This window comes from Kosakonia arachidis (assembly GCF_900116535.1).
GTDB lineage: Bacteria > Pseudomonadota > Gammaproteobacteria > Enterobacterales > Enterobacteriaceae > Kosakonia > Kosakonia arachidis.
Genome location: NZ_FPAU01000006.1, coordinates 172,032 through 228,800, shown reverse-complemented (window position 1 = coordinate 228,800; position 56,769 = coordinate 172,032). Strand labels below are relative to the sequence as shown.

General features: G+C 53.8%; 53 protein-coding genes, 3 tRNA genes and 2 pseudogenes (1 of these 58 cut by a window edge). 27 read left to right on the top strand and 31 right to left on the bottom strand.

The window, feature by feature from the left end; translation table 11 throughout:
* Positions 1-195 carry the beginning of an ECs1377 family protein gene (locus BM427_RS20410; RefSeq protein ID WP_090124981.1) on the bottom strand. Its footprint begins 444 nt before the window's first position, so 195 of the gene's 639 nt are visible here — the first part of the coding sequence; it begins with the start codon at positions 193-195; its stop codon lies off the left edge, out of view.
* Positions 196-291: 96 nt separating this feature from the next.
* Entirely contained in the window at positions 292-1,815 is a 1,524-nt protein-coding gene (hutH, locus tag BM427_RS20405) for a histidine ammonia-lyase (RefSeq protein ID WP_090124978.1), read from the bottom strand.
* 572 nt (positions 1,816-2,387) lie between these two features.
* Here hutH and ypdK point away from each other — a divergent pair.
* Entirely contained in the window at positions 2,388-2,459 is a 72-nt protein-coding gene (ypdK, locus tag BM427_RS20400) for a membrane protein YpdK (RefSeq protein WP_099458783.1), read from the top strand.
* A gap of 51 nt (positions 2,460-2,510) precedes the next feature.
* Here ypdK and alaC read toward each other — a convergent pair whose 3' ends face one another.
* Positions 2,511-3,752 carry an alanine transaminase gene (gene alaC / locus BM427_RS20395; protein WP_090124975.1) on the bottom strand — a complete coding sequence of 414 codons (1,242 nt, stop codon included), beginning with the start codon at positions 3,750-3,752 and terminating at the stop codon, positions 2,511-2,513.
* A 387-nt stretch (positions 3,753-4,139) separates the two neighbouring features.
* Between alaC and BM427_RS20390 the strand changes: the two genes are divergently transcribed.
* Both BM427_RS20390 and BM427_RS20385 read left to right on the top strand, forming a co-directional pair.
* A complete protein-coding gene (locus BM427_RS20390) occupies positions 4,140-5,822 on the top strand; it encodes a sensor histidine kinase (protein WP_090124972.1) in 1,683 nt (560 codons plus the stop codon).
* 12 nt (positions 5,823-5,834) lie between these two features.
* The gene (locus tag BM427_RS20385; RefSeq protein ID WP_090124969.1) at positions 5,835-6,563 is read left to right on the top strand and encodes a LytR/AlgR family response regulator transcription factor; all 729 of its coding nucleotides are present in this window, start codon (positions 5,835-5,837) and stop codon (positions 6,561-6,563) included.
* Here the strand turns inward: BM427_RS20385 and glk are convergent.
* The gene (gene glk, locus BM427_RS20380; RefSeq protein WP_090124966.1) at positions 6,560-7,525 is read right to left on the bottom strand and encodes a glucokinase; all 966 of its coding nucleotides are present in this window, start codon (positions 7,523-7,525) and stop codon (positions 6,560-6,562) included. The two genes, BM427_RS20385 and glk, sit on opposite strands and share 4 nt — an antisense overlap.
* 178 nt (positions 7,526-7,703) lie before the next feature.
* On the opposite strand from glk, the gene BM427_RS20375 reads away from it, so the two are divergent.
* On the top strand, positions 7,704-8,939 hold the full coding sequence (locus BM427_RS20375) for an ion channel protein (protein WP_090124963.1): 1,236 nt from the start codon (positions 7,704-7,706) through the stop codon (positions 8,937-8,939).
* A gap of 3 nt (positions 8,940-8,942) precedes the next feature.
* Here BM427_RS20375 and BM427_RS20370 read toward each other — a convergent pair whose 3' ends face one another.
* Positions 8,943-10,598, bottom strand: a complete 1,656-nt coding sequence (locus tag BM427_RS20370; protein WP_090124960.1) for an alpha-keto acid decarboxylase family protein — start codon at positions 10,596-10,598, stop codon at positions 8,943-8,945.
* A gap of 390 nt (positions 10,599-10,988) precedes the next feature.
* Here BM427_RS20370 and mgrA point away from each other — a divergent pair, with 390 nt between their 5' ends.
* Positions 10,989-11,987 (top strand): L-glyceraldehyde 3-phosphate reductase, encoded by a 999-nt coding sequence (gene mgrA / locus BM427_RS20365; protein WP_090124957.1) that lies wholly within the window; start codon positions 10,989-10,991, stop codon positions 11,985-11,987.
* 122 nt (positions 11,988-12,109) lie between these two features.
* Positions 12,110-12,430 carry a DUF2502 domain-containing protein gene (locus tag BM427_RS20360; RefSeq protein ID WP_090124954.1) on the top strand — a complete coding sequence of 107 codons (321 nt, stop codon included), beginning with the start codon at positions 12,110-12,112 and terminating at the stop codon, positions 12,428-12,430.
* A 76-nt stretch (positions 12,431-12,506) separates the two neighbouring features.
* On the opposite strand, the gene BM427_RS20355 is transcribed toward BM427_RS20360, so the two are convergent.
* Positions 12,507-13,745 carry an Nramp family divalent metal transporter gene (locus BM427_RS20355; RefSeq protein WP_090124952.1) on the bottom strand — a complete coding sequence of 413 codons (1,239 nt, stop codon included), beginning with the start codon at positions 13,743-13,745 and terminating at the stop codon, positions 12,507-12,509.
* Between the two features lie 354 nt (positions 13,746-14,099).
* On the opposite strand from BM427_RS20355, the gene BM427_RS20350 reads away from it, so the two are divergent.
* Positions 14,100-15,287 carry a NupC/NupG family nucleoside CNT transporter gene (locus BM427_RS20350; protein ID WP_090124949.1) on the top strand — a complete coding sequence of 396 codons (1,188 nt, stop codon included), beginning with the start codon at positions 14,100-14,102 and terminating at the stop codon, positions 15,285-15,287.
* Positions 15,288-15,331: 44 nt separating this feature from the next.
* Here the strand turns inward: BM427_RS20350 and BM427_RS26390 are convergent.
* The 3 genes and pseudogenes from BM427_RS26390 to BM427_RS20335 all read right to left on the bottom strand — a co-directional run.
* Positions 15,332-15,773: pseudogene (locus BM427_RS26390) on the bottom strand (EAL domain-containing protein); the annotation flags it as partial.
* Positions 15,774-16,224: 451 nt separating this feature from the next.
* Positions 16,225-16,300: transfer RNA gene (locus tag BM427_RS20340), tRNA-Ala, on the bottom strand.
* Between the two features lie 41 nt (positions 16,301-16,341).
* Positions 16,342-16,417: transfer RNA gene (locus BM427_RS20335), tRNA-Ala, on the bottom strand.
* A gap of 220 nt (positions 16,418-16,637) precedes the next feature.
* On the opposite strand from BM427_RS20335, the gene BM427_RS20325 reads away from it, so the two are divergent.
* Both BM427_RS20325 and BM427_RS20320 read left to right on the top strand, forming a co-directional pair.
* On the top strand, positions 16,638-16,994 hold the full coding sequence (locus BM427_RS20325; protein ID WP_090124945.1) for a YfeC-like transcriptional regulator: 357 nt from the start codon (positions 16,638-16,640) through the stop codon (positions 16,992-16,994).
* A 1-nt stretch (position 16,995) separates the two neighbouring features.
* Complete coding sequence (locus tag BM427_RS20320) at positions 16,996-17,388, top strand: YfeC-like transcriptional regulator (RefSeq protein ID WP_090124942.1); 393 nt, start codon at positions 16,996-16,998, stop codon at positions 17,386-17,388.
* A gap of 38 nt (positions 17,389-17,426) precedes the next feature.
* Here BM427_RS20320 and BM427_RS20315 read toward each other — a convergent pair whose 3' ends face one another.
* Both BM427_RS20315 and BM427_RS20310 read right to left on the bottom strand, forming a co-directional pair.
* Entirely contained in the window at positions 17,427-17,768 is a 342-nt protein-coding gene (locus tag BM427_RS20315) for a RamA family antibiotic efflux transcriptional regulator (RefSeq protein WP_090124939.1), read from the bottom strand.
* 39 nt (positions 17,769-17,807) lie between these two features.
* Entirely contained in the window at positions 17,808-18,908 is a 1,101-nt protein-coding gene (locus BM427_RS20310; protein ID WP_090124937.1) for an MBL fold metallo-hydrolase, read from the bottom strand.
* A gap of 192 nt (positions 18,909-19,100) precedes the next feature.
* On the opposite strand from BM427_RS20310, the gene BM427_RS20305 reads away from it, so the two are divergent.
* The gene (locus tag BM427_RS20305) at positions 19,101-19,691 is read left to right on the top strand and encodes a TetR/AcrR family transcriptional regulator (protein WP_090124934.1); all 591 of its coding nucleotides are present in this window, start codon (positions 19,101-19,103) and stop codon (positions 19,689-19,691) included.
* Positions 19,681-20,067 carry an MmcQ/YjbR family DNA-binding protein gene (locus BM427_RS20300; RefSeq protein WP_090124931.1) on the top strand — a complete coding sequence of 129 codons (387 nt, stop codon included), beginning with the start codon at positions 19,681-19,683 and terminating at the stop codon, positions 20,065-20,067. Before BM427_RS20305 ends, BM427_RS20300 begins: the two co-directional genes overlap by 11 nt.
* Here BM427_RS20300 and BM427_RS20295 read toward each other — a convergent pair.
* A complete protein-coding gene (locus BM427_RS20295) occupies positions 20,042-20,914 on the bottom strand; it encodes a helix-turn-helix transcriptional regulator (RefSeq protein WP_090124928.1) in 873 nt (290 codons plus the stop codon). The two genes, BM427_RS20300 and BM427_RS20295, sit on opposite strands and share 26 nt — an antisense overlap.
* A 108-nt stretch (positions 20,915-21,022) precedes the next feature.
* Here BM427_RS20295 and BM427_RS20290 point away from each other — a divergent pair, with 108 nt between their 5' ends.
* On the top strand, positions 21,023-22,441 hold the full coding sequence (locus BM427_RS20290) for an MFS transporter (protein ID WP_090124924.1): 1,419 nt from the start codon (positions 21,023-21,025) through the stop codon (positions 22,439-22,441).
* Between the two features lie 65 nt (positions 22,442-22,506).
* A complete protein-coding gene (locus tag BM427_RS20285; protein WP_090124921.1) occupies positions 22,507-23,304 on the top strand; it encodes a PhzF family phenazine biosynthesis protein in 798 nt (265 codons plus the stop codon).
* Here the strand turns inward: BM427_RS20285 and BM427_RS25530 are convergent.
* Positions 23,293-23,430, bottom strand: a pseudogene (locus BM427_RS25530) (EamA family transporter); the annotation flags it as partial. The gene BM427_RS20285 and the pseudogene BM427_RS25530 overlap by 12 nt on opposite strands.
* A 175-nt stretch (positions 23,431-23,605) precedes the next feature.
* Positions 23,606-25,003, bottom strand: a complete 1,398-nt coding sequence (gene pheP, locus BM427_RS20280) for a phenylalanine transporter (protein WP_090124919.1) — start codon at positions 25,001-25,003, stop codon at positions 23,606-23,608.
* 144 nt (positions 25,004-25,147) lie between these two features.
* On the opposite strand from pheP, the gene BM427_RS20275 reads away from it, so the two are divergent.
* Positions 25,148-25,534: a VOC family protein gene (locus tag BM427_RS20275; protein WP_090124917.1), complete on the top strand. Its 387-nt coding sequence runs from the start codon at positions 25,148-25,150 to the stop codon at positions 25,532-25,534.
* A 14-nt stretch (positions 25,535-25,548) separates the two neighbouring features.
* Here BM427_RS20275 and BM427_RS20270 read toward each other — a convergent pair whose 3' ends face one another.
* Both BM427_RS20270 and BM427_RS20265 read right to left on the bottom strand, forming a co-directional pair.
* Positions 25,549-27,489, bottom strand: a complete 1,941-nt coding sequence (locus BM427_RS20270) for a methyl-accepting chemotaxis protein (RefSeq protein ID WP_090124914.1) — start codon at positions 27,487-27,489, stop codon at positions 25,549-25,551.
* A gap of 286 nt (positions 27,490-27,775) precedes the next feature.
* Entirely contained in the window at positions 27,776-28,036 is a 261-nt protein-coding gene (locus BM427_RS20265; protein WP_090124910.1) for a DUF2534 family protein, read from the bottom strand.
* Positions 28,037-28,239: 203 nt separating this feature from the next.
* Between BM427_RS20265 and BM427_RS26260 the strand changes: the two genes are divergently transcribed.
* Positions 28,240-28,365, top strand: a complete 126-nt coding sequence (locus BM427_RS26260; protein ID WP_280116122.1) for a hypothetical protein — start codon at positions 28,240-28,242, stop codon at positions 28,363-28,365.
* A gap of 15 nt (positions 28,366-28,380) precedes the next feature.
* Here the strand turns inward: BM427_RS26260 and BM427_RS20255 are convergent, their stop codons facing one another.
* Positions 28,381-28,905 (bottom strand): GNAT family N-acetyltransferase, encoded by a 525-nt coding sequence (locus tag BM427_RS20255; protein ID WP_090124905.1) that lies wholly within the window; start codon positions 28,903-28,905, stop codon positions 28,381-28,383.
* Positions 28,906-29,001: 96 nt separating this feature from the next.
* On the opposite strand from BM427_RS20255, the gene BM427_RS20250 reads away from it, so the two are divergent.
* The gene (locus BM427_RS20250) at positions 29,002-29,901 is read left to right on the top strand and encodes a LysR family transcriptional regulator (protein ID WP_090124902.1); all 900 of its coding nucleotides are present in this window, start codon (positions 29,002-29,004) and stop codon (positions 29,899-29,901) included.
* Here the strand turns inward: BM427_RS20250 and BM427_RS20245 are convergent.
* Both BM427_RS20245 and BM427_RS20240 read right to left on the bottom strand, forming a co-directional pair.
* Positions 29,898-32,111: a TonB-dependent receptor gene (locus BM427_RS20245; RefSeq protein ID WP_090124899.1), complete on the bottom strand. Its 2,214-nt coding sequence runs from the start codon at positions 32,109-32,111 to the stop codon at positions 29,898-29,900. The two genes, BM427_RS20250 and BM427_RS20245, sit on opposite strands and share 4 nt — an antisense overlap.
* Positions 32,112-32,162: 51 nt before the next feature.
* On the bottom strand, positions 32,163-33,251 hold the full coding sequence (locus BM427_RS20240) for a YncE family protein (RefSeq protein WP_090124895.1): 1,089 nt from the start codon (positions 33,249-33,251) through the stop codon (positions 32,163-32,165).
* A 669-nt stretch (positions 33,252-33,920) separates the two neighbouring features.
* Here BM427_RS20240 and BM427_RS20235 point away from each other — a divergent pair.
* Genes BM427_RS20235 through BM427_RS20220 form a run of 4 tightly spaced genes read left to right on the top strand, consistent with a single transcriptional unit; the run spans position 33,921 to position 36,889 of the window.
* The gene (locus BM427_RS20235) at positions 33,921-35,129 is read left to right on the top strand and encodes a SpoIIE family protein phosphatase (protein WP_090125027.1); all 1,209 of its coding nucleotides are present in this window, start codon (positions 33,921-33,923) and stop codon (positions 35,127-35,129) included.
* Positions 35,130-35,137: 8 nt separating this feature from the next.
* Positions 35,138-35,719, top strand: a complete 582-nt coding sequence (locus tag BM427_RS20230) for a SiaB family protein kinase (RefSeq protein ID WP_425280055.1) — start codon at positions 35,138-35,140, stop codon at positions 35,717-35,719.
* Positions 35,712-36,128 carry a DUF1987 domain-containing protein gene (locus BM427_RS20225; protein WP_090124889.1) on the top strand — a complete coding sequence of 139 codons (417 nt, stop codon included), beginning with the start codon at positions 35,712-35,714 and terminating at the stop codon, positions 36,126-36,128. Before BM427_RS20230 ends, BM427_RS20225 begins: the two co-directional genes overlap by 8 nt.
* Positions 36,122-36,889 carry a GGDEF domain-containing protein gene (locus tag BM427_RS20220; protein ID WP_090124884.1) on the top strand — a complete coding sequence of 256 codons (768 nt, stop codon included), beginning with the start codon at positions 36,122-36,124 and terminating at the stop codon, positions 36,887-36,889. Before BM427_RS20225 ends, BM427_RS20220 begins: the two co-directional genes overlap by 7 nt.
* A gap of 74 nt (positions 36,890-36,963) precedes the next feature.
* Here the strand turns inward: BM427_RS20220 and BM427_RS20215 are convergent, their stop codons facing one another.
* The 4 genes from BM427_RS20215 to BM427_RS20200 are packed head-to-tail and all read right to left on the bottom strand — an operon-like array spanning position 36,964 to position 39,933.
* Positions 36,964-37,725 carry an amino acid ABC transporter ATP-binding protein gene (locus BM427_RS20215; protein WP_090124882.1) on the bottom strand — a complete coding sequence of 254 codons (762 nt, stop codon included), beginning with the start codon at positions 37,723-37,725 and terminating at the stop codon, positions 36,964-36,966.
* On the bottom strand, positions 37,718-38,383 hold the full coding sequence (locus BM427_RS20210) for an amino acid ABC transporter permease (RefSeq protein ID WP_090124879.1): 666 nt from the start codon (positions 38,381-38,383) through the stop codon (positions 37,718-37,720). The genes BM427_RS20215 and BM427_RS20210 overlap by 8 nt, the downstream gene beginning before the upstream one ends.
* 14 nt (positions 38,384-38,397) lie before the next feature.
* Positions 38,398-39,039 (bottom strand): amino acid ABC transporter permease, encoded by a 642-nt coding sequence (locus BM427_RS20205; protein ID WP_090124876.1) that lies wholly within the window; start codon positions 39,037-39,039, stop codon positions 38,398-38,400.
* Positions 39,040-39,084: 45 nt separating this feature from the next.
* Complete coding sequence (locus tag BM427_RS20200) at positions 39,085-39,933, bottom strand: transporter substrate-binding domain-containing protein (RefSeq protein ID WP_090124872.1); 849 nt, start codon at positions 39,931-39,933, stop codon at positions 39,085-39,087.
* A gap of 233 nt (positions 39,934-40,166) precedes the next feature.
* Between BM427_RS20200 and pdxR the strand changes: the two genes are divergently transcribed.
* Positions 40,167-41,639 carry a MocR-like pyridoxine biosynthesis transcription factor PdxR gene (gene pdxR / locus BM427_RS20195; RefSeq protein ID WP_090124869.1) on the top strand — a complete coding sequence of 491 codons (1,473 nt, stop codon included), beginning with the start codon at positions 40,167-40,169 and terminating at the stop codon, positions 41,637-41,639.
* A 32-nt stretch (positions 41,640-41,671) separates the two neighbouring features.
* Here pdxR and BM427_RS20190 read toward each other — a convergent pair whose 3' ends face one another.
* The 7 genes from BM427_RS20190 to BM427_RS20160 are packed head-to-tail and all read right to left on the bottom strand — an operon-like array spanning position 41,672 to position 49,696.
* Entirely contained in the window at positions 41,672-42,940 is a 1,269-nt protein-coding gene (locus BM427_RS20190) for a Zn-dependent hydrolase (protein WP_090124865.1), read from the bottom strand.
* 1 nt (position 42,941) lies between these two features.
* Entirely contained in the window at positions 42,942-44,111 is a 1,170-nt protein-coding gene (locus BM427_RS20185) for an amidase (protein ID WP_090124862.1), read from the bottom strand.
* A gap of 15 nt (positions 44,112-44,126) precedes the next feature.
* Entirely contained in the window at positions 44,127-45,137 is a 1,011-nt protein-coding gene (locus BM427_RS20180) for an ABC transporter ATP-binding protein (RefSeq protein WP_090124860.1), read from the bottom strand.
* Positions 45,127-46,170, bottom strand: a complete 1,044-nt coding sequence (locus BM427_RS20175) for an ABC transporter ATP-binding protein (RefSeq protein WP_090124857.1) — start codon at positions 46,168-46,170, stop codon at positions 45,127-45,129. The genes BM427_RS20180 and BM427_RS20175 overlap by 11 nt, the downstream gene beginning before the upstream one ends.
* Positions 46,171-46,174: 4 nt before the next feature.
* Positions 46,175-47,068: an ABC transporter permease gene (locus tag BM427_RS20170; protein ID WP_090124854.1), complete on the bottom strand. Its 894-nt coding sequence runs from the start codon at positions 47,066-47,068 to the stop codon at positions 46,175-46,177.
* Between the two features lie 2 nt (positions 47,069-47,070).
* Positions 47,071-48,024: an ABC transporter permease gene (locus tag BM427_RS20165; protein WP_090124851.1), complete on the bottom strand. Its 954-nt coding sequence runs from the start codon at positions 48,022-48,024 to the stop codon at positions 47,071-47,073.
* A 13-nt stretch (positions 48,025-48,037) separates the two neighbouring features.
* Positions 48,038-49,696, bottom strand: coding sequence for an ABC transporter substrate-binding protein (locus BM427_RS20160; RefSeq protein ID WP_090124847.1), 1,659 nt, complete (start codon positions 49,694-49,696; stop codon positions 48,038-48,040).
* Between the two features lie 391 nt (positions 49,697-50,087).
* Here BM427_RS20160 and BM427_RS20155 point away from each other — a divergent pair, with 391 nt between their 5' ends.
* The 5 genes from BM427_RS20155 (at position 50,088) to BM427_RS20135 (ending at position 54,776) form a co-directional block, all read left to right on the top strand.
* A complete protein-coding gene (locus BM427_RS20155; RefSeq protein ID WP_090124844.1) occupies positions 50,088-51,206 on the top strand; it encodes a YbdK family carboxylate-amine ligase in 1,119 nt (372 codons plus the stop codon).
* A 209-nt stretch (positions 51,207-51,415) separates the two neighbouring features.
* A complete protein-coding gene (locus BM427_RS20150; protein ID WP_175539145.1) occupies positions 51,416-53,323 on the top strand; it encodes a methyl-accepting chemotaxis protein in 1,908 nt (635 codons plus the stop codon).
* 74 nt (positions 53,324-53,397) lie between these two features.
* Positions 53,398-53,640, top strand: coding sequence for a DUF1158 domain-containing protein (locus BM427_RS20145; RefSeq protein ID WP_007370928.1), 243 nt, complete (start codon positions 53,398-53,400; stop codon positions 53,638-53,640).
* A gap of 198 nt (positions 53,641-53,838) precedes the next feature.
* The gene (locus BM427_RS20140) at positions 53,839-54,048 is read left to right on the top strand and encodes a YdgH/BhsA/McbA-like domain containing protein (RefSeq protein WP_090124837.1); all 210 of its coding nucleotides are present in this window, start codon (positions 53,839-53,841) and stop codon (positions 54,046-54,048) included.
* Between the two features lie 128 nt (positions 54,049-54,176).
* Positions 54,177-54,776: a nitroreductase family protein gene (locus tag BM427_RS20135; RefSeq protein WP_090124834.1), complete on the top strand. Its 600-nt coding sequence runs from the start codon at positions 54,177-54,179 to the stop codon at positions 54,774-54,776.
* A 243-nt stretch (positions 54,777-55,019) separates the two neighbouring features.
* Here BM427_RS20135 and gltX read toward each other — a convergent pair whose 3' ends face one another.
* Positions 55,020-56,435: a glutamate--tRNA ligase gene (gltX, locus tag BM427_RS20130; RefSeq protein ID WP_090124831.1), complete on the bottom strand. Its 1,416-nt coding sequence runs from the start codon at positions 56,433-56,435 to the stop codon at positions 55,020-55,022.
* Between the two features lie 257 nt (positions 56,436-56,692).
* Between gltX and BM427_RS20125 the strand changes: the two genes are divergently transcribed.
* A tRNA-Val gene (locus BM427_RS20125) sits at positions 56,693-56,768 on the top strand.
* Position 56,769: the final 1 nt, after the last annotated feature.

The following is a 56,769-nucleotide window of genomic DNA, read 5'->3' as shown; positions in this document are numbered from 1 at the left end:
CAGCAACCGGAAAGGTAATTCAAAACTGGTGACATAATCGACATTCAGCAGCGCGATCCGCAAGCGTTCTTCGGCTCCGGCCTGCGTCTGGCGGCACTCTTCTGCCACATCGGCCCATTGCTGCGTCAGGCGCGACGTTTCACCCATTTCCGTAAAACTGTACTTCTCTATCTGGTAGTCAATTCTTCCGGTCACGCTGAATTCCCTGCTGGTCACGTTACAGTACGCTTCACTTTACCAACCCCAGCATTTAACCGGAAGTGAGTTAACGAACCGCAACCCGGTTATTCTTTATGACAAAATTTCCGGCAGCAGATGTGCCAGACGGCGCTCCGCCAGCATCAGCGAGGCCTGCTCAATATCCGGCGCAAAGTAGCGATCTTTATCGTAATGCGTTACCCGTTCACGCAGCAAATGACGCGCCTGCTCAAGTAACGGACTGGAGGTTAATCCTTCCCGCATATCCAGCCCCTGACAGGCAGCCAGCCATTCCACAGCAATCACGCCACGGGTATTAGCCGCCATCTCCCAAAGCCGACGACCCGCAGCAGGCGCCATCGAAACGTGATCTTCCTGATTAGCAGAGGTCGGTAAACTATCGACACTGTGCGGATGCGACAACGCTTTGTTCTCACTCGCCAGCGCTGCGGCAGTGACCTGGGCAATCATAAAACCGGAGTTAACACCGCCATTTTTTACCAGGAAGGGTGGAAGCTGCGACATATGGCTGTCCATCAACAGAGCGATACGCCGCTCCGCCAGCGAGCCGATTTCAGCGATAGCCAGTGCGATATTATCAGCGGCCATCGCAACCGGTTCCGCGTGGAAGTTGCCTCCAGAGACCACCTCATTTTCAGCAGCGAAAACCAGCGGGTTATCAGAAACCGCATTCGCTTCGGTCAGCAACACATCGGCGGCAAAACGTAACTGCGTCAGACACGCTCCCATGACCTGCGGCTGGCAACGTAATGAGTAAGGATCCTGCACTTTATTGCAGTTGTGATGAGACAGTGAAACCGCGCTGTTATCAGTCAGCACATGGCGATAGAGAGCTGCCGCATCGATCTGCCCACGCTGGCCGCGCACCTGGTGAATGCGCGCATCGAAGGGACGGCGCGAACCTAGCGCCGCCTCGGTGGTCAGCGCACCACAAACCACTGCGGAAGCGAACAGATCTTCGGCCTCAAACAGGCCGCGTAATGCGAATGCTGTCGAGGTTTGTGTCCCGTTGAGCAGCGCCAGCCCCTCTTTCGCCGCCAGCGTCAGCGGAGCAAGCCCTGCTCTATTCAGAGCTTCAGTCGCAGGTAGCCATTCGCCTTGCCAGCGCGCTTTACCTTCGCCAAGCAGCGTAAGTGACATATGTGCCAATGGTGCTAAATCACCGGATGCACCGACAGATCCTTTCGCCGGGATCCAGGGATAAACACCCGCATTGACCATCGACACCAACATCTGAATCACCTGCAAACGAATGCCGGAAAAGCCACGCGCCAGGCTGTTGATCTTCAGCACCATAATCAGTCGTACCATGTCATCATCGAGCGGTTCGCCAACGCCCGCTGCGTGAGAAAGCACCAAAGAGCGCTGTAAATTCTCCAGGTCGTCAGTGGCAATGCGCGTCTGAGCAAGCAATCCAAAACCGGTATTAATACCGTATGCCGTCCGCCCTTCCACCATGATGGCATTGACGCAAGCGACGCTGTCGTTGATGGCGGTAAAAGCACGTTCATCCAGCGTTAACGGGTGCGATTGGCTGTAGATATCACGCAGTTGGGTCATTGTCAGTTGCCCGGGGACGAGGGTTACATTTTTCATTGTCAGCGAAGTCTCTGCAGTGAGGATATAAATACATATACTTGTCTATACATATCCACGCAAGCCACCTTTTAACAAGAAAGATACAGTTTTGTTATATTGCGCCTGCAATCACGGTTTTACGCAATACATAGCCCGTTATTTCCCTCACCCGGCCATATGATTTAAGACCCTATTCTTAACCCTTACATAAGTATGCATAATGCTTTCAGTAGGCAAAATGTGACCATCATCAAAAAAATAAACCTTATAATTCAAGAGGAAATGAACCGTTTCAGCTTAACGTTTTTTGCGTCGCTCAAAAGCGATTTATTTAGCAGTGAAAGTATTGTGTCGCCAAAGCCCGACATATTGTAAGTTACTAAAATTTCATAAAAAAAAGCCTCTTGTAAGGCCAAAAAATTAAGCGTACATTAGCCCCGTCGGTGAGAAATTCACCCGAAATTCTGAGATGGAGCTGTGGCCGAAATGGAGATAATTCTCAATTTGGTTTTGGCGTAGTTTCACCTCTCTATACTCAGTCCTTGTTAAGGTCATTAAGTGCATACTCAAACGTATGCGGAGTGATGAACGTGAAATATTTCTTTATGGGCATTTCTGTGATGGTCATTGTGTGGGCCGGCACCTTCGCCCTGATGATCTGACCTGAGCTATTAATGCAAAAAAAACAGGAGCCTCTCGGCTCCTGTTTTTTTTTAGGGTTCCATATCTTCTGTTGCGCTTTTTGGCGCCACTGGCAGTAGCCCGTCATTGCGGAACATCGTCTTAATGCCTCGTACCGCCTGACGGATACGATCGCGGTTTTCAATCAAGGCAAAACGGACATGGGTGTCACCGTAATCACCAAAGCCAATGCCTGGAGAGACACACACTTTGGCGTCTTGCAGCAACTTTTTGGCAAATTCCAGAGAGCCCATCGCAGCATACGGTTCCGGAATTTTTGCCCATACGTACATTGAGGCTTTTGGCATTTCGACCATCCATCCGGCTTCATGCAGCCCTTTAACCAGCACATCACGGCGGCGCTTATACTGTGCGGCAATATCGCGTACGCACTGCTGATCCCCTTCCAGTGCAGCAATCGCGGCTACCTGCAATGGCGTAAACGTGCCGTAATCATGGTAACTTTTAATGCGCGCCAGCGCGTTCACCAGCACCCGATTACCGACCATAAATCCTATACGCCAGCCAGCCATATTGTAGCTTTTAGACAAGGTGAAAAATTCCACCGCAACATCGCGCGCGCCCGGCACCTGCATAATCGATGGCGCTTTCCAGCCGTCATAAACGATATCGGCATAAGCCAGATCATGAACCACCAGCACGTCGTAACGTTTTGCCAGAGCGACCACTTTCTCAAAGAATTCCAGTTCCACACATTGTGCCGTTGGGTTAGACGGGAAACCCAGAACCATCATCTTTGGTTTCGGGTAACTTTCACGGATCGCGCGTTCGAGTTCATTGAAGAAATCCACGCCTTCCACCAACGGCACAGAGCGAACCTGCGCACCGGCAATCACCGCGCCATAAATGTGGATTGGATAGCTTGGGTTCGGTACCAGTACGGTATCACCGTGATCCAGTGTCGCCAGCATCAGATGCGCCAGCCCCTCTTTCGAACCGATGGTCACAATGGCCTCAGTTTCTGGATCGATCTCAACCTGATAGCGATCCTGATACCAACGAGAAATTGCCCGACGCAGACGAGGAATACCGCGCGAAGTTGAATAACCGTGCGTATCCGGACGCTGGGCGACCGTACAGAGTTTCTCAACAATATGCGGAGGTGTTGCGCCGTCGGGGTTGCCCATACTGAAATCGATAATATCTTCGCCACGACGACGCGCAGCCATTTTCAGTTCAGCAGTGATATTGAAAACATACGGGGGAAGACGATCGATGCGCGTAAAACGACGTTCAGGACTGAAGTCAGCCATAGATTCCTCGGAGTAACGTTAGCGCCCGGACCGTCCGAGCGACGTCGCTGTAAATACAGCGTGCTTAAAACATATCCTGAAAAATTTCCTGCTGTCGAGAGAAAAAGGAAAAATAATAAGCAGATCTAAAAGAGGAACAGCAATTCAGGAAAGTAAAAGTGATTGTATCCCCTTATTACTAAATTGCATGTTAAATTTAACAATATGATATCAATGTAATTACTTTTATCTTTCAGTATATTTCACCTTTCGTGACTCTCCTTTGAGTATCTTTCAATCCCCTTTTGTAAAAATGGTTTTTCCTCATTGAACGAATGAATGTGGTGACTGGTCATCTGCGACAGGGTTCCTTATCATAGCTTTTTGACGTCATTCACCGAGTCCCCCGTGCACGAAATATTCGATATGTTACTGGCGGTTTTTGATCGCGCGGCGCTAATGCTGATCTGCCTGTTCTTTTTGATCCGCATGCGCCTGTTCCGCGAACTGCTACATAAAACCGCCCACACGCCAAAAGAATTGCTTGCGGTTACCGCGATCTTCTCCATGTTCGCCCTGTTCAGCACCTGGTCCGGCGTGCCGGTTGAAGGTTCGCTGGTTAACGTGCGTATTATTGCCGTTATGTCCGGTGGGATTTTGTTTGGCCCGTGGGTCGGCATCATTACCGGCGTCATCGCCGGGGTACACCGCTATCTGATCGACATTGGTGGTGTTACCGCAGTTCCATGCTTTATCACCAGTATTATTGCCGGGATTTTTTCGGGAATGATTAACCGAAAAGTTCCCAAAGCGCAGCACTGGCGTGTGGGGATCATTGGCGGGATGATTTGCGAAAGCCTGACCATGATTTTGGTCGTAGTCTGGGCACCAACCATCGCGCTGGGGCTGGATATTGTCTCTAAAATCGGTGTGCCAATGATTCTCGGCAGCGTTTGTATCGGCTTTATCGTACTGCTGGTGCAAAGTGTCGAAGGGGAAAAAGAGGCTATCGCGGGTCGCCAGGCAAAACTGGCGCTGGATATCGCGAATAAAACATTGCCATTATTCCGTAACGTCAATAGCGACTCGCTGCGTCAGATATGCGATATCATTCGTCGCGATATAAACGCCGATGCCGTGGCAATCACCAATACCGATCATGTGCTGGCGTACGTTGGCGTCGGGGAAAATAACTATCGCGACAGCGACGATATTCTCAGCCCGACCACGCATCAGTCGATCAGCACAGGCGAAATTATCATTAAAAACAATGATGAAGCCCACCGCACGCCTGAAATTCACTCCATGCTGGTGATCCCACTGCGGGAACAGAGTGTGGTCACCGGCACACTGAAGATCTACTACTGCCATGCGCACCAGATCACCTCATCGTTACAGGAGATGGCTGTCGGATTGTCGCAAATTATCTCGACCCAACTGGAAGTTTCCCGCGCTGAGCAACTGCGTGAAATGGCAAACAAGGCCGAACTGCGCGCACTGCAAAGCAAAATAAACCCGCACTTCCTGTTTAATGCTCTGAATGCCATTTCTTCCTCTATTCGTCTCAACCCGGATACCGCCAGGCAATTGATTTTTAATTTGTCGCGTTATCTGCGCTATAACATTGAATTAAAAGACGATGAGAAGATCGACATTAAGAAAGAGCTGTATCAAATTAAAGATTACATTGCTATTGAACAAGCGCGTTTTGGCGACAAATTAACCGTCATTTATGACATTGATGAAGAGGTTAGTTGTGTGATCCCCAGTCTGTTGATTCAGCCACTGGTAGAAAACGCCATTGTGCACGGCATTCAGCCCTGTAAAGGCAAAGGCGTGGTAACGATAAGTGTGGAAGAGTGCGGCAACCGCGTACGCATCGCGGTACGCGACACCGGCAACGGTATCGCACCAGAGATGATTGCCCGCGTGGAGGCCGATGAAATGCCGGGCAATAAGATTGGCCTGCTTAACGTTCACCAGCGCGTGAAATTACTGTATGGCGACGGATTACATATTCGTCGCCTGACGCCTGGAACCGAGATTACTTTTTATGTTCCGCACTCGTCATCAGCAACATTGTTGCCCTAACAGGAGAAGTCGATGAAAGTCATCATTGTAGAAGATGAATTTCTGGCGCAACAGGAGTTGAGCTGGCTGATAAAGGAACACAGCCAAATGGAGATCGTCGGTACCTTTGAGGATGGACTCGATGTGCTGAAATATTTACAGCACAACAAGGTTGATGCGATCTTTCTCGATATCAATATTCCGTCTCTCGATGGCGTATTGCTGGCGCAAAACATCAGCCAGTTCGCACATAAACCCTTTATTGTGTTTATTACTGCCTGGAAAGAGCATGCGGTCGAAGCCTTCGAACTTGAAGCGTTTGACTACATTCTGAAGCCTTACCAGGAGTCGAGAATTATCAGCATGCTGCGAAAGCTGGAAGCGGCCTGGCAGCAGCAATCGGGTACCGCCAGCAGCCCGCAATCACGGGAAAACGCCACCATTAACCTGGTGAAAGACGAACGTATTATTGTTACCAGCATTAACGATATTTATTATGCGGAAGCGCATGAGAAGATGACCTTCGTCTATACGAAGCGGGAATCGTATGTGATGCCGATGAATATCACCGAGTTTTGCAGCAAGCTGCCAACGGCGCATTTCTTTCGCTGCCACCGCTCATATTGTGTGAATCTGGATAAAATTGGCGAGATCGAACCGTGGTTCAACAACACCTATATCTTGCGGCTGCGAGACCTGGATTTTCAGGTGCCCGTCAGCCGCAGCAAAGTTAAAGAATTCAGGCAACTAATGAATCTTTAAAGGAAATGGCCCAGCGTCTGGCGCAAATGTGCGCCAGAGCCGAGTAGTCCGGGATTATCGTGCACAATCAGGTAGACCGGGATGTCCTGCACATAGGATTTGAAACGGCCTTTATCTTCAAAGCCGCCACGGAAACCGGAGGCGGTAAAGAAATCGAGGAAGCGCGGCACGATCCCGCCCGCGATATACACCCCACCGAATGTACCGAGGTTTAACGCCAGGTTACCGCCAAAACGTCCCATGATGACGCAAAACAGCGACAGCGCGCGGCGGCAGTCAATGCAACTGTCTGCCAGCGCCCGTTCGGTAACATCTTTGGGTTGCAGATTTTCGGGTAGACGACCGTCAGATTTCACAATCGCCCGGTAGAGATTAACCAGCCCAGGACCAGAGAGCACACGTTCAGCGGAAACATGGCCGATTTCCGCCCGCAGTTCTTCGAGGATAATCCCCTCTTCTTCACTGTTCGGTGCGAAATCGACGTGACCGCCTTCGCCCGGCAAACTCACCCAGCGTTTATCGACATGCACCAGATGTGCAACGCCAAGCCCCGTTCCCGCGCCATAAACAGCGATCGGTTTGCCTTCTACCGCCTCACCGCCGCCAAACTGGATCAGGTGTTCTTTTTTCAGCATCGGGATCGCCATTGATACGGCGGTAAAATCATTGATAATTTCCAGATGTGCAAAGCCGAGGTTTTTCTTCATTTCCGCAATCGAGAAAGCCCATGTGTGATTCGTCATCGCCACCCAGTCGCCGGTAATCGGACAGGCAATAGCGATGCAACCGTCTTCCACGCTCACGTCATGTTCATCAAGATAAACGCGCACTACGGCTTCCAGGCTGGGATAATCAAGGCCGGAATAGGTTTTGGCCCGGGAGATATCACCACTGTCGACATCGCACAACGCTAAGCGCGCGTTGGTACCGCCCACGTCTCCCACTAAAGCATACTTTGTCATTCTTTTACGGCTCCGCTAAAGTCAGAATAAATCTTTGGAACACTGTAGATTCAAGGCGCTGTAACAACAACGACCATAACACGAGTGCCCCAGGATAATAGATCTACGTCACAGATTAACCCACGGGTTGTCGCCAGATTGTTCTGCGTCACCCCGATGCTTTTACAAGGACCTATCTATGCTTCATCCGCGAGCCAGAACACTGTTACTACTGGCCCTGCCAGCGTTGGCTATCGGCGTAGCCTCCAGCCTGGTGCTGATACTGGTAATGAAGATAGCTTCTCTGCTGCAAGCTGTTTTGTGGAGCGCTATTCCGTGGCAACTGGGCATTGCGCCTGATTCGCCCGGCTGGATCTTATTGATACTGACGCTGACCGGGATCGCCGTTGGTCTGGTGATCCGTTTCAGTCACGAACACGGCGGTCCGGATCCGGTGAGCGTCCCGCTGATCAATGCGCCGGTGTCAGTCAAAGCGTTGCCCGGCCTGGTACTGGCGCTGATCCTCGGGCTGGCAGGCGGCGTTAGTCTTGGGCCGGAACATCCGGTAATGGTACTCAATATTGCGCTCGCCGTGGCACTGGGCGCACGCATCTTCCCGCGCGTAGCGCCGCTGGACTGGACCATCCTCGCTTCGGCTGGCACCCTTGGCGCGCTGTTCGGTACGCCGGTAGCAGCAGCGCTGGTGTTTTCACAAACCCTGACCGCCAGCAATGACGTGCCGCTGTGGGACCGTTTATTCGCGCCGTTGATGGCCGCCGCGGCTGGCGCGTTGACCAGCAGTTTGTTTGCCCTGCCCCATTTTGCCCTGCCAATCCCCCATTATCCCCAGTTGCATATCGTCGATATTATCAGCGGCGCGGTAGTGACTGTTTTTGCCATCGCACTGGGTATGGTTGCCGTCTGGTGCCTGCCGCGCCTGCACCGGTTGATGCACCAGCTGCACAACCCGGTGCTGGTTCTTGGCGTTGGTGGCTTCCTGCTTGGTCTGCTGGGGATCATTGGTGGGCCAGCCACGCTGTTTAAGGGGCTGGACGAGATGCAACAACTGGCCTTCGCCCAGACACTAACGGTGACGGATTACCTGCTGTTTGCGGTGGTAAAACTGTCTGCACTGGTGGTCGCTGCCGCCTGCGGTTTTCGCGGCGGGCGTATTTTTCCGGCGGTGTTTGTCGGTGTAGCGCTCGGGTTGATGCTGCATGAGCATGTCGATGCCGTACCCGCTGCCGTGACGGTTTCTTGCGCGGTGCTTGGTATGGTGTTGGTGGTAACGCGTGATGGCTGGCTGAGCCTGTTCCTTGCCGCCGTGGTGGTCCCAGATACGACACTGCTGCCGCTGTTGTGCATCGTGATCCTTCCCGCCTGGCTGCTTCTGGTCGGGAAACCGTTAATGATTGTTCCCCGGCGCAATCAATAACGCTTAGTTATTACGCGCTTCGAGTGCATGGGTGACATCCCGTAACAGATCCGGTAGATCGGTTTTTGGCAGCATCACTTCTATCAACGCAAGGCGATGATGATGTGCCGCTGCTTCCAGCGCCTGGGCCAATTGCACGGTTTCACTCACGCGCCAACATTCTGCCTGGCAGTCCACGCTTAACGCATGGGGAAGATGAGTCCAGTTCCAGCGGGCAATATCGTTATAGCGCTGTTTTGCGCCGTGGATAGCACGCTCGACCGTATAGCCATCATTGTTGAGCAGTAAAATGATCGGCTTTTGCCCGTCACGCAGCATCGATCCCAGTTCCTGAATCGTCAATTGCGCTGCGCCATCGCCGGTGATCAACACCACCCGGCGTTCCGGGCAGGCTGTTTGCGCGCCAAACGCCGCTGGCAGGCAGAAACCAATCGATCCCCATAACGGTTGCACCAGCAGATCCGCTCCGGCAGGCAGACGCAGGGAAGCCGCGCCAAACGCCGCTGTGCCCTGATCCGCCAGTAAAATGTCATCAGGACGAATAAATTGCTGTACGGTTTGCCAGAACGTCTCCTGATTGAGTGTCCCCTGATGAACCGGGGCATGAACAGCCTGAGGCGGGCGATGATCCGCCGCGGAATGCGCACTGGCACGCACAAGGGGAATCAACGTATTTATCGCCTCCCGCATCGGAATGCCGCTAAACCACACGTCGCCGACGCGGGCCGCAAAGGGCTGGATTTCAATAGTGTGTTCCTGAACAAGTCGCTGGGTAAACCCGGCGGTCAGCGTATCCGTAAAACGTGTACCGATGCAGATCACCGTATCCGCGCCCTCTATCGCCTCGCGCACTGGCGCCGGGCTGGCCATGCCGCTGTATGTGCCAACAAAACCGGGTTGCGTTTCATCAAATAACCCTTTCCCCATCAGCAGTGTGGCATGCGGCAGCGGTGAATCTTTCATCCAGCATTGCAGCAGCTTATGAACGCTGAAACGGCGGGCGAGAAAATCGGCCAGTAACGCCACGCTGGAACCCGCTGATAACATCGCCTGCGCATGCTGCCGAAAAGCATTCAGACATGCTTCGTTTACCGGGAACGGGGGAATTGTGAGAGCGTTTACAGGCGGAGTAGCAGGCATTTTCACCACATCTGCAGTCAGCATCAGATAGCCGGGACGGGACTGCGTCAGCATCACTTCAAGCACACGATCGATCTCATAGCAGGCATTTTGCGCGGTTAAAATGGCACGAGCGGCAGTAATTGGCTCACTCATCCGGTAAAAATGGTGAAAATCACCGTCGCCAAGCGAGTGGTGTAGCAATTCACCCCGTTGCTGTACTCCGCTACAGGGTGCACCAACGATATGCAATAGCGGAACATATTCGGCATAGCTGCCGGCAACACCGTTTATTGCACTCAATTCACCCACACCAAAGGTGGTTAATAATGCGCCCGCGCCCCGACAACGTCCGTAACCATCAGCGGCGTAGGCGGCGTTAAGTTCATTCGCACAACCGACCCACTGCACAGCCGGGTGCTGAATCACATGATCGAGAAATTGCAGGTTATAGTCGCCCGGCACGCCAAAAAGGTGGTGGATACCGCAGCCAACGAGCCTGTCGAGTAAGTAGTCAGCAATTGAGTAATCACTTTGCATGTCGTTGATCCCATGCCTTTAACATTGATCTGAGTATTAAAGAAATGTGATGAGAATCCAGGTTAGAAGCTATATCTCAGGTGGAAAGTAAGCTTTACGACCCAACTCAGTGTACGCTCGGGAAGGCCAATGCGTGTAAACGCATACACTGAGAACCCATCCCACCAGGCGTATCGTGTTGCAGCCAGTTTTGACACGGACAGCGCGCAACAACCGGAGCGTATACGCAGTACGTGAGGATGACTCGCTTCGCTCGCCCTAAAGGGCCGCCGCAAGCGGCGTTCAAAATGCCAACACATTTTGTGTGAGCACTGCCCAGGACCAAAATGGCAAATAAAATAGCCTTATGGGATAGGCTCTTACACAGCAAAGACAAAATAGGAGTACAGCATGGCTTATCAGGCAGATCCTGCGCGTTATCAAAACATGGCTTATCGTCGCTGCGGTGACAGCGGATTAAAGCTTCCGGCCATTTCACTTGGCCTGTGGCATAACTTTGGGGATACCACACTGCTGGAAAACAGCCGTCAGTTATTGCAGCACGCTTTCAATCTCGGCATTACCCACTTCGACCTTGCTAATAATTATGGGCCGCCGCCGGGAGCGGCTGAATGTAATTTTGGTCGCATCCTGCATGAAGATTTTCACTCCCTACGGGACGAACTGATTATTTCCACTAAAGCCGGTTACACCATGTGGGATGGCCCGTACGGCGACTGGGGTTCCCGCAAGTATTTGATTGCCAGCCTCGATCAAAGCCTGCGTCGAATGGGGCTTGAATATGTGGATATCTTCTACCATCACCGTCCGGATCCGGAAACACCGCTGAAAGAGACGATGCGCACACTGGATCACATTGTGCGCCAGGGCAAAGCGCTGTATGTCGGCCTGTCTAACTATCCGGCAGCACAGACACAGGAAGCAATTGATATTCTTAATGACCTTGGAACGCCTTGCCTGATTCATCAGCCCAAATACTCAATGTTTGAGCGCTGGGTTGAAGACGAATTGCTGGACGTGTTGCAGAAAAACGGGGTGGGTAGTATTGCCTTCTCTCCGCTGGCTGGCGGGCAGCTAACCGACCGCTACTTGCAGGGGATCCCGGCAGATTCACGCGCTGCCAGCAGTAGCCGTTTCCTCAACCCGGAGCAGCTTACCCCGCAAAAAATGAACATCGTGCGTGCGCTGAATGCACTGGCGCAACGGCGTGGTCAGAAGCTGTCACAGATGGCGCTGGCATGGGTGCTGCGCGATGATAAGGTGACGTCAATACTGATTGGCGCCAGCAAGATAAGCCAGCTCGAGGATGCGATGGGCATGCTGGAAAACCGTCACTTCACTGCGGCTGAGTGTGCTGAGATCGACGCGATTCTGAGCAGTGCAAAATAAATACTATTTTAGCAAAAAGTGCTGCTATTCACGATTTAAGAGTTCCGCCAATAATACAGGGTATTGCCGCCCCGTAAAATTGTTGTAGCAGGCCGTTTCGGCCCGATCGTGAGGAGAAGAGTATGTTCAGGTCACTGATTCTGGCAGCAGTGTTAATGGCTTCAGCGCCGCTGGTCGCTAATGCTGGCGAAATCACCCTGTTGCCATCGATTAAATTGCAAATTGGCGATCGCGATAACTATGGTAACTACTGGGACGGCGGACGCTGGCGCGATCGGGACTACTGGGGTCGCCACTATGAATGGCGCGGTGACCGCTGGTACAGACACGATCGCGGCTGGCATCGCGGCTGGGATAGACGCGATGCTTACGAACGCGGGTATAGCGAAGGCTGGCGCGACCGTGATGATCATGACGGCCCGTGGCGTGGCCATCACCACTAATTTCCGTGCCGAATAGCACCCGCTATTCGGTATTCAATACACTGCCCGCAACGACAAACGCCTGCGGGCATTTTCATTATAAACCCGCAAGTGTTCCAACCAGCAGCCAGCCATTTAAGCTCACCACCAGCACCACAATTAACCAACCTGTGCGTTTCACCAGAGTGCTGTTTACCAGCCCCCCCATCAATTTACGATCGCTGGTAAAGACCAGTAACGGCACCAATGCCAGCGCAATGCCGAAGCTCAACAGCACCTGGCTCATCACCAGAATACGGGTCGGGTCCAACCCCAGCCAGATAACGATAAACGACGGCATCATAGTAATACTACGACGCACCCACAGCGGAATATGAAAGCGGATAAACCCCTGCATCACCACCTGTCCCGCCAACGTCCCCACCACGGTGGAGGAGAGACCGGCCGCCACCAGACTCAAACCAAAAATGGTTGCCGCAGAATGGCTTAAAAGCGGTTCCAGCGTCAGATAAGCCTGATCGAGATCTGCCACGCCGGTATGTCCGTTAAAATGAAACGCCGCCGCTGCCGTCGCCATCATCGCCAGGTTAACAAAGCCGGCAATGGTCATGGCAATGCCGACGTCCCATTTTGTCGCAGAGTAGCGCTCGCGCTGCGTGCCCTGATGCAGATGCTGTGTCAGCGACGAGTGCAGGTAAATCACATGTGGCATGATAGTCGCGCCCAGTACACCCGCTGCAAGGAACACGGCGTCGGTCCCCGACAAGCTGGGGATGACAATACCTTGCGCCAGTTGCGCCAGCTTCGGCTGCGAAAAGGCCAGCTCAACAATGTATGCCGCCGCCACAAACAACAGTAGCCCGCCAATAACTTTCTCGAGGGGTTTTTGCCCGCGACGTTGCAACATCAAAATAAGGAACGTCGCAATACCGGTAAGTACCGCGCCTTGCAGCAGCGAAACGCCAAGGAGCAATTTGAAGCCAATCGCGGCGCCAATAAATTCCGCCAGATCGGTTGCCATGGCGATGATTTCCGCCTGAATCCAGTAAAACCATACCAGTGGACGCGGATAGTGATCGCGGATCTGCTCAGCAAGATTTTTCCCAGTGGCGATACCGAGCTTGGCAGACAGCAACTGGATCAACATCGCCATAACGTTGGCCCACACGACAACCCACAGCAACTGGTAGCCGAAGCTGGCTCCTGCCTGGATGTTAGTGGCGAAATTCCCCGGATCAATGTAACCAATCGCGGCAATAAACGCAGGCCCCATTAGCGCCAGCTTTAATTTGCGCGCTGCACGCCCACTACTATTCTCAACGCGACTATTGTTCATTTATTGCCCCTAAATATAGCCTTTGCTATGTTTCATGCTAGCAAAATGCGAATGGTTATCAAGTTCATGTATGGTGGATTTACCTGATTTCTCTGATAGCCAGAAACGATAGAAGGGCCGGATCTCAAGGATGGTGACGGCGATAGCAGGAACCATCGTCGAATTATGTTAAGAGTGTAGCATTTCAATGTAACTTTTCACGCCCTTACTTAACATAACAGAAATGTATGTTTGATCACTATTTTTGAGTCTGGTCACACGACATCAATATAGTGTGTTTTTGATCTCGTTTTCTTTCCACTTGTTACATAGAATGTGCACAAAATTCCTACCCGTCTCATATTTGGAGCAAATATGTCCCGCGTTCTGCACTTTGTTCTGGCGCTTGCTGTTGTGGCGCTGCTTGCCCTGCTCTTTAGCAGCGATCGCAAGAAGGTCCGCATTCGTTTTGTTATTCAACTGCTGGTGATTGAGGTTTTACTAGCCTGGTTCTTCCTGAACTCTGATATTGGCCTTGGCTTCGTGAAAGGCTTCTCCGAAATGTTTGAAAAACTGCTCGGTTTTGCTAACGAAGGCACTAACTTCGTCTTCGGTAAAATGAATGACGCAGGTCTGGCGTTCTTCTTCCTGAAAGTGCTATGCCCAATCGTCTTTATTTCTGCATTGATCGGTATTCTGCAACATATTCGTGTACTGCCAATCATTATTCGCGCCATCGGGACGGTGCTTTCCAAAGTTAACGGCATGGGCAAACTGGAGTCCTTTAACGCCGTCAGCTCCCTGATTCTGGGTCAGTCCGAAAACTTTATCGCTTATAAAGATATCCTCGGCAAAATGTCACGCAACCGCATGTACACCATGGCCGCGACAGCAATGTCAACGGTTTCCATGTCCATCGTCGGCGCGTACATGACTATGCTCCAGCCAAAATATGTGGTGGCGGCACTGGTACTGAACATGTTCAGCACCTTTATTGTTCTGTCGCTGATCAACCCGTACCGTGTTGAAGAAAGCGAAGAAAATCTGCAGATGGCAAAACTGCACGAAGGTCAAAGCTTCTTCGAAATGCTGGGTGAATACATTCTGGCGGGCTTTAAAGTGGCGATTATCGTGGCGGCAATGTTGATCGGCTTTATCGCGCTGATCTCCGCCCTGAACGCGCTGTTTGCTGCTATTTTCGGCATCTCCTTCCAGGGCATTCTCGGTTATATATTCTATCCGATCGCCTGGATTCTGGGTGTGCCGGCGAATGAAGCATTGCAAGTTGCCAGCATCATGGCAACCAAATTGGTGTCTAACGAATTCGTGGCAATGATGGATCTGCAAAAAATCGCAGCTAACCTTTCCCCGCGTTCTGAAGGCATTCTGTCGGTGTTCCTCGTTTCCTTCGCAAACTTCTCCTCTATCGGCATTATCGCAGGCGCAATCAAAGGCCTGAATGAAGAGCAAGGCAACGTAGTTTCCCGCTTTGGTCTGAAGCTGGTGTACGGCTCGACACTGGTCAGTGTGTTGTCAGCCGCCATCGCCGCGCTGGTGATCTGATAGCGACGTCCCAGACAAAAAAACCGGGGAATTCCCCGGTTTTTTTATTCGCCATCAGTCAACAGCTGCAGCTTACCAAATAAATACCCTTGCAGATAATCCACTCCCGCCTCCAACTGCAGTTCACGTTGAGCTTCGTTTTCCACATACTCCGCAGTGAGAGACTTTGCTTTCGCCAGTTTGCAAATCGCTTTAACAATCACCATATCTTGCCAATACTGAGAATATCCCGCACAAAGCAGCCATCAATCTTGCTGATATTCGGTTGCAGCCGTTTCAGGCGCTCAAACTTAGCATAACCGCTACCAAAATCGTCGATGGCAATTTTAAACCCTGCCTGGCGCAATTGCAGGATATTAAGAATACTGACTTCGGAATTGAAAAAGCCTGCTCTTCGGTGATTTGGACGATCACTGTCTGCAGCGCTATCGCATAATGCTCAAACAACGCCAGAGATAAAAAAGCTGTCGATTGTAATAGCAGAGTGTTCGTGCAAAACGCGGATTGATTATCCTGCGTAGAGGATAATAGATGGTCACAGTAAAAATGAGCGCTGCACAAATCAGGTTTTGTATATTAATAATTGAGAAAATGATTATTCCGGAGCCGGAGAAATTTGAAAGATTAATCGGATAGTTAAACCAGGTCGCAGCAATATACATTGATGCCTTAATGCCGGCAGGTGCCAAAAATCCTATCCACACTACACGTATCACCATACCTCTATTTAGCATACTATGGCGCCAGCACACAATCGCGCAGACTGCAAGTACCTGGAATAACTGGCAGAATAAAAAGATAATCTCCAGCATTATGCTTAATAATAGCCATACCAGAAATAGCGTAGAAATATCGACAACTGCTCGCGGTGAAATAAAACGAGAAACAGGAAGTTAAAAAACAAAAACCCCCGCGTAAACGCGAGGGTTTGACATTTTGGTGGAGCTAAGCGGGATCGAACCGCTGACCTCTTGCATGCCATGCAAGCGCTCTCCCAGCTGAGCTATAGCCCCACAATTTATCTCTACGCACCAACTCCGTTGGGTTCGGAATTTGGTGGAGCTAAGCGGGATCGAACCGCTGACCTCTTGCATGCCATGCAAGCGCTCTCCCAGCTGAGCTATAGCCCCATTACGTAAAGCGTGTCGTGTTGACGGGCGGCATAATATGAATTCCCTTGCCAGGTGTCAACGGCAAAATCGTACCTCGCCAATTAATCGATGAAAAAGCATGCAAATTAAGGACATTGCGTAACTCTTCACAGTCAGTAGTTAAACGTGTCACATTTTCCAGTAAAATGGTGCTATAACATAAACCACTAATTACCCTTACAACCATTCTGGAAATTACATGCTCAAGGAACGAATGACACCAGAAGAGTTAGCCAGTCTTACCGGGTACAGTCGGCAAACCATCAATAAATGGGTGCGCAAAGAAGGCTGGATCACCTCACCAAAACCTGGAGTGCAAGGAGGCAAAGCCCGGCTGGTGCATGTGAATGAGCAAGTACGCACCTTTATTCGCAGCGCACAGCGTAGCGAAGAGTCGGCCCCTACGATGCCTGTCAGTAACAACTCACTTGAAGCTTTGCTTATTTCGTTGGCGAAAGAGATGACTGACGCCGAGCAAAAGCAACTCACCTCTCTACTCTTACGTGACGGCATAACCGGGTTATTGCAACGTCTTGGCATCCGCATTCAGAAATAAAATGATGAAACTCGCTAACAAAATGACGACTGAAGAGCTGGCCGATTTTCTCGGTGTTGCCAGACAAACCGTTAATCGCTGGATCCGGGAACAAGGTTGGCAAACGGAAGCGTTACCCGGTATCAAAGGTGGTCGCGCAAGGCTGATTCACATCACCAAAGAAGTGCGAAATTTCGTGATGAAAACGCCCTCCATGCGCCAGCGCCATTCTCCTTACTCTATCGCAGAGCCGGTACCCTCCTATGTGAGTGAAAACAGTCCGCTGCGGGAGATTGTCAAAGTTTTACAGAACATGACGCCCGAAGAGCAGAAGCTGTTGGCGCTATTACTGGCCCGCGAAGGAATCTGTGGTTTTTTACAGCGCCTCGGCATAACGCAGACGATCGATGAGTAAAAAAACCGGCCTTAATGGCCGGATTTTAGTTCATGCATTTAATGCGTATGTGGGTGGTTCTCCCGACGATATGCGCCCGGTGGCTGATTAAACGTACGGGTAAAGGTACGCGTGAAGGTTTGTTGCGAATCAAAGCCGTACTTAAGGCAGATATCGTAAACCTTCTGATCGGTATTGAGTAAATCCTGCGCGGCAAGCGACAGTTTACGCTCGCGAATATAACGTCCAAGACTCTCCCCTTTATACTGCAAGAAGAGGCGTTGCAGGTGCCATTTGGAATAGCCCGCGTGCGCAGCAATATCATCAATACGTAGCGGTTGATGGAGATTGTCGTCGATCCAATCGACGATAGTGTCGATAACCTGAGCGGAAATAGTCATACTGCGCTCCCCCCTCTGCTCTTCGATTAATAAACGGGTTTATTCCCACCAGGCACGAAATTCCTGCGTATCGTTAGCCGCAAGAACCGGTTCGCCCAGCATCGGTGTCAGTAAACGAAAATTTTTGCCCCGGCTTGCTGCCGCCAGCCGTTTGTACGGATCGTCCCATGTGTGTTTTGCCAACACAAAACGCCCCGCGTGGCCCGGCAGAACCGCGCGTGCATTAATCTCTTCCGCCGCCTGCGCGGCCTGTTCCGGCATCATATGGATGTACTTCCAGTCTTCGTCATACTGGCCGTTTTCCATGATGGCGATGTCCACCGGGCCAAACTGCTCGCCGATGGCTTTAAAATGCGGGCCATAGCCGGTATCACCGCTGTAATAGACCTTGCGCTGGTCGGTGACAAACATGAAACTGGCCCACAGCGTCTGGTTACGTTTCAGGCCGCGCCCGGAGAAATGGCGCGACGGCAGCACATGTACCGTTAGTCCATCGCCTATCGCCACGTTCTGCTGCCAGTCCGCTTCACGAATAATCTGCGGATTCATGCCCCAGTAACGCAGGTGCGAACCGACGCCCAGCGGCGTCACGACCTGTTTGATTTTCGGCATCATCGCCTTGATGGTGGCGTAATCCAGATGGTCATAGTGATCGTGAGAAATGATCAACAGATCGATCTCCGGTAGGCTCTGTGCTGTCCATGCATCATTCCCGGCAAACGCTTTATTGAGAAATGGAAATGGCGCAGCGTAGTCGCTCAGCACCGGATCGATCAGGATGCGTTTGCTCGCCAGTTGCAGGTACCACGAAGAGTGCCCCATCCATACCAGCGTGTCCTGTTCAACAGGCAGGCTGGCAAGATCCGTTTGCACCATTGGCAACGGCTGCTGTGGTCGGGCGTTTTCCCGTTTGGTGACCAGAAAATCCCACCATGCGGCCAGCATATTTTTCTTACCGGTAAAGCCGGGCGTCGGCAGCATGTTTTGAAATTTGCCGTCACGGTAATGGGGTGATTTTTCGACTTCTGTAAGCTGTTCGCCTTGTGGCGCTTTGCCAAATCCTGCATTTAAAACAAAGGGTAAACTGGCGGCGGACGCAACGAGCATAACCATGACCACGCTGAAAATAAGAGGCTTCATATCCTGACCCGAAGAAATCGCTCCAGTCCGTAGAGACGACATGAAATAAACTTGATTATGAGTGAGTAAGCACTCATTATAGAAAACAACAGCAAACCGTCAAGATCATTTTCTTTCTTTGACATTCGACGTTGCAGCCTCCAGGTGGGCATGTTTCAATCGTGGTTTTTAAAATGTGTGAGGAAAAATGTAGTGGCTCGTCCAAAGAGTGAAGACAAAAAACAAGCGTTACTGGAAGCAGCTACCGAAGCCATTGCACAATCCGGGATTGCCGCTTCCACCGCCTTAATAGCCCGCAATGCGGGAGTTGCGGAAGGGACGCTGTTTCGCTACTTCGCCACCAAAGACGACCTGCTGAACGCGCTTTACCTGCATCTGAAAACCGACCTGTGCGGCACCATGCTGGAGAACTTCGATCGCACTATCAACGATCCGAAAGTCCATACGCATTCAGTCTGGGACAGCTATATCGACTGGGGAATTCGTCACCCCAACGGCCACTGCGCGGTGCGGCAAATTTCCGTCAGCGAAAAACTGCGCCCGGAAACCCGCCAGCAGGTTACCGATATTTTTCCGGAGCTGCACGAGCTCTGCCACCGCTCGGTATTGCCGGTTTTTCTCGACGGCGAATTTGCGCCGTTTGGCGATGCCATTTTCCTGACACTGGCGGATACCACCATCACCTTTGCCAGCCGCGATCCCTCACGCGTCAAAGAGATCAAACGCCTCGGTTTTGAAGCGATGTGGCGCGCACTCACGGCTGAGGGGATAAATGGACAGTAAAACATTGCAGGCCTGCGCGCACCGTATTGCACTTGAGATGCCGTTTACCGAGCACTGCTGGCCATTTGGCCCGGAATATGATGTGTTCAAAGTGTGCGGCAAAATTTTTATGCTCACCGCCACCGCCCACGGCAGACCAATGGTGAACCTGAAAGCAGAGCCGCAAACCGCCCTGCTCAACCAGCAAATCTACCCCAGTATTGAACCGGGGTATCACATGAACAAAAAGCACTGGATTTCGGTCTATGCCGGGGAAGAGATCGACGAATCGCTGCTGGCCTCGCTGATTCAGACGTCATGGGATCGGGTAGTGGATGGTCTTTCGCGCAAAGAGCAGCAACGGCTGCGCCCTACACGTTCTCAGCCAGCCAGCTAAGCGCTCGCTCACCCGGCGCATCTACCGGCAGATAAACCAGCAGCCGCGAACCGTTACGCGGCGCGGAATACCAGTACATTTGCTGTAAGGTAAACTCTCCCAACTGCGGATGGGTAAACAGTTTCAGCTTATTTTCCACGCCGCGCACATCCAGATATTTCCGCCATAGCGTGGCAAATTCGCTGGATGCAGCGCAAAAGCGCGCCAGCTTTGCTTCCCATAACGGATCGCCACGATGCTCCGCCATCGCCGCACGAAAATAGGCCACAAATGTCTGCAATACGCTGTCATCGCTGCCAAGACGGCTACGCCACTGCGGATGCGTGAGATAAAGATAGATACAATTGCGCTCATCTTCGGGGATTTCATCGAACTTAACCCCCATCAGGCGCTCAAAAGCGACATTCCATGCCACAATATCAAAATTAGGTTTCTGAATGCTGGCCGGTTGCGGCAGCAGGCTATCCAGCAGGCGGCGCGTACCCTCGCTAATTCCCTCGCATTGCGGCACATTCAGCGTTTCGGCAGGCGTTAATCCGGCGAGTAAAAACAGGTGCCGCGTTTCGGTGGGAGAACATTGCAATGCGCTGGCAATAGCGTGTAAAACCGCTGCCGAAGGGTTCACATCCCTTCCCTGCTCCAGCCAGGTATACCAGGTGACACCAACATCAGCCAGCAGCGCCACCTCTTCTCGTCGCAGCCCTGGTGTGCGCCGCCGACCACTGCGCGGCAGGCCCAGACGCTGTGGATCGAGACTCTCCCGGCGGGCGCGTAAAAATGCGCCGAGCTGTTTGCGGTTTTCATCCTGGATGGTCACATCCATCATCCGATCGCTTATCAGCGTCATTACACCCTCCAGCATAGTATTGCCAGTACCAGTATACGTAAGAACTGGTACCCGTTTTTCTAATCGGTGATGCTACGTCCATCTGATGAATGACGCAATGGAGTCACCATGAAAACGTCTGCTGTTTCACCTGGCCGGGCAGGCCTGATACTTCTGTTGACCGGGCAGATGTTGCCCCAGATAGATACTTCAATCACCAACGTCGCACTCGACTCGATCACCCAGTCATTGCACACTAGTGCCACGCAACTGGCGTTGATCGTTGCCCTGTACGGCGTGGCATTTGCCGTCTGCCTGGCGATGGGCAGCAAGCTGGGCGATAACTTTGGGCGCAAACGCCTGTTTTTAGTAGGCGTAGCGATCTTCGGCATCGCCTCGCTGCTGTGCGGCCTGGCGAACTCCGCCCCTGCACTGTTGGCCGCCCGCACGTTACAGGGCATCGGCGCAGCGTTGATCGTGCCGCAAATTCTCGCCACGTTGCATGTCACGTTAAAAGGTACCGCACATGCCCGCGCTATTAGTCTGTATGGCGGTATTGGCGGCGTGTCATTCATTATTGGCCAGATGTGTGGCGGCTGGCTGGTTTCGGCTGATATCGCAGGGCTGGGCTGGCGTAACGCCTTCTTTATCAACGTACCGATTTGTCTGTTGATACTGGCGCTGAACCGCTACCTGCCGGAGACGCGCAACAATACCCGGACTCGTATTGACTGGCAGGGTACTTTCGCGCTGGCACTCATCCTCTGCTGCCTGCTGTTCCCGCTGGCGCTCGGCCCGGAACTGCACTGGCCATGGCCGACGCAGGCCGCGCTGCTGGCGCTGTTCCCACTTGCTCTGTGGATGCGTAGCAGCGCCTTGCAACAACAGCGCGCCGGTTTGGTTCCGCTGGTGCCGCCACATCTACTTAAGCTGCACAGCATTCGTTTTGGTCTGCTGATTGCACTGCTATTTTTCACCGCGTGGTCCGGTTTTATGTTCTGTATGGCGCTGACGTTGCAGGCAGGCATGGGAATGACGCCCTACCAGTCCGGTAACAGCTTTGTAGCGCTCGGTATCGCCTATTTTGTCTCAGCCTGGTATGCGCCGAAACTGATTGCCCGTTACAGCATGCGTACGATTTTACTGACCGGGCTGGTCATTCAGGTGGGCGGACTGGTGGCACTGATTGCCACATTACAACTCTCCGGGCGGATGGTCGGCGTGCTGGCGCTGGCACCTTCCACTGCGCTCATTGGCTACGGCCAGGCGCTGATTGTGAACAGCTTTTATCGCATCGGAATGCGGGATATCACCACCCAGGATGCGGGCGCTGGCAGCGCGCTGCTCAGCACGCTGCAACAGGCTGCGTTGGGTCTCGGCCCGGCCGCACTTGGCAGCGTATTTCTCTATCTGGTAGGTCAGTCACACGGCAATTACAGCACCGCGCTGAGCGGTTTTCTGGTGACAGAAGTGGTTATGATGCTGGTACTGGCAGCAGCGGCAGTCAGTGCGCGCCAACAACTGGCTCACCGTTGCCCGGCCAGCTAAAGAACGCTATCCGTTATCGCGAAACAGCGGTAGTGTTATGATTTTGTTACGAAGAGAGCGAAGCGATGGAACTCGATATTTATCAGGTGGACGCGTTTAGTGCGCATCCTTTTTCCGGCAACCCGGCGGGAGTATGCATCACGCCACAGGGGCTGGAGAGCAGATTAATGCAGCAGATTGCCAATGAGATGGCGCTCTCGGAAACGGCGTTTCTCAATCTTGCCGATAACAACCTGCGCTGGTTTACACCGCAGGCCGAAGTGGATTTATGTGGACACGGTACGCTGGCGACGGCGCATATCCTGCATCAAACCAGGCATCTGCAAGCGGGTGAAACAATGACTTTTCAGACGCTCTCCGGCCCGCTATCCGCCACACTCGGCGCAGAGGGTATTCAGCTCGATTTCCCGTTACTCCCCCCGCAACTGCACAGCGCCGTGCCACCGGCATTACTTGATGCACTAGGGCTGGAACGCACGCAAGTGCGTGACTACGGCCTGTTTGGCACCAAACAACTGGTGGTGGTTGATGATGCGCAGATCGTACGGACATTGCAGCCGGACTTCCAGGCACTAGGTGCACAACCTGGGCGCGGAGTGGCTGTTACTGCGCCAGGTGATGGGGAATATGATGTACTGTCGCGTTATTTTGCGCCGTGGGTCGGCGTCAATGAAGACCCGGTCACTGGCTCGGCACACTGCGCGCTGGCAGCATACTGGTCAGAGCGACTGGGTAAGCGCTCGCTTACCGCTTACCAGGCATCACGGCGCGGCGGTGTACTGGCACTTCACTGCACCGACGATGGCCGCGTGCTGATGGGCGGCGCGGCACATACGGTGCTGGCAGGAACGTTACACCTTTGAAGGCAGACGCGACACCCTACACCAGCGGAACCCGATCTGCGCAAGCAGGATCAGCACTCCGCCGATAATTTTTTGCAATGCTAGACGCTCGCCGTAACAAAGAGAGGCGGCAATCATCGTGGTCAGAACAAGGAAGAGGTCGGCTTGTCGTTGCCGGGTCATGTCAGATCCAGTGCGATAAAATAAAAAAGCCAGCACGGACGGCTGGCGAAATTTTTCGTTATCATGCCCGAAATATAAGGCGCTGGCGCGAGAAATATCACAGTAGATTCCCGCCTGATCCGGCGGGAAGAGAGCGGGATCACGCGCACTGAGGTGCGCGGCGCAGCAGCTTGAAAGCCACGAACAAGAATACGACCCACGCAGGAAGCAGTAGCGCTGACAGGCGCATATCCTCCATGGTGTACATCAGCACGAGGATCATCAGCATAAAACCGATGCACAGATAGTTGCCTGCCGGGAAGATTAGCGCTTTGAATTGCGGAACGCGACCTTTACGGCGCATCGCGGCGCGGAACTTCAGATGAGCCAGCGAAATCATGATCCAGTTCAGCAGCAGTGTCGCCACGACAAGCGCCATCAGCATGCCAAACGCTTTTTGCGGCAGCAAGTAGTTCACCAACACCACCAGCGACGTGATGGCCGCCGAAAGAAACAGCGAGTTGATCGGCACACCGCGGCGGCTGACGCGGGTCAGAAACGCAGGCGCGTTACCCTGCACAGAGAGACCAAACAGCATACGGCTGTTGGAGTAAACCCCGCTGTTATATACCGACAGAGAAGCCACCAGAATCACGAAATTCAGCACAGAAGCGACCAGATTACTGTCCAGATCGTGAAAAATCATCACAAACGGGCTGCTATTCGCTTTGACATCAATCCACGGATAAAGCGCCAACAGCACCACCAGCGAACCGATGTAGAACAGTAAAATGCGATACACCACCTGATTCACGGCTTTCGGAATCGTGGTGTGCGGCTCGCTGGCCTCGGCGGCGGTGATACCAATCAGCTCCAGTCCCCCGAAAGAGAACATAATTACCGCCAGCGCGAGAATAAGCCCATGCCAGCCGGTCGCGAAAAAGCCGTTGTAACGCCAGAGGTTATCGAAGCTCGCGCGTCCGCCGCCGTGGCCGGTAAACAGCATCCACAGGCCAAAAGCGATCATGCCGATGATAGCAATCACTTTGATCAACGCAAACCAGAACTCGGTTTCGCCATACAAGCGCACGTTCACCAGGTTGACAGCGTTGATAATGACAAAGAACGCAGCAGCCCAAATCCAGGTCGGCACCTGCGGGAACCAGTACTGCATATAAATCCCGGCGGCGGTCAGCTCGGCCATGCCCACCAGCACAAACATTGCCCAGTAGTTCCAGCCAGAGAGGAAACCAGCAAATGGCCCCCAGTATTTATAGGCAAAGTGCGAGAACGAACCGGAAACAGGCTCTTCTACCACCATTTCGCCAAGCTGGCGCATGATCAGGAAAGCGATAATCCCGGCGATGCCATAACCCAGCAGCACGGCTGGCCCGGCCATCTGAATCGCCGGGCCGATACCAAGGAACAACCCGGTACCAATCGCGCCGCCCAGCGCAATTAACTGGATATGACGGTTTTTCAATCCCCGTTGTAGTGTCGGCCCTGTTTCCGGCCCGGCATCGGTTACCTTACCCGCTGCCTGTGACGCGTTTTTCACGTCCTTCCCCTTTCTGGTTTTATAAAGGGGCACCTTTTAACATCTCAGGTCAGGGCTGGCAAGAAATCGAAAGAGAGGAAAGATAAACAACGTAAACCGTCATATTATCAATGCTTACCCCCACCCCCCTTCAAGGAGATAACAATGAAAATTGCCCACGTCGCGCTCTGGACGCGTAACCTCGACGCTCAGCGAACGTTCTGGCGCGACTTTTTTTCCGCTACCAGTAATGAAAAATATGTCAGTAAAAATCGCGCGGGGTTCGCCTCGTACTTTATCTCGCTAAAGGATGGCCCGACAATTGAGCTGATGACGCTGCCGGAACTGACCGATGCGCCAGCAAACCCGGAATTTGTCGGCTGGGCACACATCGCCATTACCGTTGGTCGCATCGAAACTGTGGATGCGATGGCAGAAAAAGCACGCCAGAAGAATAAACTCGCCAGCCCGGCAAGATGGACTGGCGATGGTTTTTATGAAGCGGTGATCCTCGATCCGGACGGCAACCGCATCGAACTGGTCGCCGAATAGCGCGACCAGTGGCGTTAGGCTTCCAGCCGGAACTGCTGCACGCTTTGCGCAAGCTGCTGCGCCTGATCCTCAAGCGAGGTAGCCGCCGCCGCCATCTGCTGCACCAGCGAGGCGTTCTGTTGCGTTACGCCGTCCATCTCGTTCACCGCAATCGTCACCTGGCTGATACCCTTGGCCTGCTCATCCGACGCACTGACGATCTCGGTAATGATCGACTGCACCGAGTTCACCGCCTGTGTCATCTCCTGCATGGTTTTCCCGGCGTCGTTAACCAGTTGAACGCCGGTTCCCACTCGCTTGCCGGACTCTTCAATCAGCGCGCCAATCTCTTTCACGGCGTTGGCGCTGCGCTGCGCCAGGTTGCGCACTTCTGAGGCCACCACCGCAAAACCGCGCCCCTGCTCGCCCGCCCGCGCCGCTTCTACCGCTGCGTTCAACGCCAGGATATTAGTCTGGAAAGCAATGCTGTTAATGATGGCGGTGATATCGCCGATCTTGCGCGCACTGTCATCAATTTGTGCCATGGTAGATACCACCTGACTAACCAGTTTCTCGCCACGGCTGGCGATCTGGGTGGCATTCTCCGTCAGCACCGTCGCCTGGTGCGCGTTTTCCGCGTTATGTTTCACTGTCGCGCTGAACTGTTCCATGCTGGCGGCTGTTTGCTCCAGCGCCGACGCTTGCTGCTCGGTGCGCGACGAGAGGTTGATATTACCACTGACAATCTCCCCGGCACCCTGGCGCACGGAATCGCTGGCATCTTTTATCTGGCCGACAATCTGCCGTAACTGCGCCTGCATGGTGTGCAGCGCATAGAACAGGCTACTGCGATCGCCCTGTTTAACATGGATAGCGTTATCCAGCTTGCCATCCGCCACGGAGAGCGCAATGGTCGCGCCTTCCAGCGGCTCGCCGCCAATCGGCTTCAGCACTTTGCGGCTGAAGAGAAGCCCCAGCAGCGCACTGACCAACAGGATGCTGATCACACCAAGAATAATGGCGTTGAGTAGCTGGCGATTCGCCGCCGCCATCACCTGGCTCACCGGCGCGACAACGCCGAGATACCAGCTATCGCTGCTGTTGCCGATGGTAATCGGCTGCCAGGTAATCAGGCCTTTCTCACCAAGAATCGGATCGTCTTGTTCCACCACGCTGCTGCTGAAGTTGTCCGTTTTGCCGGGATAAGGTTTGCTGGTCAGGTTTTTATCCGGGTAAGAAATCACTTTTCCGGCGGTCGAGAGCAGCACCGCGTAGCCGCCGCCCGCCCACGGTTTGATCCGATTTACTTTCTGCTGCAATGACGCCAGCGAAATATCGGATGTCACCACGCCGTGCAATTTGCCGTCGCTGACAATCGGTGCTGCCACCGAGGTCAGCAGCGTCGGCACACCGTTATAGGCATAGCTGTAAGGTTCAATCAGCGTATCTTTCTGGCTTTTCTGCGGCAGCAGATAGTAGTCGCCCTGGCCCGGCGTCAGATAAGAGAGCAGTGGGTGCATTTTGTAGTTGCCGGACTGATCGCGATCCACAAAGAAGGCATAACGCCCTTTTGGTGCCTGCTCGGGTTTGTCGGTGAATTCCGCATCGCGCCCGTCATAAGCATTTTCTTCAAAAATGACCGAAATAGAGAGGTAATCCGGGTTATCGCGCAAGGTGGATTCCATGATCTTATCCACCACTTTACGATCGGTGACGCCGCCCTGTGGCAGGGCAATCAGGTTATGTCCGAGGTTATGCGCCACATCGCGGGCGTAACTGAGTTGCTGCTGGATTTTCAGCGCTTCGTTTTGAGCGATCTGCTGGAGATAGTGTTCGGCGAGACTTTTTTGCGCATGACTGGATTGCCAGCTGAGTACCCCAATCGTTACCACAAATCCGAGGGTGATGGTGATAACACCCGTCAGCAGCATTTGCGCACGGGTACTCATTTTTTTACTCACGAGTTGTCTGGCCATTACAGCTCTCCTGGTATAAACCTGCTACATCAATATTCCTTTCATCACATGCTCCCTGATACCTGCTCTATCGGCGTACATTTTTTGATCTTTAATTGTTACCCGCGAAGTCACGCAGGTGTAAAAACGCGCGCGCAAAATCATAATCAGCGGTATGAGGGGGTGGGATGTTGTAACGAAGGTTAACTCACGGAGCTTGCCGTTTAATGCAGCAGTTTATGCTGTGTCTTTGCAGAGGAATTTTTGCAACAGGCGAGCGCCCCGGCACGCGCCAGGGCTGGAAGCGTTAGCCTTTGTCGTCTTTCGGGCCGAGGAAGTAAAACCCAAAAGGCAGCGAGCCGATAATGGTAAACATCAGGCTGTAAATCGCCACCCAGGCCCCCTGGATGATAAACAGAGAGGTGGTCCACTTTTCCATCGGCAGATTGTACTGCTCTTCCACGCCTTCGAAGGCGGCTTTCGAGATCACGCTGACGGCGATCAGAAACACAATCACCACCGCCGTGATGAATTTTTTCCCCTCGCGGGTGCGCAATTTTTCCAGCATCTAAACCTCCTGCCATATGGCTTTTGTGTACTGCGAGTGTAACCGATCTGCTGTCAAGTTGTTGTGGAGACTTAGGAAAAACGGCTAACAGTGGCAACATCTCCGGCTATTTTTTACGGCATTCTTTTTCCATCGCTGCTGTACAACATGCCGCCCACGCTAACTCTATTTTTTTACCGTTGTTCCAGCAACCCGCACTGGAGATGTTTCGCCAGAATAGCTATCTGGCAGAACATCTCGGCAGCCCGTTCTGTGCACAGTGGTATAGCGGTAAAATGACGGAACTGAGCTGGTTTGAAAGTCTCGTCACGCAGCAAGAGCTGGCATAACCCACTGTGCCGCACTCAGTTGGCCTGTGGCAATGTGAAATCCCCTTCCCCTAATGGGCGCTGCATCAGCACAGTATCCAGCCAGCGCCCGTGCTTCAGACCCACGCTTTTGAGCGTGCCAATCATCACAAATCCGGCGCGGCTGTGTAACCGTAACGACCCTTCGTTTTCGCTGTTGCCGACGTTGGCAATCAGTTGCCGGTAGCCCTGCGTTTCAGCCCATGCCACCGCGCGGGCGAGCAGCGCTTTGCCTGCGCCCTGGCGACGAAACGTCTCATCAACGTAGATGGAATCCTCCAGCGTGTACTGGTAAGCGTGGCGCTCGCGGTAGCGGGAGAGATAGCAATATCCCCGAACCTCGCCATCCTGTACGGCCACAAACCACGGTAGCCCGGCAAGGCGGATTTTCTTAAGCCTTGCGCGCATCTCGTCGATATCCGGTGCTTCGGTTTCAAAAGTGGCGTTCCCCTGCGTCACGTGGTAAGCATATATCTGTGTAATCGCGCGCAGATGTTGTTCTTCTGCCTCAATAACTTCCATCATCCGTCCTCTGTTCTCGCTTTCGCACAGGTTATCTGCCGTGCGGCAAAACAGGCACCGGGCGGCGCTTATAACCGCGATAAGGAAAACTTTGCCATGGCGAAATTCAGCCTCGACCAGTTGGCGACCTACAAACTGGTCATCGCCCGGGGGAGCTTCACCGCTGCGGCAGAAGTGCTGGGTATTTCACAACCGGCTGTCAGCCTGCAAATCCGCCAGCTTGAGCAGGCGCTCCAGACGCGATTGATTGAGCGCACCGGGCGCAGCTTGCGACCGACCGCCGCCGGAAAAACCTTTCTCACGCACTGTGCGGAAATCGAAAACGCGGTCAGCGCCGCCGTGCAGTCTGTCGCACAGCACCAGCAGGAGATAGGCGGCAACGTCACGCTCGGTACCGGCGCAACCACCTGCATTCATCTGTTGCCACCGGTGCTGCAACAACTGCGCGAAGATTTTCCGTTACTTACCGTTGGGGTACGCACTGGCAATACCACGGATATTGTGCGTGCGGTGGAAGAGAATCGTATCGATATTGGTCTGGTGACGCTGCCCACGAACGAGCGCAACCTCGCCATTTTACCGCTGTTTCACGAAAACTTTGTCGCCATCAGCGCCAGCCGCTCACCTGCGCTGCCCGATGCCACGCCTGCAGTATTACAGTCCTTACCGCTGATTGTCTTTGAGTCCGGTAGCAGTACCCGCCAGTTGATTGACGGCTGGTTAAGCGCCGCCGTCACGCCGATGATGGAACTTGGCAGCATTGAAGCCATCAAACGCATGGTGCGCGCCGGTCTCGGTTACAGCCTTGTGCCCAAAGTTGCCGTGCAGGCTGATGAGGATAAACGGGGGTTGCGCGTACAGGCGCTACAGCCACCCTTGCAGCGCACGCTGGCGCTGGTGATGCGACAGGACAAAGTGGTCAATCGCGGCATGAAAGCGGTGCTGAATAGCCTGAAACAGGCGGGCAAGACGCCCGCCTGTGAAACGGATGCTTAGAAGTCGTAGCTCATGGAGACTTTCAACTTCCGCGCTTCCCCCTGGTAGATATAAGTGCCGTTGTCTTCGACGCTGGCCCAGTATTTTTCATTGGTGACGTTATCCACGCCGACACGCCAGACCATCTCGTTTTTATCCTGATTGAGGTGCATACGGTAGCGTACCCCCAGATCCAGCGTGGTATAGCTGTCGAGTTTTTTGGTATTGGCGTTATTCGCATACTGCGAACCGGTATGGTTGACTCTTGCCGTCGCGGTCAGACCTTCAACCGGTTTGATGTCATATTCCGCGCCCAGCACGCCGTAGAAGCCCGCCACGCCAACAGGCCGGTTCCCCTGGTTAATGCCATCTTGGGTTTTGGTCAGTTCGGCATCGATCCAGGTGGCGCTGCCGTTCAGGCGCAGACCCAGCGTCGGTTCGCCAAACAGATTCAACTCAACGCCGCGGTTACGCTGTTCGCCGTTCAGCGCATAGATATTGGTATCGCTATTCTGAATGGCGGTCGGTTTCTTAATTTCAAATAGCGACAGTGTACCGCCCACACGGCCAAAGTCCGTTTTCACGCCGACTTCATTCTGTTTCGAGTGCGCAATGCCGGTGGTCTGATACTGGTTAGCAGCGCCTTCTGGCGCGGTGCTGCCCGGTTGCAACGCTTCGGTATGGTTGGCATAGAAGGAGACCACGTCCCACGGCTTATAAACAATGCCGTAAGTCGGCATCCAGCGATCCTGGATAAAGCGTGCGGTATCATCTTCTGCGCCCGTTGCATTGCTGTAGCTGTGAACCCACACTTTCTGATAACGCGCGCCCGCCGTAAACAGCACGGTGTCGTTCAGAACACCGAGTGTATCGCTCAGCAGCCAACCCTGTGCGCGGGTGCGACCGGTGGTCAGCGGATCGCTGTAATTGCCGCCAATGTAGCTGTAATCAGGCATAGCAACCGACGTGTTATCGTAGATGTTCACTGCCGGGTTATCCGCCGCCGCCGACATCCGCCACGCTACCTTGTCCTGCTTGATATTGGCCGAATAGCCCACGTTCACTTTGTGCGACACAAAGCCGGTATCAAAGTTACCGCGCAGTCCGGCCATGCCACTCCAGGCATCGCTGATACGGTTGGTGTCGAGACGGCCAATCGTTGCATCGCCCTGCTCATCATTCACTTTCGGCGCACCGTAAATGCCCTCTTCATGCGAGTGCTGTCCACCGAACGCGGCATATGCCGTCCAGATATCGGTCAAATCATATTCCGCGCGCGCCAGGCCAAATTCGTTTTCGATATCGCTATATGCCCACTGCTGGCTGTAGTTTTCGGTATTGCTCGGGACCTTCGGTACAAAATCCACCGCGCTGATGTTCACGCCCATCGATCCGCCGTGGAAGGTCTTTTTCTGATAGCCAAGATCCAGCGAGCTGCGGAAGCGATCGCTACGATAATCCAGACCGATCGACGCGGCGGTAGTACGACGGTTGTCATCCTCAACGGTAGCTTCGCCTTCACGGTGCAACAGGTTAACGCGTACGCCGAACTGATTGTTATCGCCATAGCGACGGCCCACATCCAGCGAACCGCCAAGCTGTGAACGCGAGGAGTAATCGACACCGACACGCGTCAACGGCGTATCATCGGCATGTTTCGGCTCAAGGTTGATCATTCCGCCAACGCCAGAAGACGCCGCGCCATTCATCAGGGCATTGGCACCTTTAAACACTTCCACACGTTCGAGCATCTGGGTATCCACCACCTGGCGCGGCACAATGCCCGCCAGGCCGCCCATCAACATATCGTCGCCATCCAGTTCGAAGCCGCGAATACGGTAGGTTTCCGCCATGTTGCCGTACCCCTGCCCGACCTGCACGCCCGCATCATTGCTGACCACATCGGCAATGGTTTTCGCCTGTTGATCCTCCACCAACTTTGAGGTGTAGCCGATCACGTTAAACGGCACATCCATCGCCTTCTGTTCGCCCATCATCCCGAGGCGCCCACCGTACGCGACCTGACCATCCAGATACGCCGGAACCAGCGCATCACCACCGGGTTTGAAGTCGCTGCTGGTAGTCGACTGCACCACAATGGTGTCATCTTTCGTCTGGTTGGTGTTGGCATTTGTCGTCGCAGCATGCGCTGAGGGCGTTGCTGCGCCAATGGCCAGCGCAAGTAACGTCTTGCGCAAAGAAGGGGGGATCTTTTTGCTGTTATTCATCATCGACTCATATCGAAGTGTGTGGAAAAACGGCCCGTTTCCGGGCCAGGTTGATTACTGGTTAAGGGCGATGCGGACGACGCTATCCAGCCCGTTGGTAGTGTGATCTTTGTTAAACGCCTGCTTGACGGTGACAAACAGTGTCTGGCCGTCGGCAGAGAGCAGCAGGCTGTTCGGATTCGGCGGCAGATCCCAGCGCTGTTTCACCGCAAGGCTGGTGGCATCAAGACTCAGCACTTTGCCCGCTTCACGCTGGGTGAGGTAGATTTCGTGGCGTTTCGGGTTGAATTTCACCGCCAGCGAACCGCCCAGATCGAGCTGTTTCAGCACCTTGCCACTATGGATATCCAGCACCAGGGTGGTTTTGGCTTTCGAGTTATCGGTAACGAACAGACGGCCGGTCTCGCTGTCTTCAGCAATGTTCAGTAGCAGCGCCGGTTTATCACCGAGCGGTTTCCAGCGTTGTTCAATGCGGTTGTTGCGCGGGTTGACGACCAGCATTTCACCGTCGCCGTTCGCCACATACAGGCGCTGAGTTTGCTCAGACCAGTGCAGGCCCGTGACCCATTTCCCAGCATTTTTAATCCGCGCTTTTACTTGCAGAGTCCTGGCGTCAACCACCCAAACCAGCGCCGGATCGGCCACCGCGCCAACATACAGCGCGCCGTTGTGCAGCAGAATCTCACGTGCACCGTACGGCAGGCCTTTTTCATTACGTTCCGGGAACAGCGTGCGGGCCCGCACTTTGCCATTGCGGGTATCGATAGCGCTGATGCCGCCATCAAGGGAGTGGGTAACGTAAACCGTTTTACCGTCCGGGGAGATCGTCATACCGAAGTTTTTCAGATCGGTATGGGTGGAACCGAGGGTTTTCAGCGTCGCAGGATCCAGTTTGTAAACCACACCGCCCTGCACATCTTTAAAGCCTTCCGCACTGGAAACGTACAGCGCGTCACCCTGCGGGCTGAGCGCCATTTCATACAGGCCGCTCGCCAGATCGCGTTTTTGTACCTTTGCCGATAATGATACGGCAGCGGTTTTTGGCGTTTCGGCGGCAGGTTGTGCCGATGTAGTGTACTGAGCACTGCATCCGGCCAGTACCAGGGTTGCCAGCAGCACCAACGCGGGGGTTTTCATCGTCATCGAGATCCTTTACCGTTAATGTCATCAACTGGCGGGCCAGTGCGTTACGCTCAGATGCGCATTTCTTTGATGAAGGCAGTTTTGCCTGACGCAGCTCACCACTTCTTTGTGTCCCTGTAAGCGTTTACGCCTACTCTTTTTGCGGGGAAACTCCGAGCCCAGCCAAAAACACTAAAGAGAATGAGAACTATACTCATTCTTCTTATTTAGGCAAGAACTTGTGTCATATTGTGTTGTCAGGAGAAAAATGGGCCCGCGAGGAATAACCAGCCCGGCGTGTTAATGAGCGAGCCGCGAGGCGGATTGAAGAAGGGATCGACATTGGTAAGGTGAGCTGGCAAGAGCTCATCGCGCTGGGATCCTTAACAACATGATGTCACACAAAATTTGGGGTTGACCGTTTAGATGATAAAGATTATCTTTCTCATTGCTGAATAGTTGAGTAAATCACTCAGGTATTCAGTACGACATTGCTCACATTGCTTCCAGTATTTTTTGCCCGCACACCAAGCGCGGGCTTTTTTTTGTTTGCACAACTTCTCTTACCGTCAATATTTTACTTAAGTAGCAATAATCTCCCGTTATTCATCGAGTTACTTAATTGAAATCAAACCGTCATAAATGCCCCATAACCTAGGATTATTCTTAATACGGGGTTTTGCATGGATGATGGACATACCGCTCTCTTCTCGGCAGCTTAACGCAGGCATTTTGCGCCTCGTCGTCCCGCACGTGACGCCTGACGCCAATAATTTGCAGGTCATGTCGCTTTTCAACGAACACAAATCGTTGATCGGTCTACCGGTGCTGGAAAATAACCGACCGATTGGCATGATCAACCGACATATTTTCCTCTCGCAGATGAGCCGCCCTTTTTTTCACGAGCTGTACGATCAGAAGAGCTGCATCGCGTTTATGGATAAAAATCCGCTGATTGTCGATGCCGACGCGGCGCTCGAATATCTCTCCGGGCGGGTCATTGAAACCGGCGACAAAGCCGTGACCGAAGGTTTTATCCTCACAGAAGAGGGGCAATATGTCGGCATTGGCCTCGGCATTGATCTGATTCGTACCGTTTCCGATTTGCAGGCCAAGCAGCACCTGCAGATTATGCAAAGCATTGAATATGCGCGCATTATCCAGGAATCCATGCTCAGCCGATCACGCACGACCATTGATAAAACCTTGCAAGACTGGTGCCTGCACTGGCATCCGCGCGACTGCGTCGGCGGCGACATTTATGCTTTTCAGCGCACGGAAAATGGCTGGTTGATGGTGCTGGCCGACTGCACCGGACACGGCGTACCGGGTGCTTTTATGACCTTTATCTTCGCCTCGGCGCTGGAAAAAGCGCTGACGCTGGCACCGGTTGACGCGCCGGAGCAACTGCTGAGCCATATCAATCAACATATAAAACAGACGCTCAGCCAGGTGCATCCATCAGCTGACAGCAGCCAGTCAAATGATGGTTGCGACGCCATTGCCCTGTTTGTCGATACGAAAAACGAACAGATGTGCTGGGCCAGCGCCCGGATGCACGGTTTTCTGCTGGGCGAAGCCGCTCAGCAGAGCGTAGTGCTGGAGAGTTGCCGCAAAGGCGTGGGTTATACCGATACGCCGGTGGATTACCAGTGGCAGCGTTATCAGGCACCGCTGCGCCGTGGCGACACGCTGTTGCTGGTTTCCGATGGTGTCACCGATCAGCCCGGCGGCCCGCGCAACGTGATGTTTGGTAAGAAACGTATTCAGTCATTGTTGGCGCAGCACCGCGCGCTACCGCTACCTGCGTTTTCCGATGCCCTGCTGGCGGCGCTGAAAGCGTGGCAGGGGCAGCAAACGTCGCGCGATGACATGACATGGTTTGGTTTTCGTTGGTAGATAAAAGCATGCAAATAAACGACCTGCAGGTCAAAGACCCTGTTCTGTTACCCCTTTTTACGCTGCAACGGCAAAACGCCGTCGAGCTTTTTTATACCGGCTATTTTTCCCAGCAACATATTGTTTCGCTTGGCGAAGTGATCCGCGCCTGGTTGGATAAACATGAATCCTCCGCCGTGACGCGCCGCAAACTCTTCTCGGCATTTATCGAGATGGGACAAAACATTGTACGCTACTCCGCCGACGAGCGGTTTTTATCAACCGTTGAGCACGATCTACGCTTTGGTTCGGTCTGTTTTCATATGGATCAGACCAATTACTATCTGGAAACGGCAAACCTGGTGGGGCCGGAAGCCTCCACGCTGTTGCAAACGAACCTTGAAGTGTTGCGCAGCATGTCGCAGGCAGAAATCCGCGACGCCTGGAAGCAGGGGCTGAAAAGCGAAGCGCCAGCAACCAGCAAAGGGGCCAATATCGGTTTGTTGACCATGGCGCGCGATACCAGTGTTCCGCTGGAGTATCGTATTCATCCACTGGCGGCAAGCTCCCTTTCCGCCTTTCACTTAAAGGCAACGTTTTGCCATGACTGATATGACATTGACGCCTGCTATAGAATTGTCCGCCACCGCCGCCACGCCGGAGGTGAAGTTTGATTTTGCCGCGCAAAAGCTGCTGCTGAAAGGCGAAGCCTACCCGGAGAATGCCGCCGCGTTCTTCCGCCCGCTGCTGGATGCACTGGAGGGCTGGCTACAAAGCGGGCAGCAGACCAGTGCACCGCTGCAATTACACGTCGCGCTCAGCTATTTTAACAGTTCAAGTACCAAGCTGTTGTTTACGCTGTTTGAGATCCTAAATAATCACGCGAAAAGCGGCGCGCCATGCGAGCTGCACTGGTACTACGACCCGGAGGATGATATCTCCGAAGAGTTTGGTCAGGAGCTGCGTATCGACTTCCCGTCACTGACAGTGTTTCTTATCCCGGACATCACCGCATGCTAGATATTAATGAGCTCTTCAGAGAGGAATATTCCGTACTCGAAGAAGCCCGGCTGGCGGCTGCCGATGCGCAACTTCCGGCGGAGGTCTGCCGCGAAAAACTGTGGGCCGTTTCCACGCATTACCAGCGTCTGATCCGCGAATCGTATCGTCTGATCTCCCGCAGTGACCGTGCCGAGCGCGAACTCACGCGAATGAACGAGCAACTCCAGCAGCTTGCTGCGCGCCTGGAATATGAAGCAACGCACGATCCGTTGACCGATGTGTTTAACCGTAGCGCGATCATCAACCAGATCAACAGCGGTCTGCAGGAAGGCGATGTGGCGCTGATCCTGCTGGATATCGATCACTTCAAACGTATTAACGATGAATATGGTCATCCGACCGGCGATCGGGTGATTTGCGCGTTGGTGTCACGCGTACGCCACGCAGTGCCGGAGAGCGCCGCCATCGGCCGCGTCGGTGGCGAGGAATTTACCATTGTGCTGCCGAACGCCCGGGTGGAAGAGGCGATGATCACCGCCAGCTATATTCACGCCTCGCTGAATGCTTCGCCGCTGGACGTGTTGCCGCAGCAACTGGTCACCGCCAGTTTTGGCGTCAGTCTCGGTGTGAAAGGGAGCAGCTTCGAAACGCTGTACAGCGAAGCAGACGGCGCACTGTATAACGCGAAGAAACGTGGGCGAAATCAGGTCGCGCTGCATGAGACTTTTTTTCGCGCGCCGGTGAAGGTTAATTTTGCGCGGGAAAATATTCAGCATTGAGGGGTTGTTTGGCTCTGAGAGTTGTTTGGCTCTGGTGAACGGAACTATTCCTCCTCAGAGCCAAACAATCCCCCTCACCGGCTCGACTGCAAAAACTTCCTCACCCTGTCCGAATCCGGATTAGTGAAAAACTTCTCCGGCGGTGCTTTCTCGATCAACAAACCTTTCTCCAGAAACACGACTTCATCCGACACCTGACGGGCGAAATCCATCTCATGGGTCACCACCACCATCGTATAACCTTCTGCCGCGAGAGATTTCATCACCCCCAGCACCTCATTCACCAGTTCCGGGTCCAGTGCCGAAGTTGGTTCATCGAAGAGGATCACTTCCGGCGACATCGCCAGCGAGCGGGCGATCGCCACGCGCTGTTTTTGCCCGCCGGAAAGTGTGATCGGGTAGACATCGGCCTTGTGGCTCATGCCCACTTTTTCCAGTTGGCGGCGGGCAATCTCATTCGCCGCGTCGCGCTTCATGCCTTTCACATGCACCAACGCTTCGGTGACGTTTTGCAACACCGTCAAATGCGGCCACAGGTTAAAACTCTGGAACACCATCCCAACGCGCGCGCGGATATGGGAGAGATCTTTGTGCGACATTGCTTTGCCCGTCTTCTCATCTACCCCAATGCGCTGGCCACTGATACGCACTTCGCCACGATCTGGCTGTTCCAGCCAGTTCATGCAGCGCAGCAGCGTCGATTTACCGGAGCCGGACGAACCCAGAATGCTCACCACAGAGCCCTTCTCCACCGTCAGGTTGATATCCCGCAGCACTTCAACGTTATCAAACTGTTTGGACAAGTTTTTGATGCTAACCGCGCTTGTTTCAGGCATGGCTCATTCCTCTTTTGGCTCCATAATGACTTAACCGCTTAATCAACAACTCCAGCAGAATACTGATCCCCCAGTAGAGTGCTATGGCAACAATAAAGGCGTTAAACGGAATAAAGTAAGTTGACTGCACGCTATTCGCAGCGGCGGTAATCTCCTGCACAGTAATAATGCACAGAAATGCGGTATCTTTCAGGCAAATAATAAGCTGGTTGCCCATCAACGGCAGCGACGACGAAAATATATTCGGCAGAATAATACGACGAAAGGTTTTATAGCGTGAAAAACCCTGCGACTGTGCAGCCTCAATATACCCGGCTGAAAATATCCGCCGCTGGCTACGTAATATCTCAAAGAAATATGCACCATGATAAATCACCAGTGCCAGCAGACCAGCGGTCCAGGCTTCCATGCTGATACCAATTTGTGGCAATCCATAATACAGAAGATAAGCCAGAATTAAAAATGGCACGGCACGCATCAGGCTAACAAAAGCGATGATCAGACGATTAATAACGCGATGCTGATACTCCATAACATAGCACAGCGCAATACCAATAAATAATCCGAAAACGGCAGCGATAATAAACAGTTCCAGCGTTGCCAGCAGCCCGTTAAAAAAACTCTCACGCGCTGCCCAAATAATTCCCCACTGATTCATATTTCCTCCGCCTCTTATCGCGCCAGGCGCTTCGCTTTACGTTCGGCCGCGCTCTGCAACTTCAACAGCGAACCGATAATAATGACGTACAACAACCCGGCGGCCAGGATCGGCGATAGCGGTTCATAGGTCACCGAGGAAATACGGTTGGTTACGCGAGTTAAATCCACCACGCCGATAATAGCAATTGCTGGGCTGCCTTTAATCAGGAACGACATCTCATTGACCAGCGCAGGCAGGCTTTCAATCCACATCTGCGGCAGCATAATTTGCCGAAAATAGGTCCAGCGCCGCATGCCGACCGACTCCGCGGCTTCCCGCTGCTCACGCGGGAAATTGCGAAATGCATTGCGCCAGATTTCGGCGTTAAATGCCGAGGTATTCAACGTCAGCGCCAGAATAGCGGCAGGCGTTTTATCGAGATTAATACCGAGCGTCGGCAGCGATAAAAACAGAAACAGCACCAGCGTCACCAGCGGCGTCGCGCGAGCCAGGCTGATGTAAACCACCAGCAACTGATCAATAACCGGGATCTTCATCATGCGGATAAAGGCAATCACCAGGCCAATCACTACGCCGAAAGCAATGGCCACGCAAGAGATCCAGAGGGTCGTCCATGCGCCTTCAATCAATAACTGCCACGAGATTAAGTCCATGTTCCCTCCTTTCAAAACGTGCGGCGGTTTCCCGCCGCGTTACACTTAGAAACCGGCTAACTTGTGGAACTGATCGGCGCTGGTAATCGGCTCTTTTGGCAGCTCGTAGGTCTCGCCGAACCATTTTTTCTGCAACTCCGCCAGCTTGCCGGTTTCGGTCATGTGGTTCATAAACCCCGTCATGAACTTCAGCAATTCCGGCGAGTTTTTCGGGATTGGCCAGGCCATGTAGCCCGGGCCTGAAACCGCCAGCCCTTTGGCGAACACTTTTGGCTTCGATTTCACCAGGTCGTTCACCGAAATCACCACGTTGATGACATAATCGACACGTTTGTTCGCCAGGTCGGCATAGGCTTCCGGATAAGATTGATACTCAACCACCGGGCCCAGTTTACCGCCCACTTTTTCCAGCATCGCTTTCAGTTCCGGCAAACGCGCCAACAGTGCGCTGCCCGCCTGAACGCCCACTTTTTTACCGCTGAGATCGGCAATGGTATTTAATGTTTTGTCATCCGCGCGTTTCACGAAATAGTGCTGTGCGGATGCCCATGGCGGGGTGAAATTAAATACGTTGAGGCGTTCGTCGGTAATTACCGCGCCAGTGAGGGCCATATCATATTGCCCGGTAGAGACCGCAGCGAGTAAGCCGGTCCACGGCAAAATACTTTGGTTGATATTGAATTTTGCGTATTTACGCAGTTCTTCAAGCATATCCTTGTTAAAACCATCCGTCTGGCCGTTATTCATAAAGTTAAACGGTGCATAATCATCTTCGGTCGCGACTTTCATCGTGCCGGATTTTTCAATTTCAGGTAAATCCGCTGCCACTGCGTGTAATGAAAATGCCAAAGAGATCATGGCTGCAAGACAATATTTGCCGAATACTTTTTTCATCTCTCCACCCTTATTTAATTTGCCAGACCGGTACATTCCATGGGTGCCGGAAGCTTTGCAAGATATATGCCGAAACAGAAACTCGCCCGACGTTTTGTGACTACGTTTTTACAATAGGGAGGCTAAGTCGCTTCTGAATAGAGCCAGTTTCTGCAAGCGTATGTGTCAGTTTGTCGGAAACTGGTATGAAACTTGCTCAACTCCTGTAGAAGATATATCGAGAGGAGTGCAGCATGATTCGCCATCTACTGAATGTAAATTTTGACGCCCGGCGTGGACTTCAGGAGCAAGTTCGCGAATCTCTGGTCAATGCCATTCTGAGTGGTATTTTCCCGGCTGATACCCCTCTCCCTTCGTGCCGCCAGCTCGCCAGCCAGCTTGGCGTCTCGCGCAATACCACGGCACTGGTGTTTGAAAGTCTGGTCAACGAAGGCTATCTGGTCAGCCGTCCACGCAGTGGTTACTACCTGCATCCGGATTATTACTCCGCAGGCGTGGCGAGTGGGCAGTGTGTCACGGCTGCACCTGAATGCGAGGGCGATGCACCGCGATGGGGCAACCGCCTGAAAATTACCCCCAGTCAGCAGGAATCAATTCTTAAACCCGCTGGCTGGATGCACTACCGCTACCCGTTTATCTACGGTCAGCCCAATACCCAGCAGTTTCCCCTCGCTACCTGGCGCGCAGCAGCGAACTGGCTGCACGGCGGCGTGCGCGATCCGGCTTGGGTGATTGACCATATCGACCAGGATGTACCCATGCTGGTTGAGCAGATCCGCACACGCGTGTTACCCAAACGCGGCATTGTCGCCGCGCCGGATGAAATTCTGATTACCCTTGGCTCGCAAAATGCGCTCTACCTGCTGACGCGCCTGCTGATGTCTGAAGAAACCCGCGTGGCTGTGGAAAACCCCAGCTTTCGCGAAGCTATCAACACCTTTTTATTAAGCAATACGCAGATTGTGCCACACCCGGTAGACAGCGAAGGGCTAGTGCTCAATGAAACGCCCTGTGACTACTACTACGTGACGCCAGGCCACCAGGTACCAACCGGTGTAACCATGAGCAAAACGCGGCGCACGCAGTTGCTGGAATACGCTACCCGCCATGATGCAGTGGTGATTGAAGATGATTACGACTCAGAAAGTAACTTTATGCAGAACCCGCTGCCCGCGCTGAAAGCCAGCGATCGCAGTGGGCGAGTGATCTACGTCAGTAGCCTGTCGAAAGCGCTGTCGCCGGGACTGCGCCTTGGATTTATGGTTGCCGCACCGGAGATTATCGATGAAGCGCGCGCGTTGCGCCGTCTGGTGTACCGCCATCCACCGACCAACATTCAGTATCAGATGGCGCATTTCCTCGCCCAGGGGCACTACGAAACCCATTTGCGCCGCTACCACGAGGATTCCGCCCGCCGCTGGGACAGCCTGCACAATGCGCTACGCACCTTTTTGCCGGAGTGTCAGATGATGGACGGCAGCGAGCATGCCAACGCGTTCTGGCTACGCACGCCGGAGCATATCAGCACGCAGCAACTTACCTGGCGAGCCGCACATGCGGGTGTACTCATTGAACCTGGCGCGCGCCATTTTCTCAATGCCGCGCCGCCGGATAATTTCTTTCGCATGGGCTTTCATGCCATTAACCCCCAGGCAATAGCCCCCGGTGTGGAAGTCCTGCGCGGGCAGCTTGAGCAGTTCTGCTAAAGCAGAACCGCCCCGACGAGGGGGCGGTTTTCTCACTGTACCTTCGCGTACTCCATCATCACCTGCAACAATACATTCGCTCCGGCAGTGACATGTTCCGGTGAGGCATACTCAATTTCGTTATGGCTGATGCCGTCTTTGCAGGGAATAAAGATCATTCCGGTCGGCGCAAGATAGCTCATATACACCGCATCATGACCGGCGCCAGAGACAATCGGGCGCGACGGATAACCAAGCTGCTGCGCCGCGCGGCCAATCGCCTGCTGGCACTGTATGTCAAACGGCGCGGCCGGATAGTGGCTGACCTGCTCCAGCGTGACGCCCAACCCCGTTTCCTGTGCCACTGCGGCGGTAAAAGCGCGCAGTTGCGCGTCCATTTCATCGACAGTTGCATCGCTGATGTTGCGCATATCCACGGAGAATTTCACTGCACCCGGCACCACGTTGCGGCTGTTCGGGTACACCTGCACCATCCCTACCGTGCCGCGTCCCTGTTCACTGCGCCCGGCAATCGCCACGACTTCCTGCATAATGCGCGTCGCCACCTGCAACGCATCCTGGCGCAGATGCATCGGCATTGGCCCGGCGTGAGATTCCATCCCTGTGACGGTGCAGTCATACCAGCGGATGCCCAGTACGCCCTGCACCACGCCGATCACTTTTTCCTCTTCCTCCAGAATCGGCCCCTGTTCAATATGCGCTTCAAAGTAGGCCGCCAGTGGATGATCGCCCGGCGTTTGCTCGCCAATGTAGCCAATCTTCTCCAGCTCTTGCCGCACAGTTTTGCCTTCGGCATCGGTGGCAGCGTAGATTTTCTCCAGCGGGAAAACGCCGGCAAAGACGCCGGACCCCATCATCACTGGCACAAAGCGCGAGCCTTCTTCATTGGTCCAGAACACCACTTCCAGCGGATGCTCGGTTTCAATCTGCAAATCATTAAGCGTACGTACCACTTCCAGCGCGGCCAACACGCCAAAGTTACCGTCGAACTTGCCGCCGGTCGGTTGCGTGTCGATATGGCTGCCCGCCACAATCGGCGGCAGGTTCGGGTTGCGCCCTTCGCGGCGCATAAACACGTTGCCGATTTTATCGATGATGATACTCAACCCGGCCGCTTTGCCCCAGCCAATCACCAAATCGCGCCCCTGCCGGTCAAGATCGGTCAACGTCAGGCGGCAGCAACCGCCTTTTGGCGTCGCGCCGATTTTCGCCAGTTCCATCAGGGAATCCCATAACCGCTCACCGTTAACCCGGCAGTCGCTCAGCGACAGCGCCTGGCTGTGCAAAACTTCGCTTGTCATCTTATTTCTCCTGCATAAAGGTAGTGGCCATCGACACCAGCAGCGCATCGCTGCCGCATGGGCCGATCAGTGAAATCCCCAGCGGCGCGCCGTCGATCGTCGTCACCGGAAGATTGACCTGCGGACGGCGGGTCAGTACTGCTATCAGCAACAGGTCGTGAGAGATGCGCCGCGTGACTTCGATCTCTGCTGGCGCGGCCGTTAATAACGGCGCTACATCCGGCACGGTCGGCAGCACCAGGATGCGATCGCCCAGTTGTGTCTGCCACCACTCTGTAAAGGCTTCGCGAAGCTGGCTCGCCGCGGCGAATTCCGCCTCCGTGACCGCTTTGCCGTACGCAAAGCGCTCCGCCACGTCAGGCCCCAGTTGCATGCCCAGTGTTTCAATGTTGTGACCCTGCGATTGCCAGGCTTCATAACCCTGAATCTGACGAAACGCGGTGTAAACGGCTTCGCGCTCCGGCAGCGGTGCATCCAGCGAGGCGATCTCACCAAAGTATTGCGCGAGCTTTTCCCGTACCGGCAGCAGCACTTGCAGACTGTGCAACGGGAGTGCGGCAAACAGCGACTCATGGCAGGCCAGTTCGATCCGCGCGGGTGTGAAGGTGTCGTCACCGAGCAGGCAACGGGCCACCGCGCTAAAGGCCTGCGGCGTGCGGGCGAAAAACCCGCAGGTGTCCATGGTGGCGCACAGCGGCTGGCAACCTGCCAGCGAAATACGCCCGTGGGTTGGGCGCAGACCAAACAGGCCGCAATAGCTGGCAGGCGTGCGCACCGAACCGCCGGTGTCGGTGCCCAGCGCTATATCACACAGACCATGGGATACCGCCGAAGCCGAACCGGACGACGAGCCGCCAGGAACACGCAGCGGTGCTGCGCCATTGCGCGGCGTACCGTAATGAATGTTGTGGCCGCTCATCGAATAGGCCAGTTCACTGGTGTGGGTTTTGCCAACAAACCTCGCCCCGCCATCCAGCAGCATTTGTACGGCGGGTGCAGTAGTGGTTTTGATACCCGAGGCGGCAAGTACGTGCGGGTTACCGCCTCCCGTAGGATAGCCTGCAACATCAAACAGATCTTTTGCCGCAAAAGTCAGGCCGCTCAGCGGGCCGCTTTCCGCCTGCGGCACAGTGACGAAGGGATAAGGCATAAAAGCACGTGGGTCCTGCATGTTACCTCCCAGGATTCAGGCAAATGCCGGCTGTGGTGTGATATCGGTTGTCAGTTCACGCCAGCGGTGGCAACTGACCATATGACGTTCGGCGACCTGTTCCGTAACGGGTTGCAACTGGTGACAGGCAGGCTGTGCGTGAGGGCAACGGGCGGCAAATGCGCAGCCCGGGGGCAGTGCGGCCAGATCCGGCGGCGAGCCGGGAATGCAGTGCAGCACATCGCCCTTTTTCAACCCCTCTTTCGGGCGACTACCGAGCAGTACGCGGGTATAGGGATGGCGTGGCTGCGCGAGGATGTCGGCAATCGGTGCTTCCTCCACGATGCGCCCGGCGTACATCACTGCCACCCGATCGGCAATCTCCACCGCCGCACCAATGTCGTGGGTGACGAAGATAATCGACAGATCGCGCAGCTTTTGCTGCTCGCGCAGCAGGATCAGGATCTGAATTTGTACGGTGGCATCCAACGCAGTGGTCGGCTCATCGGCCAGCAGCAGTTCCGGGTTGCAGGAGAGCGCCAGCGCAATCATCGCCCGCTGGCGCATGCCGCCAGACATCTCATGCGGGTACGCTTCCAGCCGGCGCTCCGGGCTGGGAATACGCACCTGACGCAAAGCCTCCAGCGCCCGCGCTTTCGCATCTTTGCGCGACAGCCCTTCGTGCCGCTGCAAGCCTTCCACAATTTGTTGGCCGATGGTGTAAACCGGGTCAAACGCCAGCAGCGGCTCCTGAAAAATCATCGCGCAGATTTTCCCGCGGTAGTGGCGTAACTGACGGCTGTTCATCGCCAGCACCGCGGCACCGCCGACATTCATCGTACCGCTAATCTGGCTGCTCTGCGGCGGATGCAGGCGCATCAAGGCCCGCAAGGTGACGCTTTTACCGGAGCCGGATTCGCCAATCAGCGCCATCACTTCGCCTTTGCGGACATCAAACGAAACACCATTGACCGCATTGACGGTCTGCCCGTCGCGGCGAAACTCGACGCGAAGATCGCGAATATGGACGAACGCTTCATGCGACATCGCTCACCTCCTGTAGTGGGATATCCCGGTGCCAGGGCGAATCCGGCTGCGCCATCAGGCAGGCGCTTTGATGCGCTTCGCCAACCAGCGTCAATTGCGGTTTCACCTGCGAACAGACCGCTTTGGCATGCGGGCAACGAGTGTGAAAACGGCAGCCCGCAGGCGGTGAAATGGGGCTTGGCGGATCGCCAAAGAGTGGCGAAACTTCAGTGCGATTATGCGGATCCATCGACGGCATCGAGCTGAGTAACGCGCGGGTATAAGGGTGTGCTGAAGCAGTGAACAGCGCTTCCGACGGGCCAATTTCCACCACTTCACCGAGGTACATCACCAGAATGCGATCCGACAGCCAGCGCACTACATGCAGATCGTGGCTGATAAACACATAGGTGAGATCGAGGGTACGTTTTAACTCTTGCAACAGTTGCAACACCTGCGCTTCCACGGATTTATCCAGTGCAGAAACGGCTTCGTCGAGGATCACCAGCCGGGGTTTCATCGCCAGCGCGCGGGCAATATTGACGCGCTGTCGCTGACCACCGGATAAGGCGTGGGGATAGCGGTGTGCAAACCGCGCTGGCTCCAGCCCAACGTGCGCTAACAGATAGCGGGCATATTCATTGGCCTCTTTGCGGCTGATACCATGTACCTGCTGGCCAAAGGCAATGCTCTCTTCCATGGTCATGCGCGGGTTCAGCGAAGCATAACTGTCCTGAAACACCATCTGCACCTGGCGGCGATAGGCTTTCAGCGGCAAGCGCGATGAACCGACGGCCTCACCATCAAACACCAGCTCGCCGCTATCCTGTGTCAGCAGTTGCATCAGTAACCGGGCGGAGGTCGATTTTCCACAACCGGACTCCCCCACCACACCAAGGGTTTCCCCTTTGTGGACTTCAAAGCTGACGTTATCCACCGCCTGTACAACATCATGGCCTTTGCGTACGCCGAGGTGAAAATGCTTCAGCAGATTGTTCACCCGCAGCAGCGGCTGTGCCGGGCCACCAATATCGACATTGATAAAAGGTTGCATGCTGTTACTCCTTGATCGCCATGGCAGCGCGCAGACGATCCGCCAGAACATTAAACGAGATGGAGGTAATAAAAATCATCATCCCCGGCAGTGCCGCCACCCACGGCTGGGTATAAATAGCGGTGCGCAACGTGTTGAGCATCAATCCCCATTCCGGCTCCGGCGGACGCACGCCAAGGCCGAGAAACGACAAGCCGGAGGCGAGGATCATACAGACGGAAATCAGACCGGTAGAGAAGACGAAAATCGGCCCCAACACATTACCCAGTACCTGCACGCGAATAATGGTGAACGCACTGGCTCCGGTGGCACGGGCGGCATCGATATAATCCATATGCCGCACCTGCGCGGTGACACTTTCAGCAATACGCGCCACTTGCGGTACAAACACCAGCGTCAGCGAAAGCAGCGCATTGCCAATGCCTGCGCCCATCGCGCCGGAGAGCGCAATCGCCAGCAATACCGATGGAAAGGCGTAGAAAATATCAATGGTGCGCATGATCAGGGTATTGGTTTTTCCTCCGGCATAACCGGCGATAATCCCGATAGTGCCGCCAATAAAAAAGGCGAACACCACCGGCACAATCCCCATAAATAACGACAGGCGCGTACCCAGAATCAGGCGTGAGAGCATATCGCGCCCCAGTTCATCGGAACCGAGCGGGAATCCCTCGGTGCCGATCGGTTTCAGGCGCAGAAACATTGAGGTCTGGTAAGGATCTTTGAGGATCAGCCATGGTCCGAACAGCGCCATCAGCAGTAACAGCAGAATAATACTTCCTACTACCACGCCCGTGGGATCGCGGAGTAACCGTGCCCACACGCCGCGCCAGTAGCCTTGCGTCGCCGCAACCGGCGCGGCAACAACGTTGATTTTTGGCGTTACGCTATCCACCATCGTTAGCTCCTCTTAATGCGCGGATCGAGAGAGGTTTGCAGCACATCCACCAGCAGATTGAGCAGCACAAAGAACAGCGCCAGCACCCAGATCGTTCCCTGCAACAACGGCAGATCGCGCTGGAAAATAGCGGTATTGAGCAACAGCCCGGTGCCGGGCCATGAAAAGACCGTTTCTACCAGAATCGAGCCGCCCATCAGATAGCCAACCTGCAAACCCATGACCGCCAGCGCGGTCGGCGCAGCGTTTTTCACCACATGCAGAAAGATGCGTGACTCATTGAGGCCGCGGGCGCGCAGCCCAACAATGAACTCCTGGCTCAGGATATCCGCTACCTGCGAACGCACGGTGCGGGCGATAATGCCGGTGGGGATCACCGACAGTGTGACGGCGGGCAGCAGCATAAATTGCAGATGCGCCCAGTCCCACTGCCAGCCGGTTTCGCCAATTGGCCCACCGCCGGTAGCAGGGAGTAACGCAAACTTGACGCAGAACACAATCACCAACAGCATGCCGAGCCAGTAGTGCGGCACGCTGACGCCGAAGACCGACAGCAGCGAGGCAACGCGATCGATAATGCTGTTGCGAAAGTAGCCTGCGACAAAACCAAACAGGCTACCGAGCACAAAGCCAATCAGCGTTGCCAACAACGCCAGCCGCAATGAGTACGTAACAGCGGTCATCACCTCGCTCATCACCGGACGCCCGGTGGCGATCGACATACCCAGATCGCCATGCAGCGCCCGCCATAGCCAGTGTACAAACTGCACTGGCAGCGGCTTGTCAAAACCGTAGTCCTGCATCAGCGTCTGGCGCATTGCTTCGGAGGCATCCGGCGGCATCACCGACACCAGCGGATCCCCCGGCGCGATTTGCACCAGCAGAAAACAGATTACCGCTACCCCTAACATGGTTGGAATAGCCAGCAAAACGCGGTAAAAAAGTGTGCTGATCATGGCCCCTCCTCGGTTACTCTTTCTTGCTCACCAGACTTAAATCAATAAACCAGCTCTGCGGTTGCACCACACCGGTAACGGCAGGAGAGATGGCGCGCGGGCCAACGTCGTGAGCCACAAACAGGAACGGCACCTGATCCACCAGCGCGGCATGCAACTCACCGGCAGCTTTATCCATCTCGGCAGGCGTGAAAGCGTGTTTGACGGCGGCCGCCAGTTTTTCGGTTTCCGGCGTGGTGAAGTAACCCCAGTTGGTGGCCGTAGGCGGGAAGGCTTTTGCGGTAGAGAAGCGGATCATGCCGAAGTACGGGTCGGTCACTGCAGCACTGACGTTAATGGCGTTAACCCCTTGCGCAGAGGGATCTTTCGCCCCTAAACGCCAATTGGTGAACAGCGTGTTCCACTCGTTGACCTTGATATCGACGTTGAAATAGCAGCTTTTCAGGCTCTGCTGGATGTACTCGTTCATCGGTAGCGGCTGCATCTGGCCAGAACCCGAGGCGGATGTCGCCACGGTAACGTGCAGCGGTTTGCTTTCACTGTAGCCGGCTTCCGTCATTAACTTACGCGCGGTATCAGGATCGTATTTGATCTGGAATGTCGGCTTGCCGCGCCACGGGTTGCCCTCTTCATACACCCCGGTCGCTTCTGACATATAACCGCCGAGATAGCTTTTCAGTTCGGAACGGTTAAGGCAGAGGTTGGCTGCTTTACGTACGCGAATGTCGCGCCACGGCGAACCTTCCAGGAACGAGAACTGCCATGGCCAGAGATGCGGCTGGGTATTGGCGTAGATTTTAAAACCCTGCGCTTTAATCTGATCGACTGCATCCGGCGCTGGCGCTTCAATCCAGTCCACCTGTTTTGACAGTAGTGCAGCGGTACGGGCATTGGCTTCCGGTAGCGGAATCAACACCACTTTATCGACGCGTGGAATGCGGTCTTTGTTCCAGTAATCCGGGTTCTTATCGAGGATCAACTGCTGGCGCGGCACCAGTTTTTCCAGCTTAAATGGCCCGCTGCCGACGGCATGCGAGGCAAAGGTGGTCCACGCTTGTTTGCTGCGTGCGGCGATATCGCCTGTCGAGGCTGGCACTGCGTCATAGATTTTCTGCCACGCCGTCGGCGAGACAATAAACAGGTTGGTGATGTTATACGGCAGCAACGCATCCGGCTCTGATGTCGTGAGCGCGACCGTGTGATCGTCAATTTTTTCAGCGCCGGTCAATGTCGGCATACGCGATAAGGTGTTACCAATTTGCCCCGGAGCATATTGCGGCGCAGCTTTATCCAGCACTTTACCCACGTTCCAGACAATAGCGTCGGCATTCACTTCTGTGCCGTCGTGAAACTTCACGCCAGGGCGCAGCGTGAAGATCCAGCGACTCTGGTTTTGCGGATCAACATGCCATTCAGTTGCCAGCCCCGGCACCAACCCGCTCGGTTTTTCGCCTTGCGACAGATCCCACTCCACCAGCGCGTCATATAACGGAATACCGGTAAAGCGATTGCCTTCAAAGCCCTGATCAGGCTGGCCCAGCGTTAAAGGAATATCCGCTGCGGTCATGGCAATACGCAATGTTGAGGCCTGCGCCTGCAATCCCCCAGCCAGCGCCAGCGCGCCAATAGCGGCCGCAATATGGTGTTTACGCCAAAAAGATTGATTAAGCATCACAGTGTCCCTGTTAAATAAATGAGACATTTAACAGGCAAGATACATACCAGTTGAATAAACAAGAATTTATCGCATTCAGACGCGGAAAATATCAGAAAGGATTATTACGAAAGCCGTTAAGCGGTGTTACAAATAACCGCTTTATATCGTTCGCGGCGATAAGCGCACCCATTTCGGGAAAAATGTTGCAAAAATGCACCATTAAATCGGGAAAATAGTTGTTTCCTGGAGATATTATTTTACTACGCGACTATTTATTAAATCTTTTCATCATTATGCACAAATCATAAGCAATCACTTCAGTACGGGTAACGCGTGCGGTGGCAAAAGAGGAAGGATCAGTCATTCACTTCCATAATAGTGGAAACTCATTTCATAAGGGACGACTATGCCGCTAGCCGATTTTCATGTTTCGGATCCGCTGACTCTCGGTATTGAAGTGGAATTACAGGTGGTCAACCCGCCGGGCTACGATTTAAGCCAGGATGCATCGCGGTTGATAAACGCGATGAAAAACCAGGTGACAGGTGGCGAGGTGAAGCATGATATCACCGAAAGTATGCTGGAGATCGCCACCGGCGTCTGCCGCGACATTCATCAGGCAGCCCACCAGTTTTCCGCCATGCAGCAGATAATTTTGCAAACCGCGGCCGCTCATCACGTACAAATTTGCGGCGGTGGCACGCACCCATTCCAGAAATGGCAGCGCCAGTTGGTGTGCGAGGACGAGCGCTATGCCCGCACGGTGGAGATGTTCGGTTATTTGATGCAGCAGGCGACAGTGTTTGGCCAGCATGTACATGTCGGCTGCGCCAATGGCGACGACGCCATCTATTTGCTGCATGGGCTTTCCCGCTTTGTACCGCACTTTATTGCACTAAGCGCCGCTTCGCCCTATAGCCAGGGCACCGATACCCGCTACGCTTCATCTCGCCTCAATCTTTTTTCCGCCTTTCCGGATAATGGCCCGATGCCGTGGGTAGCGAACTGGCAGGAGTTTACCGGTCTGTTTCGCCGCTTAAGCTACACCTCAATGATTGAGAGCATTAAAGATCTGCACTGGGATATTCGCCCAAGCCCCCATTTTGGCACTGTTGAAGTGCGGGTAATGGACACGCCGCTAACCCTTTCCCACGCTATTAATATTGCCGGGCTTATTCAGGCGGTATCGTACTGGCTACTTGCCGAGCGTCCCTTTAAGCATCAGCCGCAGGATTACCTGCTGTACAAGTTCAACCGCTTCCAGGCATGTCGTTACGGCCTGGACGGGATGATTACTGACGTTCACAGCGGCGAGCAGCACACCATTGCCGAGGATCTCTCGCGTCTGCTGGAAAAAATCGCGCCATGGGCCGATAAACTCAAGGCCAATAGCGCGCTGGATGAGCTGGCAGCGCTCGTCAAACACGGTAAAAATGAGGCACAACTGATGCGCGATTTTGTGGCAGATGGCGGCTCATTAATTGGCCTGGTGCAGAAACATGCCGAAATCTGGACAGCAGGCTAAGCAGAAATTACTCGACCGATAATTTTAGCGCAGCCTTATATTTTGCTGCGCTAAAATATATTGCCAGCGTTATTTACAAAGTAATAACCACAAAGTAGTAGTATCTTCTGGCGGAATTGATAAATGTCAACAAGCCTCACGTTATAAATAAAGTATGCCCCGCTCTCACCGATAACCAATATAAGTTAAAGCTAACCTGAGGCATCTGTATGAGATGGATATATCGTTTATCAATGAAATTGAAATTATTGCTGGCACTTTTGCCTTTATTGTTTGCACTCATAGGGTTAGCATCTAACGGTATCCTGAGTCGTCTTGAAACAGGTCAGCAAATGCGCACCATCATGAACTTAACATTGCTGGCGAAATATGCGGGAAATGTTATTCATGAATTGCAAAAAGAACGGGGATTAAGTGCCGGATATTTGGGCAGTAAAGGGCAACAATTCTCCACTGAATTAAACGATCAATATCCACGATCTTCCAAAGCCATGGCGCAATTTGCTGAAGCGCTTAAACAGTTTCCCCTCCAGCAAGCGAATAGCGATATACGTCACGCGTTGGAACAGTTTCAACAGCACCAGCAGGGAGTCGACGGTTTCCGCCAGCAAATTCGTGCGCAGAGTGTAAGCGGCAAAGAATCACTGGTGTGGTACAGCGCAATTATTAACGACCTGCTTAATGTCGTTGGCGGGATCAGCCAGTTGACCGATAACGGGGCGATAGTCAACCAACTGGCGGCCTATTACAGCGTTCTGAACGCCAAAGAGCAAAGCGGTATCGAGCGCGCGCTAATGTCGAACGTCTTCTCCGCCGATCGCTTTGCCGACGGCCAGCTCCGCCAGTTGAATGAAACGGTGGGCAAGCAACTTTCATGGCTCGCGGCGGCAAAGGCCTTCAGCACACCAGCCGTAAATGAAAAACTGTCTGCACAGTTGCAGGCGCCGCAGGCGGCACACGCCATTGCCCTGCGCCAGCAGGCAATTGACCATGCGGCAAGCGGCGGATTTGGCGTGGCGCCCGCAGACTGGTTCAACGCACAGACGGCACGGATTAATGCACTCAAGGCGGTGGAGGATGCGGCTTCCGATACGCTGCTCGCTACGGCGCAATCGCTGGCGGACAACGCCTGGCGCGGGGTGATTATCTTTGCGCTGGTTAGCGTCGCGGCACTGGTGGTGGCGCTGTTCTTCGCCCTGCTGGTCGCCAGCAGCATTCATCGTCAGTTGCACCACTCTCTGGCAACCATCGAAGGGATGAATGGTGATCTGACCCAGCGCCTGGACGTACCCGGCAGCGATGAGCTGTCGTTGCTTAATCGCGCTTACAACCAGGCCATTGAGAACATTCAGCATATTGTCAGCGAGATAAAACAGGGCGCCGTCGTGCTGCGCAGCGCCAGTGCGGACATCGCCGATGGCAATCAGGATCTGGCTTCGCGTACCGATGAGCAAGCCGCATCGCTGGTCGAAACGGCCGCCAGTATGGAACAGATTGCCACGGCGGTGAATATGACAGCAGATAATGCCATTGAAGCGAAAAGGCTGACCGAAGAGATGGAGCAGCAAGTGCAGGAAGCCAGCCGCGTGGCAGCAGAAGCCAGCAGCAGTATGCTCGCCATTCGCGGTTCCAGTGAGCAGATCTCCAGCATTGTCAGCTCCATTGACGAGATCTCTTTCCAGACCAACCTGCTGGCACTGAATGCAGCGGTAGAAGCTGCCCGCGCCGGGGAGCTGGGCAAGGGCTTTGCTGTAGTAGCCTCCGAGGTGCGTAATCTGTCACAGCGTTGCGCCAACGATGCCCGGCAGATCCGCGAGTTAATAAGCAAGAACATGGAGCAGATCGAGCAAGGCGTGACACTGGTGCATGCATCCGACCGGGCTTTGCAGGCGGCGAAAGCCAATACCGGGCAAATGCTGGCGTTTGTCAGCGATATCGCCCATGCGGCAGGCGAGCAGTCACTCGGCGTCTCGCAGGTACATGAGGCGCTGAACCAGCTGGAGCAGGTGACTCAGCAAAACGCCGGGCTGGTGGCCAGCGCCGCCACCGCCAGCCAGATGCTGGATCAACAGTCGCAAACCATGACAACACTGGTCGATCGCTTCGTGGTGGAGTGAGCCACCGTTCTGGGAACGTTGCGCTACGGCATGCTTTCCCCGACAATGCGTTTTTTCACCGATGATTAACGCTTATGAAACACCCGCTCGAATCGCTGGTTACGCTGGCAGGCATTCTGTTAATGGCTTTTATCTCTGTCCTGCTGCTGCCAGCGCCATCACTGGGTCTGCAACTGGCGCAAAGTCTGATGCAGCGCTTTCATCTGCTGGATTTGAACCAGCTTTATACCCTGCTCTACTGCCTGTGGTTTTTACTGCTTGGCTGCATTGAGTTTTTCGTACTGCGTTTTATCTGGCGGCGCTGGTTCGCCGTCTGAAGACAATGATTCCCTCACCCTGCCCTGTCTGCGGCAGGGCATCACTACGCTTTTAGCGCAGAATTAATTCCATAGTTATTCTAATTATTTGAACATTATCCGCAAATAGTTCAGCTTTTTCTTCGTATTAATCAGGCATATGATTTATCACATCAGGGCAATCAGCCCTCCCAAACAAAATAATGCAGGAATACGACCATGAAATTCATCAAAACTTTCGTTGCAGTTGCCGCACTGTCCGCCCTCTCTTTCGGTTCTTTTGCCCAGAGCATTAGCGCCAATGCATCGACGCTCTCCGCCGCTGAAGCCAAAATTGCTGCTCAGGCGGAAAAAGCCAACGCGTCTTACAAAATCACCAGTGCACGTGCTGACAATGGCGTATATATGACTGCTGAACTGACGAAATAAATTACTCAGCCGGAATAACAAACAGGATAAGGCGAGCCATGAACCCGTTACAGAAACTTTTTAGCGCTTTGTTCCCGCAGGCCGCAAATAGCGACACCACGGAATTGCCACCAACTTCAGGAGCCGTTATGTCAGATAATTTTCTTGCTTTAGCAAAACAACGCAGAACCATTTATGCCCTTGGTAAAGATCTGCCGGTTGCAGAAGACGTTGTTATCGAAACCATTAAAGAAGCCATTCGCCAGGCACCTTCTGCGTTTAACTCACAGAGTTCTCGTGCGTTGATTCTGTTAGGTAAAGAGCATGTGAAGTTCTGGGAACTGACCCGTGAGCAACTGAGAAAAATTGTTCCGCAAGAGAGTTTCAAAGCGACATCCGACAAACTGGATGGTTTTGCCGCCGCTGCGGGTTCGGTGCTGTTCTTTGAAGATCAGGACGTGGTGAAAGGGTTGCAGGAGCAGTTCGCTGCCTACGCTGATAATTTCCCTATCTGGTCAGAACACAGTACCGGTATTGCACAGTACGCCGTCTGGCTGGCACTGGCCGAAAAAGGAATTGGTGCTAACCTACAACACTACAACCCGCTCGTTGATGCTGACGTGCAGCGTAGCTGGAATATTCCGGAGAACTGGAAACTGCGCGGGCATATGAACTTCGGTTCCATCGTGGCTCCGGCGGGTGAAAAAGCCTTTATGGACGATGACAAACGTTTTGTCGTTGCCCGCTAAGTATTCCTGAAACCACCCCGGTGAAGGTAAAATCCCCGCGCGTTGGCGACAATGCACGGGGATTTTTTTGTGCTGGTGCAGTTGCGGATTAAGAGTGCGATATTTCAGCGCGCGATAGCCGCAAATGGTTACCGCATAAAAGCGGATGTGTGCCTTTGCTGGCGCAATAAACAAAAAACCCCAACGGCTGGAGAACAGCGTCGGGGTTTATTTCACAACGGCTTGCATTAAGCCAGAGCGGAATTACTGCTGGCTTTCGCGTTCAGCAATAAAGCTCAGTGCTTTGTTGATTCGCGCGATACTGCGGGACTGGCCAATCGCATGAACGGTAACGTCCAGCGCCGGAGACTGACCCGCACCAGTAACGGCAACGCGCAGCGGCATACCCACTTTACCCATCCCAACTTCCAGCTCATCAGCCGTTGCCTGAATGGCGTGGTGCACGTTTTCTGCGCTCCAGTCGGTAATTGCGGCGAGTTTATCACGCACCACTTCCAGCGCCTGGCGAGCCACTGGACGCAGGTGTTTTTTCGCTGCATCAGCGTCGAATTCGTCAAACTCTTCATAGAAATAGCGGCAACTTGCAGCCATTTCTTTCAGCGTTTTGCAACGTTCGCCCAGCAGTTTCACCAGCTCGAACAACTGCGGGCCGGTTTGCGTGTCGATTTTTTCCTGCTCGATATGCCATTGCAGATGCGTCGCCACATACTGCGGATCCAGCGTATTGATGTAATGGTGGTTCAGCCACAGCAGTTTATCGGTGTTGAAAGCACTTGCTGATTTACTCACCGCGCTAAGTGAGAAGAGTTTAATCATCTCTTCACGGGTGAAGATCTCCTGATCGCCGCTCGACCAGCCCAGACGCACCAGATAGTTGAGCAGCGCTTCCGGCAAATAGCCGTCATCGCGGTATTGCATCACACTGACCGCGCCGTGGCGTTTTGAGAGTTTTTTGCCATCGTCGCCGTTGATCATGGAAACGTGCGCGTAAACCGGAACCGGCGCATGCAACGCTTTCAGGATGTTGATCTGGCGCGGCGTGTTGTTGATATGGTCTTCACCACGGATAACGTGCGTGATTTCCATATCCCAGTCATCCACGACAACGCAGAAGTTGTAGGTCGGTGAACCATCAGTACGGCGAATGATCAGATCGTCCAGTTCGAGGTTGCTGAACTCGATCGGGCCACGGATCTGATCGTCAAACACCACCGAGCCATCCTGCGGGTTGGCGAAACGCACAACGCAAGGTTCATCAGCGGCATGATGTGAATGATCGTGGCGACAGCGGCCGTCATAGCGTGGTTTTTCGCCATTCGCCATCTGCGCTTCGCGCAGTTGCTCCAGACGCTCTTTCGAGCAATAGCATTTATATGCGGTACCTGCTTCGAGCATTTCATCAATCACTGCATTGTAGCGATCAAAGCGTTTGGTCTGGAAATACGGACCTTCATCCCATTCAAGGTTCAGCCAGTTCATGCCATCCATGATGGCTTCGATTGCTTCCGGCGTGGAGCGCTCAAGATCGGTGTCTTCAATACGCAGCACAAACTCACCGCCATGGTTGCGGGCAAACAGCCAGGAGTAGAGAGCAGTACGCGCGCCGCCAACGTGCAGGTAGCCAGTAGGGCTTGGCGCGAAGCGAGTTTTGATTTTCATGAATTGGCCTTACGTTTATTAAAGATGCCGACCGTCGGCAGTAGCTTAAAAAAGAGTGGGCGATATTCTATCACTGTGGGCTGATTCCTCAATGTTGTTGCCTCATTGAGCGGTGTATCGCACTCTTTTGTTTAGAAATCAGGCTCTCGCGGCACATTGCGCAGCGGTTTGCCTAATTTTACGACGAACGAACAATTTATTTAGAAAATGCGTTGACTCATTTTCAACTCTCCCTATAATGCGACTCCACACAGCGGGGGTGATTAGCTCAGCTGGGAGAGCACCTCCCTTACAAGGAGGGGGTCGGCGGTTCGATCCCGTCATCACCCACCAC

What these genes read in the sequence shown, in the direction of transcription:
- BM427_RS20185 (WP_090124862.1), bottom strand. Translation starts at nt 44,111, where the DNA reads ATGCAGGACCCACGTGCTTTTATGCCTTATCCCTTCGTCACTGTGCCG.
- BM427_RS20385 (WP_090124969.1), top strand. Translation starts at nt 5,835, where the DNA reads ATGAAAGTCATCATTGTAGAAGATGAATTTCTGGCGCAACAGGAGTTG.
- pdxR (WP_090124869.1), top strand. Translation starts at nt 40,167, where the DNA reads ATGATTCGCCATCTACTGAATGTAAATTTTGACGCCCGGCGTGGACTT.
- BM427_RS20250 (WP_090124902.1), top strand. Translation starts at nt 29,002, where the DNA reads ATGGCGAAATTCAGCCTCGACCAGTTGGCGACCTACAAACTGGTCATC.
- BM427_RS20245 (WP_090124899.1), bottom strand. Translation starts at nt 32,111, where the DNA reads ATGATGAATAACAGCAAAAAGATCCCCCCTTCTTTGCGCAAGACGTTA.
- BM427_RS20265 (WP_090124910.1), bottom strand. Translation starts at nt 28,036, where the DNA reads ATGCTGGAAAAATTGCGCACCCGCGAGGGGAAAAAATTCATCACGGCG.
- gltX (WP_090124831.1), bottom strand. Translation starts at nt 56,435, where the DNA reads ATGAAAATCAAAACTCGCTTCGCGCCAAGCCCTACTGGCTACCTGCAC.
- BM427_RS20320 (WP_090124942.1), top strand. Translation starts at nt 16,996, where the DNA reads ATGATGAAACTCGCTAACAAAATGACGACTGAAGAGCTGGCCGATTTT.
- BM427_RS20375 (WP_090124963.1), top strand. Translation starts at nt 7,704, where the DNA reads ATGCTTCATCCGCGAGCCAGAACACTGTTACTACTGGCCCTGCCAGCG.
- mgrA (WP_090124957.1), top strand. Translation starts at nt 10,989, where the DNA reads ATGGCTTATCAGGCAGATCCTGCGCGTTATCAAAACATGGCTTATCGT.
- BM427_RS20220 (WP_090124884.1), top strand. Translation starts at nt 36,122, where the DNA reads ATGCTAGATATTAATGAGCTCTTCAGAGAGGAATATTCCGTACTCGAA.
- BM427_RS20150 (WP_175539145.1), top strand. Translation starts at nt 51,416, where the DNA reads ATGAGATGGATATATCGTTTATCAATGAAATTGAAATTATTGCTGGCA.
- BM427_RS20205 (WP_090124876.1), bottom strand. Translation starts at nt 39,039, where the DNA reads ATGGACTTAATCTCGTGGCAGTTATTGATTGAAGGCGCATGGACGACC.
- BM427_RS20270 (WP_090124914.1), bottom strand. Translation starts at nt 27,489, where the DNA reads ATGGCCAGACAACTCGTGAGTAAAAAAATGAGTACCCGTGCGCAAATG.
- BM427_RS20255 (WP_090124905.1), bottom strand. Translation starts at nt 28,905, where the DNA reads ATGGAAGTTATTGAGGCAGAAGAACAACATCTGCGCGCGATTACACAG.
- BM427_RS20155 (WP_090124844.1), top strand. Translation starts at nt 50,088, where the DNA reads ATGCCGCTAGCCGATTTTCATGTTTCGGATCCGCTGACTCTCGGTATT.
- BM427_RS20190 (WP_090124865.1), bottom strand. Translation starts at nt 42,940, where the DNA reads ATGACAAGCGAAGTTTTGCACAGCCAGGCGCTGTCGCTGAGCGACTGC.
- BM427_RS20285 (WP_090124921.1), top strand. Translation starts at nt 22,507, where the DNA reads ATGGAACTCGATATTTATCAGGTGGACGCGTTTAGTGCGCATCCTTTT.
- BM427_RS20180 (WP_090124860.1), bottom strand. Translation starts at nt 45,137, where the DNA reads ATGTCGCATGAAGCGTTCGTCCATATTCGCGATCTTCGCGTCGAGTTT.
- BM427_RS20355 (WP_090124952.1), bottom strand. Translation starts at nt 13,745, where the DNA reads ATGAACAATAGTCGCGTTGAGAATAGTAGTGGGCGTGCAGCGCGCAAA.
- BM427_RS20310 (WP_090124937.1), bottom strand. Translation starts at nt 18,908, where the DNA reads ATGAAGCCTCTTATTTTCAGCGTGGTCATGGTTATGCTCGTTGCGTCC.
- BM427_RS20360 (WP_090124954.1), top strand. Translation starts at nt 12,110, where the DNA reads ATGTTCAGGTCACTGATTCTGGCAGCAGTGTTAATGGCTTCAGCGCCG.
- BM427_RS20225 (WP_090124889.1), top strand. Translation starts at nt 35,712, where the DNA reads ATGACTGATATGACATTGACGCCTGCTATAGAATTGTCCGCCACCGCC.
- BM427_RS20275 (WP_090124917.1), top strand. Translation starts at nt 25,148, where the DNA reads ATGAAAATTGCCCACGTCGCGCTCTGGACGCGTAACCTCGACGCTCAG.
- BM427_RS20240 (WP_090124895.1), bottom strand. Translation starts at nt 33,251, where the DNA reads ATGACGATGAAAACCCCCGCGTTGGTGCTGCTGGCAACCCTGGTACTG.
- BM427_RS20200 (WP_090124872.1), bottom strand. Translation starts at nt 39,933, where the DNA reads ATGAAAAAAGTATTCGGCAAATATTGTCTTGCAGCCATGATCTCTTTG.
- BM427_RS20145 (WP_007370928.1), top strand. Translation starts at nt 53,398, where the DNA reads ATGAAACACCCGCTCGAATCGCTGGTTACGCTGGCAGGCATTCTGTTA.
- BM427_RS20140 (WP_090124837.1), top strand. Translation starts at nt 53,839, where the DNA reads ATGAAATTCATCAAAACTTTCGTTGCAGTTGCCGCACTGTCCGCCCTC.
- hutH (WP_090124978.1), bottom strand. Translation starts at nt 1,815, where the DNA reads ATGAAAAATGTAACCCTCGTCCCCGGGCAACTGACAATGACCCAACTG.
- BM427_RS20230 (WP_425280055.1), top strand. Translation starts at nt 35,138, where the DNA reads ATGCAAATAAACGACCTGCAGGTCAAAGACCCTGTTCTGTTACCCCTT.
- BM427_RS20370 (WP_090124960.1), bottom strand. Translation starts at nt 10,598, where the DNA reads ATGCAAAGTGATTACTCAATTGCTGACTACTTACTCGACAGGCTCGTT.
- BM427_RS20290 (WP_090124924.1), top strand. Translation starts at nt 21,023, where the DNA reads ATGAAAACGTCTGCTGTTTCACCTGGCCGGGCAGGCCTGATACTTCTG.
- BM427_RS20165 (WP_090124851.1), bottom strand. Translation starts at nt 48,024, where the DNA reads ATGATCAGCACACTTTTTTACCGCGTTTTGCTGGCTATTCCAACCATG.
- BM427_RS20170 (WP_090124854.1), bottom strand. Translation starts at nt 47,068, where the DNA reads ATGGTGGATAGCGTAACGCCAAAAATCAACGTTGTTGCCGCGCCGGTT.
- BM427_RS20235 (WP_090125027.1), top strand. Translation starts at nt 33,921, where the DNA reads ATGGACATACCGCTCTCTTCTCGGCAGCTTAACGCAGGCATTTTGCGC.
- BM427_RS26260 (WP_280116122.1), top strand. Translation starts at nt 28,240, where the DNA reads ATGTTTCGCCAGAATAGCTATCTGGCAGAACATCTCGGCAGCCCGTTC.
- BM427_RS20135 (WP_090124834.1), top strand. Translation starts at nt 54,177, where the DNA reads ATGTCAGATAATTTTCTTGCTTTAGCAAAACAACGCAGAACCATTTAT.
- BM427_RS20295 (WP_090124928.1), bottom strand. Translation starts at nt 20,914, where the DNA reads ATGACGCTGATAAGCGATCGGATGATGGATGTGACCATCCAGGATGAA.
- alaC (WP_090124975.1), bottom strand. Translation starts at nt 3,752, where the DNA reads ATGGCTGACTTCAGTCCTGAACGTCGTTTTACGCGCATCGATCGTCTT.
- BM427_RS20210 (WP_090124879.1), bottom strand. Translation starts at nt 38,383, where the DNA reads ATGAATCAGTGGGGAATTATTTGGGCAGCGCGTGAGAGTTTTTTTAAC.
- BM427_RS20325 (WP_090124945.1), top strand. Translation starts at nt 16,638, where the DNA reads ATGCTCAAGGAACGAATGACACCAGAAGAGTTAGCCAGTCTTACCGGG.
- BM427_RS20160 (WP_090124847.1), bottom strand. Translation starts at nt 49,696, where the DNA reads ATGCTTAATCAATCTTTTTGGCGTAAACACCATATTGCGGCCGCTATT.
- BM427_RS20215 (WP_090124882.1), bottom strand. Translation starts at nt 37,725, where the DNA reads ATGCCTGAAACAAGCGCGGTTAGCATCAAAAACTTGTCCAAACAGTTT.
- BM427_RS20300 (WP_090124931.1), top strand. Translation starts at nt 19,681, where the DNA reads ATGGACAGTAAAACATTGCAGGCCTGCGCGCACCGTATTGCACTTGAG.
- glk (WP_090124966.1), bottom strand. Translation starts at nt 7,525, where the DNA reads ATGACAAAGTATGCTTTAGTGGGAGACGTGGGCGGTACCAACGCGCGC.
- BM427_RS20315 (WP_090124939.1), bottom strand. Translation starts at nt 17,768, where the DNA reads ATGACTATTTCCGCTCAGGTTATCGACACTATCGTCGATTGGATCGAC.
- BM427_RS20350 (WP_090124949.1), top strand. Translation starts at nt 14,100, where the DNA reads ATGTCCCGCGTTCTGCACTTTGTTCTGGCGCTTGCTGTTGTGGCGCTG.
- BM427_RS20175 (WP_090124857.1), bottom strand. Translation starts at nt 46,170, where the DNA reads ATGCAACCTTTTATCAATGTCGATATTGGTGGCCCGGCACAGCCGCTG.